This is a genomic window from Roseinatronobacter alkalisoli, assembly GCF_028745735.1.
GTDB classification, from domain to species: Bacteria; Pseudomonadota; Alphaproteobacteria; order Rhodobacterales; family Rhodobacteraceae; genus Roseinatronobacter; species Roseinatronobacter alkalisoli.
This window is the reverse complement of sequence record NZ_JAQZSM010000009.1, coordinates 1-56,839: the sequence shown is the minus strand read 5'-3', so window position 1 is coordinate 56,839 and position 56,839 is coordinate 1. Positions and strand designations below refer to the sequence as shown.

General features: G+C 60.9%; 53 protein-coding genes, 1 tRNA gene and 1 other RNA gene (1 of these 55 cut by a window edge). 39 read left to right on the top strand and 16 right to left on the bottom strand.

Annotated features, from left to right (window positions below; all coding sequences use genetic code 11):
• Window positions 1-218: the 3' portion of a GlcG/HbpS family heme-binding protein gene (locus tag PUT78_RS11335; RefSeq protein WP_274352379.1), read on the top strand. Its footprint begins 205 nt before the window's first position; only the last 218 of its 423 coding nucleotides appear in the window; its start codon lies beyond the left edge, outside the window; its stop codon occupies window positions 216-218.
• Window positions 219-701: 483 nt separating this feature from the next.
• Here PUT78_RS11335 and PUT78_RS11330 read toward each other — a convergent pair whose 3' ends face one another.
• From PUT78_RS11330 to PUT78_RS11310, 5 genes are all read right to left on the bottom strand, one after another.
• Window positions 702-2,102, bottom strand: a complete 1,401-nt coding sequence (locus tag PUT78_RS11330) for a methyl-accepting chemotaxis protein (protein WP_274352378.1) — start codon at window positions 2,100-2,102, stop codon at window positions 702-704.
• A 104-nt stretch (window positions 2,103-2,206) separates the two neighbouring features.
• Complete coding sequence (locus PUT78_RS11325) at window positions 2,207-3,295, bottom strand: ABC transporter ATP-binding protein (protein WP_274352377.1); 1,089 nt, start codon at window positions 3,293-3,295, stop codon at window positions 2,207-2,209.
• A 20-nt stretch (window positions 3,296-3,315) separates the two neighbouring features.
• A complete protein-coding gene (locus PUT78_RS11320; RefSeq protein WP_274352376.1) occupies window positions 3,316-4,875 on the bottom strand; it encodes an ABC transporter permease in 1,560 nt (519 codons plus the stop codon).
• Between the two features lie 35 nt (window positions 4,876-4,910).
• Window positions 4,911-5,897 (bottom strand): iron ABC transporter substrate-binding protein, encoded by a 987-nt coding sequence (locus tag PUT78_RS11315; protein ID WP_274352375.1) that lies wholly within the window; start codon window positions 5,895-5,897, stop codon window positions 4,911-4,913.
• 264 nt (window positions 5,898-6,161) lie between these two features.
• Window positions 6,162-6,839: a GcrA family cell cycle regulator gene (locus PUT78_RS11310; protein WP_274352374.1), complete on the bottom strand. Its 678-nt coding sequence runs from the start codon at window positions 6,837-6,839 to the stop codon at window positions 6,162-6,164.
• A gap of 160 nt (window positions 6,840-6,999) precedes the next feature.
• Between PUT78_RS11310 and PUT78_RS11305 the strand changes: the two genes are divergently transcribed.
• Window positions 7,000-7,824, top strand: a complete 825-nt coding sequence (locus PUT78_RS11305) for an ABC transporter permease (RefSeq protein WP_274352373.1) — start codon at window positions 7,000-7,002, stop codon at window positions 7,822-7,824.
• Window positions 7,825-7,891: 67 nt separating this feature from the next.
• Window positions 7,892-8,338, top strand: coding sequence for a c-type cytochrome (locus PUT78_RS11300; RefSeq protein WP_274352372.1), 447 nt, complete (start codon window positions 7,892-7,894; stop codon window positions 8,336-8,338).
• Window positions 8,339-8,370: 32 nt separating this feature from the next.
• Here the strand turns inward: PUT78_RS11300 and ffs are convergent.
• An RNA gene (ffs, locus tag PUT78_RS11295) (signal recognition particle sRNA small type) lies at window positions 8,371-8,469 on the bottom strand.
• Between the two features lie 195 nt (window positions 8,470-8,664).
• On the opposite strand from ffs, the gene PUT78_RS11290 reads away from it, so the two are divergent.
• From PUT78_RS11290 to pgi, 15 genes are all read left to right on the top strand, one after another.
• On the top strand, window positions 8,665-9,282 hold the full coding sequence (locus tag PUT78_RS11290) for a TetR/AcrR family transcriptional regulator (protein ID WP_274352371.1): 618 nt from the start codon (window positions 8,665-8,667) through the stop codon (window positions 9,280-9,282).
• A gap of 152 nt (window positions 9,283-9,434) precedes the next feature.
• Window positions 9,435-9,836 (top strand): DUF2852 domain-containing protein, encoded by a 402-nt coding sequence (locus tag PUT78_RS11285; RefSeq protein ID WP_274352370.1) that lies wholly within the window; start codon window positions 9,435-9,437, stop codon window positions 9,834-9,836.
• Window positions 9,837-10,036: 200 nt separating this feature from the next.
• Window positions 10,037-11,245 carry a biopolymer transporter ExbB gene (locus tag PUT78_RS11280; protein WP_274352369.1) on the top strand — a complete coding sequence of 403 codons (1,209 nt, stop codon included), beginning with the start codon at window positions 10,037-10,039 and terminating at the stop codon, window positions 11,243-11,245.
• Window positions 11,246-11,248: 3 nt separating this feature from the next.
• Window positions 11,249-13,045, top strand: a complete 1,797-nt coding sequence (locus PUT78_RS11275; protein WP_274352368.1) for a peptidoglycan -binding protein — start codon at window positions 11,249-11,251, stop codon at window positions 13,043-13,045.
• Window positions 13,046-13,230: 185 nt separating this feature from the next.
• Window positions 13,231-14,193, top strand: a complete 963-nt coding sequence (mdh, locus tag PUT78_RS11270; RefSeq protein ID WP_274352367.1) for a malate dehydrogenase — start codon at window positions 13,231-13,233, stop codon at window positions 14,191-14,193.
• Window positions 14,194-14,464: 271 nt separating this feature from the next.
• Complete coding sequence (gene sucC / locus PUT78_RS11265; protein WP_274352366.1) at window positions 14,465-15,658, top strand: ADP-forming succinate--CoA ligase subunit beta; 1,194 nt, start codon at window positions 14,465-14,467, stop codon at window positions 15,656-15,658.
• Between the two features lie 5 nt (window positions 15,659-15,663).
• Window positions 15,664-16,548 (top strand): succinate--CoA ligase subunit alpha, encoded by an 885-nt coding sequence (gene sucD / locus PUT78_RS11260; RefSeq protein WP_274352365.1) that lies wholly within the window; start codon window positions 15,664-15,666, stop codon window positions 16,546-16,548.
• Window positions 16,549-16,575: 27 nt separating this feature from the next.
• Window positions 16,576-17,064 (top strand): DUF805 domain-containing protein, encoded by a 489-nt coding sequence (locus PUT78_RS11255; protein WP_274352364.1) that lies wholly within the window; start codon window positions 16,576-16,578, stop codon window positions 17,062-17,064.
• A 39-nt stretch (window positions 17,065-17,103) separates the two neighbouring features.
• Window positions 17,104-20,094, top strand: a complete 2,991-nt coding sequence (locus PUT78_RS11250) for a 2-oxoglutarate dehydrogenase E1 component (RefSeq protein WP_274352363.1) — start codon at window positions 17,104-17,106, stop codon at window positions 20,092-20,094.
• 7 nt (window positions 20,095-20,101) lie between these two features.
• Window positions 20,102-21,619: a 2-oxoglutarate dehydrogenase complex dihydrolipoyllysine-residue succinyltransferase gene (gene odhB, locus PUT78_RS11245; protein WP_274352362.1), complete on the top strand. Its 1,518-nt coding sequence runs from the start codon at window positions 20,102-20,104 to the stop codon at window positions 21,617-21,619.
• A gap of 622 nt (window positions 21,620-22,241) precedes the next feature.
• Window positions 22,242-22,637: an MAPEG family protein gene (locus tag PUT78_RS11240; RefSeq protein WP_274352361.1), complete on the top strand. Its 396-nt coding sequence runs from the start codon at window positions 22,242-22,244 to the stop codon at window positions 22,635-22,637.
• A gap of 83 nt (window positions 22,638-22,720) precedes the next feature.
• Window positions 22,721-24,106: a dihydrolipoyl dehydrogenase gene (lpdA, locus tag PUT78_RS11235; RefSeq protein WP_274352360.1), complete on the top strand. Its 1,386-nt coding sequence runs from the start codon at window positions 22,721-22,723 to the stop codon at window positions 24,104-24,106.
• 333 nt (window positions 24,107-24,439) lie between these two features.
• Window positions 24,440-25,885, top strand: a complete 1,446-nt coding sequence (zwf, locus tag PUT78_RS11230; RefSeq protein WP_274352359.1) for a glucose-6-phosphate dehydrogenase — start codon at window positions 24,440-24,442, stop codon at window positions 25,883-25,885.
• Window positions 25,885-26,556, top strand: a complete 672-nt coding sequence (pgl, locus tag PUT78_RS11225; RefSeq protein ID WP_274352358.1) for a 6-phosphogluconolactonase — start codon at window positions 25,885-25,887, stop codon at window positions 26,554-26,556. The genes zwf and pgl overlap by 1 nt, the downstream gene beginning before the upstream one ends.
• An 84-nt stretch (window positions 26,557-26,640) precedes the next feature.
• The gene (pgi, locus tag PUT78_RS11220) at window positions 26,641-28,260 is read left to right on the top strand and encodes a glucose-6-phosphate isomerase (RefSeq protein WP_274352357.1); all 1,620 of its coding nucleotides are present in this window, start codon (window positions 26,641-26,643) and stop codon (window positions 28,258-28,260) included.
• 289 nt (window positions 28,261-28,549) lie between these two features.
• On the opposite strand, the gene PUT78_RS11215 is transcribed toward pgi, so the two are convergent.
• From PUT78_RS11215 to PUT78_RS11200, 4 genes are all read right to left on the bottom strand, one after another.
• Complete coding sequence (locus PUT78_RS11215; protein WP_274352356.1) at window positions 28,550-29,128, bottom strand: hypothetical protein; 579 nt, start codon at window positions 29,126-29,128, stop codon at window positions 28,550-28,552.
• 146 nt (window positions 29,129-29,274) lie between these two features.
• Window positions 29,275-29,454 carry a hypothetical protein gene (locus PUT78_RS11210; RefSeq protein WP_274352355.1) on the bottom strand — a complete coding sequence of 60 codons (180 nt, stop codon included), beginning with the start codon at window positions 29,452-29,454 and terminating at the stop codon, window positions 29,275-29,277.
• Window positions 29,451-30,566 carry a YeeE/YedE thiosulfate transporter family protein gene (locus tag PUT78_RS11205; RefSeq protein WP_274352354.1) on the bottom strand — a complete coding sequence of 372 codons (1,116 nt, stop codon included), beginning with the start codon at window positions 30,564-30,566 and terminating at the stop codon, window positions 29,451-29,453. The genes PUT78_RS11210 and PUT78_RS11205 overlap by 4 nt, the downstream gene beginning before the upstream one ends.
• A gap of 90 nt (window positions 30,567-30,656) precedes the next feature.
• Window positions 30,657-31,589, bottom strand: coding sequence for a sulfurtransferase (locus PUT78_RS11200; protein ID WP_274352353.1), 933 nt, complete (start codon window positions 31,587-31,589; stop codon window positions 30,657-30,659).
• A gap of 379 nt (window positions 31,590-31,968) precedes the next feature.
• On the opposite strand from PUT78_RS11200, the gene PUT78_RS11195 reads away from it, so the two are divergent.
• From PUT78_RS11195 to PUT78_RS11175, 5 genes are all read left to right on the top strand, one after another.
• On the top strand, window positions 31,969-32,757 hold the full coding sequence (locus tag PUT78_RS11195; RefSeq protein ID WP_274352352.1) for an SseB family protein: 789 nt from the start codon (window positions 31,969-31,971) through the stop codon (window positions 32,755-32,757).
• Between the two features lie 166 nt (window positions 32,758-32,923).
• The gene (gene rplM, locus PUT78_RS11190) at window positions 32,924-33,385 is read left to right on the top strand and encodes a 50S ribosomal protein L13 (protein WP_274352351.1); all 462 of its coding nucleotides are present in this window, start codon (window positions 32,924-32,926) and stop codon (window positions 33,383-33,385) included.
• A 2-nt stretch (window positions 33,386-33,387) separates the two neighbouring features.
• The gene (gene rpsI / locus PUT78_RS11185) at window positions 33,388-33,867 is read left to right on the top strand and encodes a 30S ribosomal protein S9 (RefSeq protein WP_274352350.1); all 480 of its coding nucleotides are present in this window, start codon (window positions 33,388-33,390) and stop codon (window positions 33,865-33,867) included.
• A 118-nt stretch (window positions 33,868-33,985) separates the two neighbouring features.
• Window positions 33,986-34,402 (top strand): universal stress protein, encoded by a 417-nt coding sequence (locus tag PUT78_RS11180; protein WP_274352349.1) that lies wholly within the window; start codon window positions 33,986-33,988, stop codon window positions 34,400-34,402.
• Entirely contained in the window at window positions 34,399-35,043 is a 645-nt protein-coding gene (locus PUT78_RS11175) for a 5'-methylthioadenosine/S-adenosylhomocysteine nucleosidase (RefSeq protein ID WP_274352348.1), read from the top strand. The genes PUT78_RS11180 and PUT78_RS11175 overlap by 4 nt, the downstream gene beginning before the upstream one ends.
• A gap of 23 nt (window positions 35,044-35,066) precedes the next feature.
• Here PUT78_RS11175 and alr read toward each other — a convergent pair whose 3' ends face one another.
• Window positions 35,067-36,104: an alanine racemase gene (gene alr / locus PUT78_RS11170; RefSeq protein WP_274352347.1), complete on the bottom strand. Its 1,038-nt coding sequence runs from the start codon at window positions 36,102-36,104 to the stop codon at window positions 35,067-35,069.
• 199 nt (window positions 36,105-36,303) lie between these two features.
• Here alr and PUT78_RS11165 point away from each other — a divergent pair, with 199 nt between their 5' ends.
• Entirely contained in the window at window positions 36,304-36,867 is a 564-nt protein-coding gene (locus PUT78_RS11165) for a DUF1993 domain-containing protein (protein ID WP_274352346.1), read from the top strand.
• Window positions 36,868-37,089: 222 nt separating this feature from the next.
• Here the strand turns inward: PUT78_RS11165 and PUT78_RS11160 are convergent.
• Window positions 37,090-37,164 (bottom strand) — tRNA-Thr (locus tag PUT78_RS11160).
• A 221-nt stretch (window positions 37,165-37,385) separates the two neighbouring features.
• Here PUT78_RS11160 and PUT78_RS11155 point away from each other — a divergent pair.
• From PUT78_RS11155 to recR, 11 genes are all read left to right on the top strand, one after another.
• Entirely contained in the window at window positions 37,386-37,568 is a 183-nt protein-coding gene (locus tag PUT78_RS11155; RefSeq protein WP_274352345.1) for a hypothetical protein, read from the top strand.
• A gap of 11 nt (window positions 37,569-37,579) precedes the next feature.
• Window positions 37,580-38,848: a UDP-N-acetylglucosamine 1-carboxyvinyltransferase gene (gene murA / locus PUT78_RS11150; protein ID WP_274352344.1), complete on the top strand. Its 1,269-nt coding sequence runs from the start codon at window positions 37,580-37,582 to the stop codon at window positions 38,846-38,848.
• The gene (locus PUT78_RS11145) at window positions 38,845-39,330 is read left to right on the top strand and encodes a DUF2948 family protein (RefSeq protein ID WP_274352343.1); all 486 of its coding nucleotides are present in this window, start codon (window positions 38,845-38,847) and stop codon (window positions 39,328-39,330) included. Before murA ends, PUT78_RS11145 begins: the two co-directional genes overlap by 4 nt.
• Entirely contained in the window at window positions 39,330-40,631 is a 1,302-nt protein-coding gene (gene hisD / locus PUT78_RS11140; RefSeq protein ID WP_274352342.1) for a histidinol dehydrogenase, read from the top strand. Before PUT78_RS11145 ends, hisD begins: the two co-directional genes overlap by 1 nt.
• 105 nt (window positions 40,632-40,736) lie before the next feature.
• Window positions 40,737-41,423, top strand: coding sequence for a haloacid dehalogenase type II (locus PUT78_RS11135; protein ID WP_274352341.1), 687 nt, complete (start codon window positions 40,737-40,739; stop codon window positions 41,421-41,423).
• A complete protein-coding gene (locus PUT78_RS11130; protein WP_420793494.1) occupies window positions 41,423-42,244 on the top strand; it encodes an alpha/beta fold hydrolase in 822 nt (273 codons plus the stop codon). Before PUT78_RS11135 ends, PUT78_RS11130 begins: the two co-directional genes overlap by 1 nt.
• 8 nt (window positions 42,245-42,252) lie before the next feature.
• Window positions 42,253-43,227 (top strand): threonine ammonia-lyase, encoded by a 975-nt coding sequence (locus PUT78_RS11125; protein ID WP_274352340.1) that lies wholly within the window; start codon window positions 42,253-42,255, stop codon window positions 43,225-43,227.
• Window positions 43,205-44,011, top strand: coding sequence for a 3-oxoadipate enol-lactonase (gene pcaD, locus PUT78_RS11120; RefSeq protein WP_274352339.1), 807 nt, complete (start codon window positions 43,205-43,207; stop codon window positions 44,009-44,011). Before PUT78_RS11125 ends, pcaD begins: the two co-directional genes overlap by 23 nt.
• Window positions 44,012-44,138: 127 nt before the next feature.
• Complete coding sequence (locus PUT78_RS11115; RefSeq protein ID WP_274352338.1) at window positions 44,139-45,899, top strand: DNA polymerase III subunit gamma/tau; 1,761 nt, start codon at window positions 44,139-44,141, stop codon at window positions 45,897-45,899.
• A gap of 15 nt (window positions 45,900-45,914) precedes the next feature.
• Window positions 45,915-46,259, top strand: a complete 345-nt coding sequence (locus tag PUT78_RS11110; protein WP_274352337.1) for a YbaB/EbfC family nucleoid-associated protein — start codon at window positions 45,915-45,917, stop codon at window positions 46,257-46,259.
• 12 nt (window positions 46,260-46,271) lie between these two features.
• Window positions 46,272-46,871: a recombination mediator RecR gene (gene recR, locus PUT78_RS11105; protein WP_274352336.1), complete on the top strand. Its 600-nt coding sequence runs from the start codon at window positions 46,272-46,274 to the stop codon at window positions 46,869-46,871.
• A 264-nt stretch (window positions 46,872-47,135) separates the two neighbouring features.
• Here recR and pgeF read toward each other — a convergent pair whose 3' ends face one another.
• The 3 genes from pgeF to lgt are packed head-to-tail and all read right to left on the bottom strand — an operon-like array spanning window position 47,136 to window position 49,845.
• On the bottom strand, window positions 47,136-47,900 hold the full coding sequence (gene pgeF / locus PUT78_RS11100; RefSeq protein ID WP_274352335.1) for a peptidoglycan editing factor PgeF: 765 nt from the start codon (window positions 47,898-47,900) through the stop codon (window positions 47,136-47,138).
• Window positions 47,897-48,955 carry a class I SAM-dependent methyltransferase gene (locus tag PUT78_RS11095; protein ID WP_274352334.1) on the bottom strand — a complete coding sequence of 353 codons (1,059 nt, stop codon included), beginning with the start codon at window positions 48,953-48,955 and terminating at the stop codon, window positions 47,897-47,899. The genes pgeF and PUT78_RS11095 overlap by 4 nt, the downstream gene beginning before the upstream one ends.
• On the bottom strand, window positions 48,952-49,845 hold the full coding sequence (lgt, locus tag PUT78_RS11090) for a prolipoprotein diacylglyceryl transferase (RefSeq protein WP_274352333.1): 894 nt from the start codon (window positions 49,843-49,845) through the stop codon (window positions 48,952-48,954). Before lgt ends, PUT78_RS11095 begins: the two co-directional genes overlap by 4 nt.
• A gap of 122 nt (window positions 49,846-49,967) precedes the next feature.
• On the opposite strand from lgt, the gene PUT78_RS11085 reads away from it, so the two are divergent.
• Window positions 49,968-50,225 (top strand): accessory factor UbiK family protein, encoded by a 258-nt coding sequence (locus PUT78_RS11085; protein WP_274352332.1) that lies wholly within the window; start codon window positions 49,968-49,970, stop codon window positions 50,223-50,225.
• 330 nt (window positions 50,226-50,555) lie between these two features.
• On the opposite strand, the gene PUT78_RS11080 is transcribed toward PUT78_RS11085, so the two are convergent.
• Window positions 50,556-52,436 (bottom strand): hypothetical protein, encoded by a 1,881-nt coding sequence (locus tag PUT78_RS11080; RefSeq protein WP_274352331.1) that lies wholly within the window; start codon window positions 52,434-52,436, stop codon window positions 50,556-50,558.
• A 149-nt stretch (window positions 52,437-52,585) separates the two neighbouring features.
• Between PUT78_RS11080 and PUT78_RS11075 the strand changes: the two genes are divergently transcribed.
• From PUT78_RS11075 to tuf, 3 genes are all read left to right on the top strand, one after another.
• A complete protein-coding gene (locus tag PUT78_RS11075; RefSeq protein WP_274352330.1) occupies window positions 52,586-54,889 on the top strand; it encodes a DNA topoisomerase IV subunit A in 2,304 nt (767 codons plus the stop codon).
• A gap of 70 nt (window positions 54,890-54,959) precedes the next feature.
• Window positions 54,960-55,574 carry a 6TM ABC transporter family protein gene (locus tag PUT78_RS11070; RefSeq protein WP_274352329.1) on the top strand — a complete coding sequence of 205 codons (615 nt, stop codon included), beginning with the start codon at window positions 54,960-54,962 and terminating at the stop codon, window positions 55,572-55,574.
• Window positions 55,575-55,703: 129 nt separating this feature from the next.
• Window positions 55,704-56,839: elongation factor Tu (gene tuf / locus PUT78_RS11065; protein WP_274352328.1), on the top strand; the 1,136-nt coding region annotated here is incomplete at its 3' end.

Below are 56,839 nucleotides of genomic sequence, written 5' to 3'. Positions count from 1 at the left end.
GGCGCGCACAAATGGCGCGCGCTGAAGCGCAGGCCTATTTCATGGCCGCAGTGAACGGGGTTTACGGCGGGCAGGTCGTGCCGGTTCCCGGTGGTGTGCTGCTGCGCAAAGGCGGCGTTGTGGTTGGCGCGATCGGCGTAACCGGCGACACATCCGACAATGACGCAGATGCCGCGCTGGCAGGGGCCGCATCGGCAGGGCTGGACGCCGAAGCCTGACTTGTGACCGGCGCGATGGTCATGTGAATGAGTGCGCGCCGGTTCTGATGCCGCGGGCCAGTATTGCGGCGCCCTGACAGGTGTGCATTCTTTATGGGGCGTGCGGGTGTTGCCGTGCAAAGGCTCATGCGCGGCCAGATGGCACAGTCGCTGAATCGGTAAACCCCGGAAAGAGGCAATTGCGGGGGCGGGCCTTCATCCTGCCGCAGGGCATGGGACCGCTGCAAGGATAGGGCCGGGGAGCGTCGGGCCAGGTCAGACGTATGATCATGCCAGCTTGACCCATCTCCGCCCGCCTGATCCGGAACGTCCGCCGACGACCGCCTGACCCAGACCGCCTGATCCGGAACGCCCCCCCCCGACGGTCTGATCCAGACGCCTGACCCAGAATGCCTGATCCCAACACCTGACCCGGAGGCGGTGGGCGCGCGCGGTAGGGGATGACCCGGCCCCTGATGGTACCCCTCATCTGGTCTGGACACGCTACTGGTATTCATAGGCCAGCCGCAGGCCGCCCCAGTGGCGCCCATTTACAATAATCGGTGCGGATATGTCCTTCATCATCCGGTGTTCCCCCCCACCCATGTCGCGGCGATAGATCTGCAACAGGAATGGTTTGGTGTTCTTCCCTGCGCCCAACCCGACGCGATCATTGAAAATACGCCTGTTCCGGGAATGCGCGGCGTTCCATTCCGTGTCATGCGTCTGCCGTTTTGAGAATTTCCTGTTATGCGTCGGCAGGTAACCGTTGCGGTCCACTGCTGCGCAGAATGTGACCCCCGGATTGGCTTGCAGCACTGCTTCCTGAAACAGCGGAAAGATTCGGTCGGTCAGTTCGGTGAACGGGGCCAGATGCTGTTGGGGGGCGGTACCGGGGATGGGCTGATAGGTGAAATTCATAAGCTGTGCGATGCTGATCTCACCACGATCCACGGCCTTTTCCAATGCGTCCGCCATATCCGCTGCGGTTTTCTGAACCAGTTCGATCATCTGCGCATCATCAGATGCGCCGCCCATCTCAACGGTTTTCTGCACCATCGATTCGCTGATATCGACAACAACACCAAGCTGCTGGCGCGCTTCATGCAAATGTTCGGCGGTTTGCGAGATACCATTTTTCACTGTGGAAAATACCGGCATGAAGCTGCTGTTGGCGGCATCAACATCTGCCGCCTTGGTCATGATTTCGCTGACTGATCCTTCGCTTCGGGTGACTTTTTCGATGATCTGCCCCAATGCATCGTCAATCGCGGTATTGTCCGTCAGGGTCTGGCTGGCCGCTTTGGCAATGACACCGGAATCCTGGCGCAGTCTGGATATGCTGCCTGTCAGATCCCCGATGGACACGGTGATCCCTTCGGTCGTTTCCGCAGTCTGGTGTGACAGGCGGTCGATTTCCTGCGCGACGACAGCGAATCCGCGCCCGGCATCACCCGACCGGGCCGCTTCGATGCGGGCATTGATGGCCAGCATATTGACCTGCTGGGCGATGTTCCCGATGGCGTTTGCACGACTGGACATTTCGGCAAGGGTCTGGGTTATGGTGGTCATGGTCGCGTCAAGCGTCTGTACCCATTCCGCGATAGTCTGGCTTTTGCCCAGTGTCGTACGGATGCGTGTTGCCGAATCCCCGACAGTTTCCAATGTGTCCCTGACCGAATGGCCAACATTTTCAGCGGCCTTGCGGACCGAATTGTTCGCGTCGGAAATACGTTCCGCAGCCTTCTGGGCATCTTCGACAAGTGCGACCTGATGTTCCATAACGGAATCAAGCATATCGACGCAGGCGTGAACCATGACAACGTTATGGCCAAGGTCAACGGCCTGCCGCGCAAGGCGGTCAAGTTCAGACTGAGAGCTTGAAATACTGGAAGACTGAAACATGTGCCTGCGCGCGCCCCGGAAGTGACTTCAGGCAACAGCATCGCCGCAAAATACTAACAACCCGTTTCCTGACCGGGAAAACTGCGGGCAAGTCCTGTGCCGCGTCAGGCCAGCGGCACCACGCAATCGCAAATCCGCAACCGTACTTTTGATCCGACCTCGATGCTTGCGCCCGCACCGGAAATCACCAACATGCAGCGTTCCCCTTCCTGCACCCAGAACAACTGATCATGCCCGCGGAATTCGCGCCCGACAACCGATGCCGTGCCATCGGGGTCTGGTTCCAGCATGATCTGTTCGGGGCGCACCGACAGCGACACGGCACCATTGGCGGCGCGACTGAGGGGCAGGTTGCCGAATTCGGTCTGCACCTGCATGCCCGACGCGGTTCCTGTCAGAATGTTGGACCGGCCAAGGAAGGACGCGACGAAGGCCGATACCGGGTTGCGGTAAATTTCGTCCGGGGTGCCAATCTGGACAACGCGCCCGGATTCCATGACGGCGATGCGGTCGGCGACGGCCATCGCTTCTTCCTGATCATGGGTGACCAGAATGGCGGCGGATCCTGCGGCTTTCAGCAGTTTACGCACTTCCTGACGGGTTTCCACGCGCATCGCGGCATCAAGGTTGGAAAACGGTTCATCCATCAGCACAAGGGGCGGCGCAACTGCAAGGGTGCGTGCCAGCGCGACACGCTGTTGCTGCCCGCCCGACAATTCATGCGGCTTGCGCGCATCCAGCCCCGAAAGCCCGACCAGCGCCAGCATTTCCTGCGCACGTGCCACGGCCTTCGCGCGGGGTAGCTTGCGCAGGCCGAATTTCACATTGTCCAGCACACTCAGATGCGGGAACAGCGCGTAATCCTGAAAGACGAAACCGATGCCCCGCGCTTCCGGGGGCAGGCTGGTAATGTCTTCGCCATGCAGGCTGATCGTCCCCTCGTCAGGGGTTTCAAACCCGCCGATCATGCGCAATGTGGTGGTCTTGCCGCAGCCTGACGGACCCAGCAGCGCCAGCATTTCCCCTTCGCCCAGATCAAGGCTGACCCGTTCGACCGCTGGCGCATCGCCATGGGCGAAATGCTTGCGCAGGCGTTTGATTTCCAGCAGCAGGGCCTTGGGGGCGGGGCGAAACCCCAGTGGCGTTGCCTCTGCTGGCATTTTGAAACGCAGGCTTTTGGGCAGGGTGGTCATGCGATGTCTTTCATTGGCCGTTATCCGGCCTTCTTGTCATGCCGCAAAACGAAGCCTACGAAAAGGGCGGAAAACGCCATGATGGCGGCGGCATAGGGCGCGGCTTCCATCAGCATACCTTCGGATGTGCGCGAAAACATGGTGATCGACAGCGGCCGGAACCCGGTGGGGGCCAGCAGGAATGCGATGGGCAATTCCTTCATCGCGATGACAAACACCAGCACCATGCCCGCCACCACACCGGGGCGGATCGTGGGCAGGGTCACCTTTGCAAAGACGGAAAACGGCCCGTATCCCAGCGCGCGGGCGGATTCCTCCACGGACGGGCGGGCCTGATACAGCGCGGACCGGATGGGACCAAGCGCCAGTGCAAGGAAGCTGAGCGCATAGACAGTGACCAGCAGAAACTGGGTCTGATACAGGAACCGCGCAGCGTTCAGGGAAAAGAACACGAAAGCCAGCGCAAAGGCTAGCGCGGGCACCGCATATCCCACAAAGGCCAGCCGGTTGATGAAGGTTGACAGGCGCGAGGGATAGCGCACCGCCAGCACCGCGACCGGCAGCGCCATTGCTGCGGCCATCAGTGCCGATGGCACCGCAACCGACAGCGATTGCGAGAACGCGCGGACCAGCGCAGGCAGCACTGTGGGCAGATCATCAAGCCGCACCATCCAGAAGCTCAGGACGGCAACCGGCAATCCGATCGATGCCAGCACAACCACCACAACGAAGCCCCAGCCAATAAATTGACCGGGCAGCGACAGTGACAGGCGCCGCCGCCCTGTGCCCGCGCCGGACCCGGTGCGGGCAAAATGCGCGCCCTCGCGCAGGCGGCTTTCCCACCAAACGACAGACAATGCGATGGCGATCAGCATCAGCGCCAGCCATGCGGCATAGACACGGTCAAACATGGCGGAATATTGCAGATAGATGGCGTAGCTGAACACTTCATACCGCATCAGCGCCACCGCCCCGAAATCGCCGATAACATAAAGACCCACCACCAGCCAGCCCGCCATCAGCGCGGGCATCAGATGGGGTAGGGTGACGCGGAAGAACACTTCGCGCGGCGTGGCCCCAAGCGCGCGCGCCGCTTCTTCCAGCGACTGGTCCAGCCCGGAAAAAGCCGCGCGCAGATTCAGATAGATATAGGGAAATGTATAAAGCGCCAGCGCCAGCGTTGCCCCCCACAGCCCTTGCAGGCGCGGAATGGTGAAGCCAAAGACCTGATTCATGAAACCGAAATTGCCTGACAGGCCAATCAGTGCATAGGCCATCACATAGCCCGGTGTGGCCAGCGGAATGACCGCCAGAATATTGACAACCCTGCGGTATTTCAGGTCAGTGCGGCTGACCAGCCATGCCAGCGGCAGCGCCATTGCTGTGGCCAGCACCAGCGTGCAGACCACCAGTGCGAAGGTGTTACCCAGCAATTGCAGCGTGCGCGGGCGCGTGAACATGTCGATCACAGTGGCCAGATCGGCCTGGAATGCGCGCATGACAAGCCAGATCAGCGGCAATACCATCAGGCCCCCGATCGCAAGACCGAGGGCCGAAAAGATCACGCGGGCCCGTGGCATGCGCCACAGGCCCGGTGTTATTGCGGTGCTCAGGTTCAAATCAGCCCAACTTCACGCAGCATTTCCAATGTGCCTTCCAGATCGCCGATGGTGTTCAGGTCGACTTCTGGCGCAACACGGGTCACATCGTCAATGTTGATATCCTGACGTGTGACAATTGTGCCCGGAACAATCGGGAATTCCGACACTTCGCCGGTGAAATACTGCTGTGCCGCAGGCGACAGCAGGAATTCGATGAAAGCCTGCGCGTCTTCCTTGTGATCGGAACTTTCCAGAACGCCCATGCCGGCGACCAGCAACAGGTTGCCGATATCGCCTTCATTCGCGAACAGTGTCTGGGTGACGGGGAATTCTGCGTCACGGTTCAGGAAACGCACCAGATAGTAGTTGTTGGTGATCCCGATATCGGCCTCGCCATCGCCGATGGCCTGAATAAGGGCGGTGTTGTTGCGCACGGCAACGGGTTCATTGGCCGCGATCCCTTCCAGCCATTCGCGGGTCGTTTCTTCGCCGTGAATGACGCGCATCGCGGTGACATGGGCCAGGAAAGAACCGTTGGTGGCGGGCAGCGCAATGCGGCCCTTCCATTGTTCATCAGTCAGATCAAAGATCGACGCGGGCAGGTCTTCTTCGCTGACGCGCTCCGGGGAATAGGCAACAACGCGGCCACGGCCGGATGTTGCGACCCAGCGGTTTTCGCTGTCGCGATAGGCGGCGGGCACATCGGCAATCAGCGCATCAGGCAGGGGGGCGAACAGATCGACCACTGCACCAAGGGCCGCTGCATCCTGCGCCCAATACAGATCGGCAGGCGATGCATCGCCTTCTTCCTGCAGCAGAATGGCCAGTTCGGCAGTGCCTGCGTAGCGCACATTCACATCAATGCCGGTCTGTGCGGTGAAGGCTTCGATAATGGGCGCGACCAGTGACTCGCCGCGGCCTGAATACAATGTGATATCTGCCAGCGTGGGCGTCGCGGCGAAAGCTGCCAATGCGAAGACGGAATTGCGCAAAATTGTCATGTGAACCTCTTTCAGGGGTCTGAGTTACAATGCAGGAACCCTGTTGGCGATGGTGCCACAAGGCACCTGGCTGTTGCGGAAAGCCGCGTAATCCCTACTGATGTCGTCGGATATTATACCTGACTTCTTTCGTCAACATACTTCTGGCGGTTCCCGGCATGTTGCGACATTCTGTCAGCGTCCACGGAATTGGCCTGTCAAAATGGAAAAACCCGCGACCATGATGTGGCGCGGGTTTCATTTCATACTGGCTGGCGCGCGGGTTTACCGTTTACGGTCGCGTCGGCTGCTCATGGGTTGGAAGGCCACAGCGACATGCGCTTCGCAATAGGGTTTTCCGGGCTTCACCGGCAGGCCGCAGAACCAGAAATTATCCGTGGCCGGGTCACCGATGGGCCATTTGCAGGTCCGTTCGGTCAGTTCCAGCAAGGACAGTTTGCGGGCTGTCTTTTCGACTTCGCGCACAGTTGCCAGCGCTTCGGGATCAATTTCATCGGTCGAGGGCTGCGGCGGCAGTGGTTGGCCCGCGGGAATGATCGGGCGCGGGTTATAGGGTGCGGGGGTGGTCGTGACCTCTGTCGCGACAGGTTCGGGCGCTGGCTCCGGTGGTTTGGGGCGCGCGGCGCGTTCGGCCTTGGCCTGTGCCAGATCCACAACCGGGGCTGCCGGTTCTGCGGCGGGCGCTTCTTTCGGCATTTCGGCGCGCGCGGCGGCGGGCGAGGCGCTGGTGGCGGGGGGCGGCGTATCTTCGCTGGGCGGCGGCGGGGCGGTCACTGACGCGTCCCCTTCCGCAGCGGTGCGGTTGGACAGGCCCAACCGGTGCACCTTGCCGATGACGGCATTGCGCGTCACACCGCCCAGTTCCTTGGCGATCTGAGAGGCGGATTGCCCCTCCATCCACATTTTCTTCAGCAATTCGACCCGTTCGTCGGTCCAGGACATGATCTGCTCCACGGCTGGCGGCAGGGCGGGCTTGTCACGCGCCCCTTTTGGAATTCTATTGCCCAAGAGTATGGACAAGGTGGTGAAATACAAGCCGCGCTGCATAAATACAATGACCAAGCGTGCGAATCTCACGTCAAAGCCGGAAAGGGCAGTAATAATGTTGGAACAGAAGATTCAGTCCCCCGACAGGATGGACATGGGAATGCGCCGGTTCGGGCGTATGAACTGGCTGGGGTTGCAGGCGCTGGCATGGCGCGAGGTGATGCGGTTCATTGTTGTCTGGACCCAGACGCTGGTGGCACCACTGGTCACCGCCGGTCTGTTTCTGGCGGTGTTTTCGCTGGCAATCGGGCCTGCGCGCGGCGATGTGCTGGGCGTGCCCTTCATCCAGTTCCTTGCGCCGGGTATCCTGATGATGACGGTTATCCAGAACAGTTTTGCCAATACATCATCCTCCATCGTGATTTCCAAGGTGCAGGGCAATATCGTTGACACGCTGATGCCGCCGCTGTCGCCGCTGGAACTGGTGCTGGGCTATCTTGCAGGTGGGCTTGTGCGCGGGTTGGTTGTCGGTCTGGTGATCGTGCTGGCGTTGTGGCTGCTGCTGGGGCAGGGAATAGCGCATCCCTTGTGGCTGCTGGCCTTTCTGACGCTGGGGGCGGTGCTGCTGGGCGCGATCGGGATTGCGGCGGGCATCATTTCCAACAAGTTCGACCAGATCGCCGCGATCACGAATTTCATCGTGGTGCCGTTGTCGTTCCTGTCGGGGACATTCTATTCCATCTCGGGGTTGCCGCCGGTGCTGGAAACCATCAGCCGGTTCAATCCGGTGTTCTATCTGATTGACGGGGCGCGTTATGGCATGATCGGGGCGTCCGATGCGTCGCCGGTGCTGGGGCTGTTTGTCGCCGGGGCTACTGCGCTGGCTGTCTGCGTGCTGTGCTGGTTCTGGTTGCGCAGCGGATACCGGATGAAGCCGTAAGCGTGGAACACGGTTCCGTGCCTTTATGCCCGCGCGGGTGCGGGTCTGCTTGTATTGATGCGCCGTGATGCTATATCTGACAGCAGTTAACGCCGAAGGGGGCATGGTGAAACAGCGTCGCATATTTGCCGCAACGGTTCTGGCCTTTGCTGCGCTTGCCCCGGGGGTGCAGGCGGGCGAACGCATGTGGGCGGATTGCAGAACCTGTCACGCTGTCACTGCGCCCGATGGCACGGTTCTGGCGCGTGGCGGGCGCAGTGGCCCGAACCTCTATGGCATTGCCGGACGGGTCGCGGGGTCTGACGGGGATTTTCGGTTTTATTCCGACGCAATGCGTGCCGCGCGTAACCGCAGTGTCAGCTGGACGCAGGATAATTTCGTGGCCTATCTGACCAATCCCGAACAGTTCCTGCAGCGTGCAACGGGTAACCCGGATGCCAGCGCGGAAATGCATGTTGAATTGCGTCAGGGGGGGGCGGCCTTGTTCGACTACCTGCGCAGCCTGCAACAATAGCTTTCTGCGTATCGCCATTTTCCGGATGATGCAGGTGAGAGACTGGACAGCGACCCAAACGGAAAATGCTGCGGCTGCTTCCTTCCGGACCTGACCGGGTTGGCAAGGCGTTTGCCCGCGCCAGCCTCTCGCGGGGGTATCTATGCGTTCGCGCCGGGCAATGCAAGCCATCGTGGCTGTTTTCGGCGGGCCCGCGCTGCATCTGTCATGCCGCTGCGTTGCCGCTATGCGCTAACATGTTGATTCAGCAAAAATCCGGGTCAAAACGGATTTCCACTCCGGCCTGTATTGTTCTATGAAGGATCAGGTAATCAGACAGGGCGGGCATGGCCAAGCGAGGCTATCATCACGGAAATCTGCGGCAGGCCCTGGTAGAGGCCGCGCTGGAACTGATTGCGGAAACCGGCCCGCAAGGGTTTACCATGGCCGAAGCGGCCAAACGCGCAGATGTGTCAGCCGCCGCCCCCTATCGTCATTTCACCGGACGCGAGGAACTGATCATCGAGATCGCGCGGCAGGGCTATGACCTGCTGGCCGATGTGCTGGAGTTTGCATATCAGGACGGCCAGCCATCGCCCCTTGTCGCGTTCGAAGCAGTGGGCCGCGCCTATCTTGCCTTTGCGCGCAAGCATCCGGGGCATTACATGTCCATGTTCGAATCAGGCATTCCGGTGAATGCCAGCAAGGAACTTGCTGCCGCCTGCGCGCGGGCCAATCAGGTTCTGATCCGCGCTGCTGCGGATTTATCGGCGCGCATGCCGCCCGACCGCCGCCCGCCGGCCGCGATGTTTGCGGCCCATATCACCGCGTTAAGCCACGGTATCGTTGCCGTTTATGCCCGTGGCACCCCCGGCGCGCGCGCGCCTTTCACCCCAGAAGAGCTTCTGGAAAGCGGTGTCGGCGTCTATTTGCGTGGTCTGGGTTTTCTGGACCCTGACACCTGATGCGCGTTCCGCGTGCATGATCGTCACGCGTAATTTTTCCGCTCGCAGAAAAATGTAAAACATCTTTACATTTGGACTTGAATTCCTGCTGGGATATGCCACATATGTAAATGTGAATAACATTCACGAAGCAACGAAAAGGGGTACGACACATGACGACAACGACCGCGCCGATGTCATGGGCCCGTCAGGCAGAAGCATGGCTTGACGGCTTTGGCAAAGGGGGCTGGATCGCCGCGATGGTGCTGGCCTTCATACTGTTCTGGCCGCTGGGGCTGGGGCTTCTGGCTTATATGATCTGGGGGAAACAGATGTTTGGAAAATCCTGCCGAAAACAGGCCCGCCATGGTGCCGCGATGATGCGTAGTTCGGGCAATACGGCCTTTGATTCCTATAAGTCGGACATGCTGCGCCGTCTGGAAGATGAGCAGGCCGCATTTGACAGCTTCCTGCACCGGTTGCGCGAAGCCAAGGACAAGACTGAATTCGACCAGTTCATGGAAGAAAACCGCCGCAAGCGTGATGCAGGCCAACCTGCAGGCGATCCGTCCTGAGACCGGAAGTCACTGGTTTTTCCGCCTGCCAAAGGCCCCGGAATTTTCGCGGGGCCTTTGTTTCATGCAAATCTGTGTGCCTGTTGCAAGCAGTCGCAGAAAATGCCCTGATATTTCCCGTTATCCCTAAAACACTTGTTGGCAGGCAGTCCTGACTGACCTAGGGTGCCCTAGGAAAACAGAGGATCAGGAAGCCCGATATGGCAAGATCCCAGCTTGGGGTTCAGACGCAGTTTTCCCGACCGGTCCGCCAGATCGTGATGATGTTGCTTGTCATTATTCTGGTTGCCTTGGGAACATATTTTGCCCTGCCACGCGTGGCAGGCATATTCCTTGCGAATATATGGTTGAACGGATTCATCTTTCTGGTGTTTGTCATCGGGGTTCTTGCGACCTTCTGGCAGGTGATCCAGCTGAACCGGTCCATTGTCTGGATTGAGGGGTTCGCCACGGGTACGCCGGGGCATGACGCCACAGTGCCGCCCGCATTGCTGCTGCCCTTGGCGGCGCTGCTGCGCGGGCGGGGGCAGGGCAGCCAGATCAGTTCCAGTTCGGCCAGTTCGATCCTTGATTCAGTCGGAACTCGGCTGGATGAATTGCGCGACATCACGCGCTATATCATCAACCTCCTGATTTTCCTTGGCTTGCTGGGCACATTCTACGGTCTGGCAACCACGGTTCCGGCAGTGGTCGACACGATCCGTTCGCTGGCGCCGGAAGATAACCAGACCGGCATTCAGGTTTTCGACAATCTGATGAGCGGGCTTGAAGCGCAGCTTGGCGGTATGGGAACGGCGTTCTCATCCTCGTTGCTGGGGCTTGCGGGATCGCTGGTGGTGGGCATGCTGGAACTGTTTGCAGGCCATGGCCAGAACCGGTTTTACCGCCAGCTTGAAGAATGGCTCAGCTCCATTACCCGGCTTGGCATGGCGGGGACCGATCCTGAACATGGCGGCGGGGAAATGGGTGCCGTGGTGCAGGTGCTGGACGCCATGGCCGAACAGATGGAAGCCATGCACCGCCAGCAGGTGCAGGCCGATCACGAACGCGGGCAACTGGATCAGGCGCTTGGCTATCTGGTGCAGGCCATCGACCGGCTGTCCGAAGGCGGGTTTGGCGGTGACGATGTGCAGGCCTCGTCTGCGGTTCTGGAACGCATTGCGGCGGCGCAGGAAGAACTGCTGGGCTATTACCGGCAGGACGCGGTCGAAGGCGGCCCCCATGCCGAAGCCGAAATCAGGCTGCGCCTGCGCAATATCGATGGCCAGCTGCTGCGCATTTCCGAAGAACTGTCCGCCGGTCGGCTGGAAACAACAGCTGATTTGCGGTCTGATCTGTCCAACCTGACAATGGCGGTGCGCCAGTTGTCGCGCGCGGGATTTGGCGTGCGCCGCGACGGGGGGGCGTAAGCCATGGCGCTGGCACGCGGCAGGGGCCAGCGGAGAGAGGTCAGCGGCGCAATCTGGCCGGGTTTTGTCGATGCGATGACGGCGCTTTTGCTGGTGCTGATGTTCGTGCTGTCGATCTTCATGATCGTTCAGTTTGTGCTGCGCGACACTATCACCGAGCGCGAAACCGAACTGGAAGGGCTGAGCGCGGAAGTGGCCAGTCTGGCCGATGCGCTGGGGCTGTCGCGCGCGCGTGTCGCGTCGCTGGAAGGGCAGGTTTCGGGCCTGGAAGGGGATCTGGATGATGCCCGCGCCCTTATGGCGGCGCAGCTTGCCCGTATCTCGGGGCTGTCACGCGATCTGGATGCGCGCGAAACTGAATTGAGTGCCGCGCAGGCGCAAATCACCCAGTTTGAATCGCAAGTGGCTGCACTGATCGGCGAACGTGACAGCGCGCTGGCGCGGGGGGCGGAACTCACTGCCGATCTGGAAGACCTGGAAGCCGCGCGGCAGGTGCTGATTTCGGAACAGGAAGCGATGGAACTGGCGCTTGCGCGGTTGCGCGGTGAACTGGACGCCGAAGCACAGGCCGCACGTCTGGCGGCGGCGCGCGCCGAAGCGGTGGAAGCGGCCCTCGCGCAAGCACAGGCGGATGCGGCGGCGCAGGAGGCATCGCTTGCGCAACTGGCGCAGCAACTGGCCGCATCGGAAGATGCGCGCCTTGCCACGGTCGAAGGACAACGCGCGCTGGAACAGGAACTGGCCGCCACGCTGGATGATCTGGACGCCGCCGAGGCCGCGCGACTCGCCGAAGCCGCCGCCGCCGAAGCCCTGCGCGTGCGGCTGGCAGATACCGAAACCGCACTGAGCGAAGAAGAACGCCGCCGCCTTGCTGATGCCGCTGCCGCACAGGCATTGCGCGACCGGCTGGCGCAGGCCGACACTGAACTGACCGCCATGACCTTGCAGCTTGAAGCAGAACGCGCCCGCGCCGAAGAAACCCTGACGCTTCTGGCCGCAGCGCGCGCCGCACAGGCCGAACTGCAGGCGGATCTGGACGCCGAATTGTCAGAACGCGAACGTCAGGCGGCATTGCGCAGCGCCGCACAAACCGCGCTGGCCGATGCGCAGGTCCAGTCCAGCGAAGATCAGCGCAGGCTGGAATTGCTGAACCAGCAGGTTGCGGCCCTGCGCGGGCAGGTGGGGGGCTTGCAGGAACTGCTTGGCGAAGCGCGTGCGCGCGAAGATGCCGCAAATACCCAGATCGAACTTCTTGGCGCGGATCTGAACCTGGCCTTAGCGCAACTGGCCGCCGAAGAACGCCGCCGCGCCAATATGGAAGCCGCCGAACGCGAAAGGCTGGAACAGTTCCGGTCCGAATTCTTCGGGCAGGTGCGTCAGGTGCTGGAAGGGCGGTCGGGCGTCGAAATCGTGGGCGACCGGTTTGTATTTTCGTCCGAAGTGCTGTTCGAACTCGGCTCCGCCGATCTGGCCCCCGCGGGGCGCGCGCAGATTGGCAATGTCGTGTCGATCCTGCAGGAGGTTGCAGAACGTATACCGCCGGGCATCGACTGGGTGTTGCAGGTGGATGGGCATACGGACAACCTGCCGATTGCGCCGGGGGCGCAGTTTGCGGATAACTGGGAACTCAGTCAGGCGCGCGCGTTGTCGGTCGTACGCTATCTGACCGAAACCCTGGGTTTTCCGGCAAACCGGCTGGCCGCCGCCGGGTTCGGGGAATACCGCCCTGTTGACCCCGCCAATACCGCGCAGGCACGCGCGCGCAACCGCCGTATTGAGCTGAAACTGACCGAACGTTAAGGGCAGACATGATTCTGCCGTTTGGCGGCAGATGTGCTCCCGGTCGGTGTGCCGTTGTATACATATTTGCGCGAAAATGCCGGATGTGGGCGCAATCAGACGGTTCAGCAAGGGCTGTGGCCCTTGCGTGATTGCCGCGAAGGGACTAGGCAGTGCGGGTCACACAAACGATCCGGAGATCACTGATGACCAGACCCAAAATTGCACTGATCGGCGCTGGACAGATTGGCGGCACGCTTGCCCATCTGGCCGCGATCAAGGAACTTGGCGATGTTGTCCTGTTCGACATTGCCGAAGGCACGCCCCAAGGCAAAGCGCTTGATATCGCCGAATCCGGCCCTTCGGAAGGGTTTGACGCCGCGCTGAAGGGCACCACCGATTATGCGGATATTGCCGGCGCGGATGTCTGCATCGTCACGGCTGGGGTTCCGCGCAAACCGGGCATGAGCCGGGATGATCTTCTGGGGATCAACCTGAAGGTCATGAAATCGGTGGGCGAGGGGATCCGCAACCACGCACCGGATGCTTTTGTCATCTGCATTACCAACCCGCTGGATGCAATGGTCTGGGCCTTGCGCGAATTTTCCGGCCTGCCTCACAACAAGGTTGTCGGCATGGCGGGCGTTCTGGACAGCGCGCGTTTCCGCCATTTCCTGAGCGTGGAATTCAACGTGTCCATGCGCGATGTCACGGCTTTTGTGCTGGGCGGGCATGGCGACACAATGGTTCCTCTGGTGCGCTATTCGACAGTTGCGGGAATTCCGCTGCCGGATCTGGTGTCGATGGGCTGGACCACGCAGGACAAGCTGGACGCGATTGTTCAGCGCACGCGTGATGGCGGGGCGGAAATTGTTGGCCTGTTGAAAACCGGCTCGGCGTTTTATGCGCCTGCGACCAGCGCCATTGAAATGGCCGAAGCCTATCTGAAAGACCAGAAACGCCTGCTGCCTTGCGCGGCCTGGTGTGACGGCGAATTCGGCCTGAAGGGCATGTATGTGGGTGTGCCCACGATCATCGGTGCCGGTGGCATCGAGAAGATTGTGGACATCAAGCTGGCCAAGGATGAACAGGTGATGTTTGACAGCTCGGTCGCGGCTGTGCGCGGGCTGGTTGACGCCTGCAAGGGGATTGACCCCAGCCTGGCATAAGCCTGTTCTGAACATTCTGCCGGACTGGCAGTAGATGGGCCGCGTGAAACCGCGGCCCTTCTTGTATGACGAGGGCAGGAATTACGCGCAAATGCTCACGAAGTCGTGATGATGGCGGTAGCATCTGTTTTTTGTGATCACAGTTTTTCAGCGTGTGATCACAAAGTTGAATTTTTCCGCCAATCCTGCGGCTTTCCAGAAGTTATACATTGTTTTTTGCCGGAAATCTGGCATGGACGGTGTGAGATAACACAGAAGATGGGACAGTTTCATGAATATTCATGAGTATCAGGCGAAGGGCCTTCTGCGCTCTTATGGGGTGCCCGTGTCGGATGGCCGCATCGTTTTCCGCGCGGAAGAAGCCAAAACCGCTGCTGGCGAGTTGGATGGCCCGCTTTGGGTCGTCAAGGCGCAGATCCATGCAGGCGGTCGCGGCAAAGGGCATTTCAAGGAAGCATCCGCCGGTGAAAAAGGCGGGGTACGTCTGGCGAAATCGGTCGGCGAAGCCGAAGAAATGACCAAGCAGATGCTGGGCCGCACGCTGGTGACCCATCAGACCGGACCGGCAGGCAAACAGGTGGGCCGGATCTATATTGAAGATGGCTCCGATATTTCGCGTGAATTGTATCTGGCGCTGCTGGTGGACCGCGTGTCCAGCCGCATCAGTTTTGTCGTGTCCACCGAAGGCGGGATGGACATTGAAGAAGTCGCTGCATCGACGCCCGAAAAAATTCTGTCCTTCAGTATTGACCCTGCAACCGGCATTCAGGGCTTCCATGGCCGCCGCGTCGCATTCGCGCTGGGACTGGAAGGCAAGCAGGTCAAGCAATGCGTCGATCTGGTGAACAAGCTGTATAAGCTGTTTATTGAACGCGACGCCGAAATGGTTGAAATCAACCCGCTGATTGTCACCACCGATGGCGACCTGAAATGCCTTGACGCAAAAATGGGCTTCGATTCAAACGCACTGTACCGCCAGGCCGATATTCTGGCACTGCGCGATGAATCCGAAGAAGACCCCAAGGAACTGGCCGCCAGCAAATATGACCTGAACTATATCGCGCTGGATGGCGAGATTGGTTGCATGGTCAATGGTGCGGGCCTTGCCATGGCGACAATGGATATCATCAAGCTGTATGGGGCCGAACCAGCCAACTTCCTGGATGTGGGCGGTGGTGCGACCAAGGAAAAAGTCACCGAAGCGTTCAAGATCATCACCTCGGACCCCAATGTGAAGGGTATTCTTGTCAATATCTTCGGGGGCATCATGCGCTGCGACATCATCGCAGAAGGCGTGATTGCGGCGGTCAAGGTCGTAGGACTTCAGGTGCCGCTGGTGGTGCGTCTGGAAGGTACGAATGTGGACCTTGGCAAGCAGATCATCAATGAATCCGGTCTGAATGTGATTGCCGCCGACAACCTGTCGGATGCGGCTGAAAAAATCGTCAAAGCGGTGAAGGGGTAAGTCCGATGGCAGTTCTTGTCGATAAACATACGAAAGTCATCTGTCAGGGCTTCACCGGCTCTCAGGGTACGTTCCATTCGGAACAGGCGATTGCCTATGGCACGAAAATGGTCGGGGGGGTTACGCCCGGCAAGGGCGGGCAGACCCATCTGGACCTGCCAGTGTTCAATTCGGTGCATGAAGCGAAGGCCGTGACGGAAGCCAATGCCACCGTCATCTATGTGCCGCCGCCCTTTGCCGCCGATTCGATCCTTGAAGCGATCGATGCGGAAATGGAACTGATTGTCTGCATCACCGAAGGGATTCCGGTTCTGGACATGATGCGCGTCAAACGCGCGCTGATTGACAGCAAATCGGTGCTGATCGGCCCGAACTGCCCCGGTGTCATCACGCCCGATGCGTGCAAGATCGGCATTATGCCCGGCCATATTCACCGCCGCGGTTCGGTCGGTGTGGTGTCGCGTTCGGGTACGCTGACCTATGAAGCGGTGAAACAGACCACGGATGTAGGCCTGGGCCAGTCCACCTGCGTTGGTATAGGCGGCGACCCCATCAAAGGGACCGAGCATCTTGATGTTCTGGAATGGTTTCTGGCCGATGATGAAACCGAATCAATCATCATGATCGGGGAAATCGGTGGCAGTGCCGAAGAAGAAGCGGCGCAATTCCTGAAAGATGAAGCAAAACGCGGGCGTTCCAAACCCTGCGCGGGCTTCATTGCAGGGCGCACGGCCCCTCCGGGGCGGCGTATGGGCCATGCTGGCGCGATTGTTGCTGGCGGCAAGGGCGGGGCTGACGATAAGATCGAGGCGATGAAAAGCGCCGGGATCATCGTTGCTGACAGCCCTGCCGGTCTGGGCGAGGCCGTGCTGAAAGCCATTGGCAAATAAACCGATCCCGCCAAAGAGGGGCAGAAAATGACCGTAGCGCAGGCTATTCAGGACGGGTTTCGCAAAGCGTTGACATTCTCAGGACGGTCACGCCGTCCTGAATACTGGTTGTTTTTTGCCTTTGTCTTTGGCGGGGCCGGGGTGCTGGGCGCGCTTGAACTTGCCATTGGGGGCACCACTGGCGGGGTCTTGCTGCGCGCATTCCAGATCATTGTGTTCCTGCCGTTTCTGGCCGTGGGCTGGCGCCGCTTACAGGATACCGGTCGCCCCGGCTGGTTCCTGCTGGTGCCTGCCGCGATTGTTGTGGCCAGCACGTTTGTGTCGGGGTCGGTGTTCCAGCAGATGATAAGCCTTGTTCTGTCCCCGTTCGGTCTTGCGGTACGGGGCGGGCCGGGGGGGCTTGTGGGCGTCATGTCCCTTGTCCAGGTCCTGGCAGGGCTGGTCATCGTCTTCTGGATGTCGCGCCCCAGCCAGCGTGGACCCAACGCCTATGGCCCCGAACCGCGCGTGCATTAACGCGCATAAACTTTCCCACCGTAGCACAAAGGTGCTGACATGAATGACCACAGCCCGAACGATCAGATGAACACGCAGGATTTCCTGGAAGGGCATAATGCCGGATATGTCGAGGCCCTTCAGGCCCGTCATGCCGCTGACCCTTCATCGGTTGACACGGCATGGGCCGAATATTTCCGCGCTCTTGGCGAAACAAACGGCGACGCGACACGCGCAGCCGCTGGTCCCAGCTGGGCACGCCGCGACTGGCCGCCGCTGCCTAATGATGACCTGACCGCTGCGCTGACCGGCGAATGGCCGGTCGCCGCCGCGCCCAAACCCGCCACGAAACCCGCAAGCGGCGAAGCGGATGCCGCTGCTGAAAAGATCACCGCCAAGGCCGCCGAAAACGGCGTCACCCTGACCACCGAACAGGTGCGCGGCGCGGTTCTGGACAGCCTGCGCGCGCTGATGATCATCCGCGCTTATCGTATCCGGGGCCATCTGGTTGCTGATCTGGACCCGCTGGGCCTGCAACGCGAAGAACCACATCCCGAACTGGACCCGCGTTCTTACGGTTTCACCGAAGCCGATATGGACCGCCCGATTTTCATCGACAATGTTCTGGGTCTTGAAGTCGCCTCGCTGCGCGAGATTATCGACATCCTGCAACGCACCTATTGCGGCACATTCGCGCTACAGTTCATGCATATTTCCAACCCGGAACAAGTGTCCTGGCTGAAGGAACGCATCGAAGGGCTGGGCAAGGAAATCCAGTTCACCAAACATGGCCGCCGCGCCATCCTTAACAAGCTGGTAGAGGCCGAGGGTTTCGAGAAGTTCCTGCATGTCAAATATATGGGCACCAAGCGCTTCGGTCTGGACGGGGGCGAAGCTGTCATTCCCGCGATGGAACAGATCATCAAGCGCGGTGGCGCGCTGGGGGTGCGTGAAATCGCAGTCGGCATGCCGCATCGGGGCCGGCTGAACATTCTGGCCAATGTGATGGGCAAACCTTACCGCGCCATTTTCAACGAATTTCAGGGCGGCAGCTTCAAACCCGAAGATGTGGACGGGTCAGGTGATGTGAAATACCACCTTGGCGCGTCGTCAGACCGGGAATTTGACGGTAACACAGTGCATTTGTCGCTGACGGCCAACCCGTCGCATCTGGAAGCAGTGAACCCTGTCGTTCTGGGCAAGGTACGCGCAAAACAGGACCAGATCGGCGATGCGGAACGCCGTCAGGTTCTGGGGGTGCTGCTGCATGGCGATGCGGCATTTGCAGGGCAGGGCATCATTGCCGAAGGGTTCGGCCTGTCGGGGCTGCGCGGTCACCGCACGGGCGGCACGATCCATCTGGTTGTGAATAACCAGATTGGTTTCACCACTGCGCCGCATTTCAGCCGCTCTTCGCCCTATCCGACAGATATCGCCCTGATGGTGGAAGCGCCGATTTTCCACGTGAATGGCGATGACCCGGAAGCGGTGGTGCATGCCGCCAAGGTGGCCACGGAATTCCGGCAGAAATTCCTGAAAGATGTCGTGATCGACGTATTCTGTTATCGCCGTTTCGGCCATAACGAAGGCGACGAGCCGATGTTCACCAACCCGGCCATGTATACCCGCATCAAGAAGCATAAATCGACCTTGCAGCTTTATACGGAACGTCTGGTCGCGGACGGGCTGATTCCCGAAGGGGAAATCGATGATATGAAAGCCGCGTTTCAGGCGCATCTGAATGATGAATTTGAAACCGGCAAAACCTATAAGCCCAACAAGGCCGACTGGCTGGACGGGCGCTGGTCACACCTGAACCGAGAGGGCGAGGAATACCAGCGGGGTCAGACATCGATTCCCAGCGAAACACTGGCGGAACTGGGCGGAGCGCTGACGCGCTATCCCGAAGGGTTCAACATTCACAAGACTGTTGTGCGCCAGCTGGAGGCCAAGAAGGAAATGTTCGCGTCCGGTCGCGGTTTTGACTGGGCGACAGCCGAATCGCTGGCCTTCGGATCGCTGGTGACCGAAGGGTATCCTGTGCGCCTGTCTGGTCAGGATTCGACGCGCGGCACGTTCAGCCAGCGCCATTCCGCCTTTGTCGATCAGCAATCCGAGGATCGCTACTATCCTTTGAACAATATCAAGGAAGGGCAGGCGCGCTTCGAGGTAATCGATTCGATGCTGTCGGAATATGCGGTTCTGGGGTTTGAATATGGCTATTCACTGGCCGAACCGAATGCACTGGTGATGTGGGAAGCGCAGTTTGGCGATTTTGCCAATGGCGCGCAGATCATGTTCGATCAGTTCATCAGCTCTGGCGAAAGCAAATGGTTGCGCATGTCCGGTCTGGTAATGTTGTTGCCGCACGGGTTCGAAGGGCAGGGGCCGGAACACAGTTCCGCCCGGCTGGAACGCTTCTTGCAGCAATGCGCGCAGGATAACTGGATCGTTGCGAACTGCTCCACGCCTGCGAACTATTTCCATATTCTGCGCCGCCAGATTCACCGCAGCTTCCGCAAGCCGCTGGTGCTTATGACGCCGAAATCGCTGCTGCGCCATAAGCTGTGCATTTCGGAAGCCGCTGACTTCACCGAAGGATCCAGCTTCCACCGGGTGTTGTGGGACGACGCGCAAAAGGGCAACAGCACCACGGAACTGGTGGCTGATGACAAGATCAAGCGCGTGGTCATGTGTTCGGGCAAGGTCTATTATGACCTGCTGGAAGAACGCGATGCGCGCGGGATCACGGATATTTACCTGCTGCGTGTGGAGCAATTCTATCCCTTCCCGGCGATGGCGCTGCTGAAGGAACTGGAACGCTTCCTCAATGCAGAAATTGTCTGGTGTCAGGAAGAACCGAAGAACCAGGGTGCCTGGAGCTTCATCGAGCCGAATATCGAATGGGTTCTGGGACGTCTGAAAGGGGCCAGCAAACGCCCCCGCTATGTGGGGCGCACAGCAAGTGCCTCGCCTGCGACAGGGCTTGCCAGTCAACATAAAGCACAACAAGAAGCGCTCGTGAATGAAGCGCTGACAATCGAGGGATAACAAGACCATGTCCACCGAAGTTCGAGTGCCCACACTGGGCGAAAGCGTTTCCGAAGCGACGGTTGCAACCTGGTTCAAGAAGCCCGGTGACGCAGTTGCGGTTGATGAAATGCTGTGTGAACTGGAAACCGATAAGGTGACCGTTGAAGTACCATCGCCCGTGGCAGGCACATTGGGCGAGATTGTCGCGCAGGAAGGCGACACCGTAGGCGTTGATGCGCTGCTGGCGATGATCAGCGAACCCGGTGCCGCCGCAACCCCCAGCGAAGCAGCCAAGGCCCCGGCAAAAGCGGCCCCTGAAGCGCAAGATGATGCGGGCGGCAATGTCGATGTCATGGTGCCTGCTCTGGGCGAAAGCGTGTCAGAGGCGACTGTCGCAAGCTGGTTCAAGAAACCCGGCGATGCGGTCGAACAGGATGAAATGCTGTGCGAGCTGGAAACCGACAAAGTGTCGGTCGAAGTGCCCGCGCCCGCATCCGGCGTGCTGGCGGAAATTCTGGCAGAGGAAGGCAGCACAGTTGCCGCAGGCGGCAAGCTGGCGGTGATTTCCGGCGGCGCCGTGGCATCAGGTGCATCCGGTACTGCGGCACCTGCCGCGCCCTCCTCTTCAAGCGGGCGGGATGTGGAAGACGCGCCTTCGGCCAAGAAGCTGATGGCCGAAAAAGGGCTGTCGCCTGATCAGGTTACCGGAACCGGCCGTGACGGGCGCATCATGAAGGAAGACGTGCAGAAAGCAGCGGCGGCCCCAGCGGCCCAGCCTGCGGCTGCACCGGCTGTGCCCACCCCTGCCGCTGCCCCACGGGCGCCGGTCGCCGCCGATGACGCTGCGCGCGAAGAGCGGGTGAAGATGACGCGCCTGCGCCAGACCATCGCGCGCCGCCTGAAGGATGCGCAGAACACCGCCGCCATGCTGACCACCTATAACGAGGCCGACATGGGCGGCATCATGGATCTGCGCAAGGAATACAAGGACCAGTTCGAGAAGAAGCATGGTGTGAAGATGGGCTTCATGTCCTTCTTCGTGAAAGCCTGCTGCCATGCGCTCAACGAAGTGCCCGAAGTGAATGCCGAAATCGACGGCACCGATGTAATCTACAAGAACTACGTCCATATGGGCGTGGCCGTGGGCACACCGAACGGGCTGGTCGTGCCGGTTCTGCGCGACGCGCATCAGATGGGCTTCGCCGAGATTGAAAAGCGCATCGCCGAAATGGGCAAACGCGCGCGTGACGGCAAATTGTCGATGGCCGAAATGCAGGGCGGCAGCTTCACCATTTCCAATGGCGGGGTTTACGGCTCGCTGATGTCCTCGCCTATTCTGAACCCGCCGCAATCGGGTATTCTGGGCATGCACAAAATCCAGGAACGCCCGATGGTTGTCGGCGGCCAGATCGTGGCCCGCCCGATGATGTATCTGGCGCTCAGCTATGACCACCGCATCGTCGACGGCAAAGGCGCGGTGACCTTCCTTGTGCGCGTGAAAGAGGCGCTGGAGGATCCGCGGCGGTTGTTGATGGATTTGTGAAGTTTATGCTGCTGTCGTGGACCAAAAGAGAAATGCCAGCCCTAGTATGGGCTGGCGTCCCATTTTGGTTCAAACGGTCGAAAGAAACTGTTTGCCTCCGAGGGCGCGCCTGCATCTCGAGTCATGGAAACCCAGAACTCTGGTGTGAATCTGTCGCTACAAAACGAAAAGTAGCGGAGTGCATTTATGAGATCGCTCCTTGTCCAGCTAGAATCACCGCTCCGGATCCCCAACTCAGTTTCAAGCTGATATACGGTCGGTGGCGCGGAATCCTTAAGGAATGCATCATTAAGTTTTTTCGACAGGACGTCCATCATTTGCTCTGTGGGGTGAAAGAACTCCTCAAAGCCTCGGTGGAGACTGCCAGAAGTGAAAATGGGGAACGTGGAAGAAGACCACGCAAACAGATCAGAGTCCGAGCATTGGTTCGGATTGTCCTGACCCAAGCCAGTCAACACCAAGAGTCGCATGATTTGAAACTCTCGCAATCCGTCAGCTTTATTTGTATTACTGTCCATATTTTGCGCTCCTTTGTTGTTGGAGCCATGGATGTGGTTATTAGCACGCTCAGGTTCAAGTGTTCTTGCGCCCCTGAGCAAAACTTGATGATGAGATTTGTTCCATGACCCCCGAACTCACAGCCCTCACCCTCGCCGCCCTCCTGCAAATGCTGCAGTTCCTCCTCTTTGCCATCCCCGCAAATCTGGAGCTTGGCACAAATTACACGGGCAGCTCGCGCGATTACGCCCCCGACAAGCCCATGTCGAAACGTACCGCCCGCCTGCAACGCGCACTGAACAACCACTTTGAGGGGCTGATCCTCTTTGGTATCGCCGCAACCGTCATCACAATATCCGGCCAGTCCAGCAGTTTCACAGCCGCTTGTGCCTTCACCTATCTTGCCGCCCGCATCCTCTATATCCCGGCCTATGCTTTCGGTCTGAACCCGTGGCGCTCGCTCATCTGGGCCATCGGCTGGGCAGCCACGTTGCTGATGCTGATCGCGGCGCTGTTGTGATGCTTCATTCTGGCAAAAATATCCTCGGGGGGTGCGGGGGGCAGACAGCCCCCCGCCTCTTCGCCTGAAAAAAGGAGACACCCATGTCCTACGACCTCATCGTGATCGGCGCTGGCCCCGGCGGCTATGTCTGTGCCATTCGTGCCGCCCAACTGGGCCTGAAAGTGGCCTGTGTCGAAGGGCGCGACACACTGGGCGGAACCTGCCTGAATGTGGGCTGCATCCCCTCGAAGGCGCTGTTGCACGCGACGCATCAACTGCACGAGGCAGAGCATAATTTCGACACGATGGGCCTGACCGGTGCCAAGCCAAAGGTCGATTGGAAAAAGATGCTGGGCTATAAATCCGACGTGATCGGCCAGAACACCAAGGGCATTGAATTCCTGTTCAAGAAGAACAAGGTGGACTGGATCAAGGGCTGGGCATCCATCCCCGCTGCAGGCAAGGTGCAGGTCGGCGACAAGACCTATGAGACGAAGAAAATCGTCATCGCGTCGGGGTCCGAATCCAGCCCGTTGAAAGGCGTGGAGGTGGATGAGAAAACCATCGTCTCCTCTACCGGCGCGCTGGAACTGGGCAAAATCCCAAAGAAACTGGTTGTCATCGGCGCGGGCGTGATCGGGTTGGAAATGGGCTCGGTCTTTGCGCGTCTGGGGGCAGAGGTGACAGTGGTTGAATATCTGGACCGCATCATCCCCGGCAATGACGGCGAAGTTGCCAAATCCTTTCAGCGCTTGCTCGCCAAGCAGGGGATGACGTTCATTCTGGGCGCGGCAGTACAATCAGCGTCAGCCACCAAGACCAAGGCGACCGTGACCTATAAGTTGCGCAAGGATGACAGTGAACACAAGCTGGACGCCGATACAGTGCTTCTGGCCACGGGGCGGCGGCCTTTTGTGGACGGGCTGGGGCTGGACGCGCTTGGCGTGAAAATGACCGAACGCGGCCAGATCGCAACCGACAAGCATTACGCGACCAGCATTGCTGGCGTCTATGCGATCGGTGACGTGATCGAAGGGCCGATGCTGGCCCACAAGGCAGAGGATGAAGGCATGGCCGTGGCCGAAATCATTGCAGGGCAGGCGGGCCATGTGAATTACGGTGTCATTCCCGGCGTCATTTATACCTGGCCAGAGGTGGCTTCGGTCGGAGAAACCGAAGAAACCCTGAAAGAGGCGGGGCGCACCTATAAGGTCGGCAAGTTCAGCTTCATGGGTAATGGCCGCGCGAAGGCGAATTTCGCAGGCGATGGTTTCGTGAAAATCCTTGCCGACAAGGACACGGACCGCATTCTTGGGGCGCATATCATTGGTCCCTATGCGGGGGATCTGATTCATGAAATCTGTGTTGCGATGGAATTCGGTGCCGCTGCAGAGGATCTGGCGCGCACCTGCCATGCCCACCCCACCTATTCGGAAGCGGTGCGCGAAGCGGCGCTTGCCTGCGGGGACGGCGCGATCCACGCCTGAAGGCCTGCGGTATACGGATGTGAAACCCCGCGAAATCAAGGTCAGGCAGTTATATGAACTGCCTGACCTTTTGCATTGGTGCTGGAAATTTTCGCACTCCGGCATATGCATTTCGCATGAACCCGCCGCAAATTTCTGCGCAACCTGTGACCCGGACGTTATCATTGCGTCATTGTTTTCACGCATTCTGTCCATGGCAGGTGAAACCGGGCATTTGTTCTGCGAAAATCAAAACCCGGTGGCAAGTTTGCTGGACAGGGCGTGTCCGGCGCTGTAAATGGTCATTGATAGCGCTAACGCGGCGATATTGCGCCGCAGCATCAGGAGGGTGTCATGGTCGCTCGCGTCATTCCGGTGGAGTGTTTTGATCTGGTTGTGTTCGGTGCAACCGGTGATCTGGCACGGCGGAAAATACTGCCCGGTCTGTTCCGTCGCTGGAAAGAAGGTCAGATTCCCGAAGGCTCGGCGATTGTGGGTGCGGCGCGCAGTTCCTTCACCCGCGATGATTTCCGCACCCTTGTGCAGGAAGCGTTGACCGAATTTCTGCCGGAAACCGAACTGGACCCTGCCGTTGTCGCCAGCTTTCTTGACCTGCTGGATTACGTCACGATTGACGCGCGCGGCACTGCTGGCTGGGAAGATCTGGCCGCGAAAATGCGCCCCGATGTGGTGCGCGCCTTCTATTTCTCGGTCGCGCCCGCATTGTTCGGGGATCTGGCGCAACGGCTGCATGAACGCGGCATTGCGCATCGCCAGTCAAGAATCGTGGTCGAAAAACCTTTCGGCAATGACCTGACCAGTGCGCGCGCCCTGAATCAGATCCTGGCAGAATTCTTCAAGGAAGATCAGATTTACCGGATCGACCATTATCTGGGCAAGGAAACCGTCCAGAACCTGATGGCTGTGCGCTTTGCCAATATCCTGTTTGAACCGCTGTGGAATTCGCAATTCGTGGACCATGTGCAGATTACGGTTGCTGAAACAGTGGGCGTGGGCGGGCGCGGCGAATACTACGATAAATCCGGCGCGATGCGCGACATGGTGCAGAACCACATGATGCAGCTGCTGTGCCTGATCGCGATGGAACCGCCGCATTGTTTTGAACCCGATGCCATGCGCGATGAAAAGCTGAAGGTGATTCGCGCGCTGGACCCTGTGACCCCGGCTGAAATTGTGCGCGGTCAGTACAAGGGAAAAGGCGGGGATGATTATCTGACGGAATGCGGTGACCCTGCATCGCGCACCGAAAGTTTCATTGCGCTGAAACTGCATGTGTCAAACTGGCGCTGGAAGGGTACGCCCTTCTATCTGCGGACCGGCAAGCGGCTGAAATCGCGCGCCTCGGAAATTGCTGTCAGCTTCAAGGAACCGCCCCATTCGATTTTCGGGGAATCGAACCAATGGCGGGAAAATGTGCTTGTCATCAGGTTGCAACCTGATGAAGGCATGGATCTGCGCGTGATGATCAAGGAACCGGGTCCGGGGGGCATGCGCCTGAAAGATGTGGCGCTGGACATGAGCTTTGCCGAAGCTTTGGGCAGCGATCTGGATATTCCCGATGCCTATGAACGGCTGATCATGGATGTGATCCGCGGGAACCAGACCCTGTTCATGCGCGGAGATGAGGTGGAGGCCGCCTGGGCCTGGGTTGATCCGGTGATCGCTGCATGGGAAAAGCATGGAGATCAGCCTGAACCTTATGAACCCGGCTCTACCGGGCCGGAAGGGGCGCTGATGCTGATGCATAAGGACGGACGCCGCTGGCGGGAGATCAGATAATGGAATTCCATAGCTATCCTGACCGTGAAATGATGATGCTGCGACTGGCACAGCGCATTTCGTCGGAATTGGGTGAAACGCTGCGGTCCAGTGGCCGAGCCAGCCTGTCAGTGCCCGGTGGCACAACGCCCGGCCCGGTTTTTGATACGCTGTCGGGGGCAGAACTGGATTGGGCAAATGTGGCGGTCATGCTCAATGATGAACGCTGGGTAAGCGAGGACAGCCAGCGGTCCAATACGCGGCTGTTGCGCGAACGGCTGCTGACGGGGCGGGCGGCTGCGGCGACGCTGGTGCCGTTATATGCCGACGCGCCCACTCCCGAAGATGCGATCGACGATCTGGCCGAAGGTGTATCCGCGCATTTGCCGATATCGGTATTGTTGCTGGGAATGGGGGCGGATATGCACACGGCCAGCCTGTTTCCAGGTGCCGATAATCTGGAACAGGCGCTGCGCAATGACGCGCCCCCCCTGATGGCGATGCGCGCGAATGCGGCCGGCGAGCCGCGCATCACCCTGACCGCGCCGGTGCTGAAATCGGCGTTGCGGGTGCATATTCTGATTACCGGCGCGGAAAAGCGTGCGGCGCTGGAAAAGGCTGCAAAACTGCCCCCGCTGGAGGCCCCGGTTGCCTGCATTCTGGATCAGGCGCAGGTGCATTGGGCCGAATGAAGGGAACAGGGCTGATGCCCTGTTTTTGAGTATATATGGCAAGATGAAAACCAATCCGTCACATGACAAAGCAAGGGGCAGGGAATGAGCATCTGGGGTAAACTGGCCAAGCATCAGCGCGCGACCGAAGGGCGGCATATGCTGGATCTGTTCGCCGATGATGACCACCGCGCGGCGGAATTTTCTGTGCACGCGGGCGATATGGTTCTGGATTATTCCAAGACCTGTATCGATACCGAAGCGCGGGATTTGTTGGTGCAGCTTGCGCGCGACAGCGGGGTTGACGTGCGACGCGCGGCCATGTTTGGCGGCGAGCAGATCAACGAAACCGAAGGGCGCGCAGTGTTGCATGTGGCGCAACGTGCGGATGATGACGCGGTTATCACTGTTGGCGGGGATGATGTCATGCCCCGGTTACGCGACATCCGCGCGCGTGCCTATGCCTTCGCCGAAGATGTGCGGCAGGGCCGGTTCCGGGGGCAGGGCGGCGCGATTACCGATGTGATCAATATCGGCATTGGCGGGTCCGATCTGGGGCCGGCCATGGCCACGCTGGCACTGGCACCATGGCATGACGGGCCAAAGGTTCACTATGTGTCCAATGTGGACGGGGCGCATATTGCCGACACGCTGAAGGGGCTGAACCCGGAAACGACGCTGGTGATCGTGGCCTCCAAGACATTCACCACGATTGAGACGATGACCAATGCGCGCACTGCACGTGACTGGATGGCCGGGCGGGTTTCTGACCCTGCGGCGCAATTTGCGGCTGTGTCCACTGCGTTGGACAAGACCGTCGATTTCGGCATCGCGCCTGCGCGGGTGTTCGGGTTCGAGGATTGGGTCGGCGGGCGCTATTCGATGTGGGGACCGATTGGTCTGGGGCTGATGATCGCTATCGGCGCGCAGCAATTCGATGCCATGCTGGCGGGTGCGCGGGCGATGGACCGCCATTTCAGCGATATGCCGCTGGAACAGAATATGCCGGTTCTGCTGGCAATGGTGGGTGTGTGGCATAACCAGATCTGCGGCCATGCAACCCGCGCCGTGCTGCCCTATGATCAGCGGTTGGCGCGGCTTCCGGCCTATTTGCAGCAACTGGAGATGGAATCGAACGGCAAGCGTGTCGATATGTCCGGCCGCGATCTGGACCGCCAGTCCGGGCCGGTTGTCTGGGGCGAGCCGGGCACGAATGGCCAGCACGCATTTTATCAGCTTATCCATCAGGGCACGCGGGTTGTGCCCTGCGAATTCCTGCTGGCCGCACGGGGGCAGGAGCCGGAACTGGCGCATCAGCACAAACTGCTTGTGGCCAATTGCCTGGCGCAATCCGAAGCGCTGATGTGTGGGCGGTCCCTGGAACAGGCGCGCGGTATCATGGCTGCCAAAGGGTTGCAGGGCGCCGAGCTGGACCGGCAGGCCCGCCATCGGGTTTTCCCCGGCAATCGCCCGTCCACAACGCTGATCTATCCACAACTGACCCCCTTCACGCTGGGCCAGATCATCGCGCTTTATGAGCACCGCGTTTTTGTCGAGGGAGTTGTCCTCGGGATCAATTCCTTTGATCAATGGGGGGTCGAGCTGGGCAAGGAACTGGCCGTGGCACTGGCCCCGCTGCTTGACGGCGATGCGGCGGCGATGGCGACCAAAGACCCGTCAACGCGGCAATTGCTGGGCTATCTGCGCGCGCATCAGGTGGGTTGAATCCAGAGGTTTACGCATGCTATCGCGCGGAACAAGGCCGCAGGCCCCCGCGCTATCGGCGGGCCGTCCTGCGGCCTGCCGATTATGCCAGCGTCATAGCACGCCTTGTATGTCGGGATATTCCGCCTGCATAAAGTGCATTCCTTGAATGTCGGACCGGTAGACCCCGGCCCGCCGATAGCGCAGGCTCTGCGCGGGCCAACACCCGCTTGGCGCCGCAACCACCCGTCAACGCGCCGTTTTCAACCTGATCCTGCCCCCGCCCGTGATCCGGTAGGGGCAGGAGGGGTCAGAATTCCACAATCGTGTCGAAATCCACCGGCGCTTCGGCGGCGGGGGCGAAATAGCTGTCGACATCCAGTGTGATGGATGCGCGGGTGCCATCCTCGGAAATGACGCCGCTGGAACTTTCGATCCGCGCGCCGGTCACCGACAGGTTGATGGACATGCCTGCCAGCATCTGGCGCATCATGGCCATCATCGCTGGGTCGGCATCATCGCCTGCCATATCTTCGGCGATGGTGCTGAGCGGCAGCAGCACCTGGGTGCGGTTGTTGCCCAGATAGGTGATGCTGCCCTGCATGTCATCGTCGGGTGCATCTACACCTTCGGGGTTCATGATTTCGGCATAGGTGCCGGTTTGGTCGAAATCGCAGCGCGCATGGGTGTCGGTCAGCGTCAGGGTGCCGCCGTCGTCTTCGTCGCAGAAGGACGCATCGCCCCCGCTCATGTCAAAAAACTGGCGCTGCATCTGCATGAAACCGGTCATGCGGGCGGTGTCCTCGTCAATGACCTCAAGCGACAGATCCACTTCAATGCAGGCGGATAATGCCAGGGCGGCAGGCAGGGTGAACAGGATTTTGCGCATGGCATGTCCTTACTGATGTGGAAGTTGACACCCATAGAAAAACAGAAAAAACCCGTCAGGGCCAGATTAAACTGGTCCTGGCCTGTGGCCTTTGCCGCAATCGGCGGGCGCGGGAGCAATGTTTCCAGCGCGTGGATGCGCGTCCCTTAGCCGCCTGTGCAATGTGCGCCGGTCGGCGCCTCTCCCGAACCAAGTGCGAAGGGGGGCGGTGCGGCAAACAGGTCCGGCGCGCCGCTGCGCGCAAGATCCAGCGCCAGAATGACCAGCATCAGGCCAAGGGCAAGCCCGCCGACCACAGGGCGCGAAAACTGACGGAACCCGGTCATACTGCCACCCCCCGCGCGAGTGCCGGCCGCAGGATATAGGGGCGCAATCTGATCCCGAGGGTGGACCCAATGAAGGCCGCGATCAACCAGACCCAGCCATGCAGTGACCCGGTTGAAATGCCGCTGAAGAACGCGCCTACATTGCAGCCGAATGCCAGCCGTGCCGAATAGCCCAGCACCACACCGGCCAGCAGCACCCAGCCATAGGTGCCGGTTGTCAGCGCCTGTGCCGGTGCGCCGGGGTCACTGCGCCAGCGCATGACCGCGAATGCACCCATCAGCAGGCCGATATTTGTCAGCGATGTCACATCGGTCAGAATGGATGCGCCCAGGCGTTCCGCGTTCCCCGGTGCCGCCCAGAACGCGATTGTGCCCAAGTCTGCACCACCGGCCTGCGCGATTTTCGCACCCCACAGGCCCAGCCCGTAGACAATGCCCCATGGCTGCCCTGCAACCACCAGATTGGCCAGTGCCAGTGCCGCAATCAATGCCGCCGCCCACCACAGCCGTGCAGGGGGCATGCGCTTTCCGGGGGCCGCGCGCAATGCGGTGATCAGCACCAGCGCTGCCAGCCCCGCAAGCGTGAGGATCAGCCCGCCCTGTGCGCCCAGCACCCCCTGAAACGAAATGACGGGTAGGGTGGCAATCCCTGTCCACCAGCCCAGATGCAGCGTGCCCGCAAAACTGCCGATGATGAAGCCCGCAAGTGCGATCAGCCCGACCAGATTGCCGCTGCCTGCGTTTATCAGTGTGCCGGACCCACAGCCCATGACCAGCTGCATCGCCGCGCCAAAGACAAACGCACCAAGGATCATGGCCAGCCCGACAGGGGCATGTGCGCCGTTCAGTTCCTGCGGGTTTGCCGCCATCAGCGGGAAGGCCACGGCGGCCACAAGGGCGATGGCGATGAATTGCGCGATCAACCCGCGCCCGTCGCGGTCAGTGACAATCATGCGCCATGGTCCGGCAAAACCGAAGCGCAGCCCTTCCAGCACCAGCCCGAAGCCAAGCCCGATCATGACCAGAAACCCCGCACGTGGCCCAGCCATGACAAAGGTGAACCCCGTAAGCCCCAGCAGCAGCAGGACAACGGAAATACGGCGTGTGAACATTGATCCGGACCTTTCATGACAGCATGTCGCGCGCAGATGATGCGCGCGACAAATATGACTTCCTGATGTGTTATATGCCCTGCGGGCCGGTCAGAACAGCCCTTCCACCCAGCGCTTTGTCGACATCCACAAATAGGCTATGCGGCTAGGTTCATTGTCCAGCGCGTTGCCGCTGGCCGCATATTCGGCCATGCTTTCAGCGTAAAGGCGGGTGTTTTCCACCGCTGCCAGTTCGTGCAGGGCGAACCAGTTCAACGCGGCCCAATGTCCGGTATTGCAGAAGGAAACAGTGATTGGGGCATCATCAAGGCCCTGTTGCGCCGCAATTTCGCGGGCGCGCGCGGCATCGACCATGCGGTTCCCCTCAAAGAAATCCGAGAATTCAAGGTTTTCAGCCCCGCGTACTGTGCCGGGGCGTGCGATGGACCATGTGATCCCCTGAAAGAAGCCTTCGGGGCGGCTGTCCACCAACCGCGCCGCGCCGCTTTCCGACAGTTCGGCCACTTCCGCAGTGGAGATATACCATTCATCCGTCCATTGCGCCATGAAATCGGACACGGCAGGTTCAACCGCCTGCGTGGACACGGGCAAGCCCGCTTCGGCCCATGCGGCAAAACCGCCATTCAGCAGCGCCAGATCCTGAACGCCCAGTGATTTCAGTGTCCAGTACACGCGCGCGGCCGCCCCCATATCGGACGGGTTGGTGCCGGCATGCACGATAACTGTGGGAATATCCGCTTCGATGCCGACGCGGGTTGCTTCCATTTCATAGTCGAGTTCTGCACGCAGCGCGCCGGGATTATTCGGCCCGCCGCGCCATTCCGAATAGGGCGAAAAGGCAGCGCCGGGAATATGGCCCTGATCAAAATCGCCGGTAACATGGATCACGCGGATGTCGTCATCGCTGTCCAGATAGCCCGCAAGCTGGTCGGGTTCCAGCAGCGGTGACCATCCTTGTGGCGTGGCAAGCGCAAGGCCGGGCAGTGAAGCAAGGGTCAGTGTCAGGGCAGTTTGGCGCAGCATCGGGCAGACTCCTGATAAGATAGGGGCGCGACAGGACATTTTGTCCGTCATTGCCCATCAGCTAGGGGCAGAGGCGGCTTTCGGCAAGGGGAATAGCGTTGCGCAGGCCTATGACCGGTGCGGCGGATTTCCGGACATTCATCAGGGATGCGGGATATGGTTCGGCGGAACGGACGCTTGCGGAAGAAATATCCCCCTGCATCCGGGATATTGAATGCAATTATTCCATTTTGCGATTGTGTTACGTTTTCCAGCATCGTCGCGCCTGTTCCGGGCTGCCCGGTGGTGCGTGTGGCACAACCTGCCTTGCAGGGGCGGGGCTTGTCATTCGGACGGCGTCAAGTTAGCTGCGGGCCTGCATTGATCAAGGAACACTGCCATGGCCGAAACATTGCTGGATCAGGCATATGCCGCATCAGAAGCCGCCCCCGATGACGTGGCCGCGCGGCTGCGGTATTATTCCCGGCTGGTCGAGGGGGAACTGTATCTGTTGCTGGAAGCCGAAGCTGATGGCGACAGCATTACCCCGAAAGTGTTCGATCTGGAAGACGGGCCGATTGTCGTTGCCTTCGATCTGGAACAGCGCTTGTCAGAATTTACCGGCATCGCCGCGCCCTATGCCGCGATTCCGGGGCGGGCATTGGTGGAAATGCTGGCAGGCAGCACGCCGCCGCTGGGGCTGGGGCTGAATCTGGGTGTGGCACCGTCTGCGCGGCTGTTGCCGCCTGAAATCATGAACTGGCTGGCGCAGACCCTGTCCGAACACCCCGAAGAATTGCAGGAACGCGCGCAGGCCCTGCTGCCGCCGAAGGGCCTGCCGGAAGCATTGCTGCGCGCACTGGACCAGCGTCTTGCCCGTATGGAAGGGCTTGCCGATATGGCCTATCTGGTTGCCGCCGAATATGAAGGCGGCAGGCGCGGGCATATGCTGGCCTTTGTCGATGCGCTGGAGGGGGCAGAACCCGCGCTGGCCCGCGCCGTGCATGGGGCACTCAGCTTTTCCGGGGTGGAAGCGGGCGTGCTGGATGTGACCTTCATTGCCGCATCTGACGGGCGCGCGCCGGAATTTGCCCGTGTGGGCCTGCGCTTCGATCTGCCGCGCGCGCAGCAACCCGCCGCGCCTAAAGCACCCGGGATGGACCCGGATACCCCCCCAAAGCTGCGCTGAGGGAAGCAAAATTTGGGGTATTATTATACCTAAATAATAAGCAACTGAAAACGCTTGTTATTTTGCGGCATAACGGGCTTGACCTGACCGCGCAAATCCCTAAAACGCAGCAATCCCGCGTGCAATTCGCATGCGGCAATGTTCAATCTCTCTGCAAGGTCTCATCATGAAAACCTACACAGCCAAACCGGCGGAGATCGAAAAGAAATGGATCCTGATTGATGCAGAAGGCATCGTTCTGGGCCGTCTTGCTTCGATCATCGCAATGCGCCTGCGCGGCAAGCACAAGGCCACCTTCACCCCGCATATGGATATGGGTGACAATGTTATTGTCATCAATGCCGACAAGGTGCAGTTGACCGGTAACAAGCGCAATAAGCCCAACTACTGGCACACCGGCTATCCCGGCGGGATCAAGTCGCGCACCACCGGCCAGATTCTGGAAGGCAAGTTCCCCGAACGTGTCGTGACGCAAGCGGTCAAGCGCATGCTGCCCGGCGGCCCGTTGTCGCGCCAGCAAATGACCAATCTGCGCGTTTACGCCGGAACAGAGCATCCGCATGAAGCACAACAGCCCGAAGTGCTGGATGTGCGCGCGATGAACACCAAGAATACGCGGAGTGCATGATCATGTCTGACGATCTTAAAACCCTCGACGATCTGAAGTCCGCCATCGCCCCCGTTGCAGAAGCTGCGCCCCTGCGCGAAGCAGTGCGCGACGATCTGGGCCGCGCCTATGCGACCGGTAAGCGCAAGGATGCTGTCGCCCGTGTCTGGATCCGCCCCGGTTCCGGCAAGGTCGTGGTGAACGGCAAGGAAATGAGCGTCTATTTCGCCCGCCCCGTGTTGCAGATGATCCTGCGCCAGCCGTTTCAGGTGGCCGGTGTCGTGGACCAGTTCGACGTGATGGCAACTGTTACCGGTGGTGGCCTGTCGGGTCAGGCCGGTGCAGTCAAGCACGGCATTTCCAAGGCGCTGCAACTTTACGATCCCAGCCTGCGCGCACCGCTGAAAGCGGCAGGGTTCCTGACCCGCGACAGCCGCGTTGTGGAACGTAAGAAATACGGCAAGCCGAAGGCCCGCCGCAGCTTCCAGTTCTCGAAGCGTTAAGGTTTTTTACCTGCAAGATAATGGAACCGCCCGGGCATCACGTCCGGGCGGTTTGCTTTTGGCCCTTTCCCTTTTCCTGCGGGCTTGGTTTACTGGACCCGAACCAAAGGAGGGTCTGATGTATAAGCATATTCTGGTGACGGTCGCATATGACGAAGGCCATGACGCAAGCCCGTCACTACGGGTGGCGCGCGCATTGGCGGATGCCGGGGCGCAGATCAGCCTGATCCACGTGATGGACCCGCCGCCCAGCTTTGCCATAAGCTATCTGCCCGATGGCTGGCGTGATGAAATGCACGACGCGATCGAGGCAGACCTGACAACCCTTGCCGGTGACTGGGAAAATACAGCGGTCCATGTCACCGAAGGGGACGCCGCCCAGCAAATTCTGGATGTCGCGCAGATGCAGGGGGTGGATTGCATTGTCATCGCGTCGCACCGGCCGGGCACGCAGGGGCTGTTTCTGGGGTCCACTGCAACCAAAGTGGTGTCGCGCACGCAATGCGCTGTGCATGTGGTGCGCCGCGCAACATGAGCATTACGCCGGTCAAAGGGTATCGGGTGTTGTTCCTGATGGCGGTGGAGGCGGAATACGGGACGCACCTGCGCGCGCGTTTCGAACCGGTTCTGACTGGCGTTGGCCCGGTGGAGGGCGGGGTGGTCACGGCGGCGACCCTGGCGGCGTTGCAGGGGGCGGATGGGCTGCCTGATCTGGTTGTGTCATTGGGGTCGGCCGGGTCAGCGCGGCTGGCGCATTGTGGCGTATATCAGGCCAGCGCGATTGCCTATCGTGACATGGATGCGTCAGCGCTGGGGTTTGCACGGGGCGTAACCCCGTTTCTGGACCAGCCTGCGGAAATACCGCTGGCCCATCAGATCCCCGGTATTGCACAGGCCAGCCTGTCCACCGGCGGGGCGGTGATTTCCGGTGCGATCTATGACGCGATCGCGCAGGATATGGTCGATATGGAAAGTTATGCGGTGCTGCGCGCCTGTCAGCTCTTTGGCGTGCCCCTGATCGCGCTGCGCGGCATTTCAGACGGCAAGGCCCCGTTGGGTGGGCTGCATGACTGGACCGAGTATCTGCATATCATCGATGAAGGGCTGGCGCAGGCTGTGGACAAGCTGGAACAGGCACTTGATACAGGGGCGGTCATACTTCGCGAGTTGCATTAATTTATGCCTGCAAAGAATTAATATCACTCATAAATTCTGTTATATCTTTGGCCAAGTGATGTCAGTATTTCATAGCCGATAGTGCCGATCAGATCGGCAATATCATCCACCCCCTGATGCGGGCATAGCAGGTCCAGCGCTTCCGGCGCGTCATCAAGCGCGCTGACATCAATCGTCAGCAGGTCCATCGACACGCGGCCAACCAGCGGACAGGGTGTTGCGCCATGCCACAGTGTTACCTTGCCCGACAAGGCGCGGTGTATCCCATCGGCATAGCCCGCAGCGATGGTGGCCACACGCATATCCTGCGGGGCGGTGAAGCTGTTGCCATAGCCCACAGTTTCCCCTTTTGCGACAATCCGTGTCTGGATCACCGGGATGGACAGGCGCACGACCGGGCGCGCATCCGCATAGGGTTGCCCGCCATAAAGCCCGATACCGGGGCGGGTGATGTCAAAATGATAATCGCGCCCCAACAGCACGCCCCCGGTTGCAGACAGCGACCGCGCAACCCCGGTCCCGTCCGTCATGCGCCGGAATTCCGCCAGTTGCTGCGCATTCATCGGGTGATCGGGTTCATCGGCGCAGGCCAGATGCGACATGACCAATGCACAGGGACCGGCCAGCAGATCAGGCGCAAGTGCGGCCCAGTCCTGCGCTTCCATGCCCAGCCGGTTCATGCCGGAATCCAACTGCACGCCATATGGGTGGCCGGGCAGGGCGGCGCGGTGGCGCTGCACCTGTTCGGGGGCGTTCAGCATGGGAATCAGCCTGGCGCCGGAAATCAGCGCTGCATCGCCCTGCATATGCCCGCCATAGATATGAATCGGCAGATCGGGACCAAGGGCTGCGCGCAATGCAGCGCCTTCTTCGGCAATAGCCACGAAAAACCGCCGCGCGCCCGCTTTTGCCAGCGCATTCGCGACCGGCCCGACACCCAGACCATACCCATTGGCCTTGACCGTTGCTGCGGTTTCAACACCGGCAGCCGAGCACGCATCCAGCCCCGTCCAGTTTTCCTGAAGGGCGGAAAGATCGATATGAAGCTGTGTTTGTCCCATGGCCGTGCGATTGCGCCAAGCCCGCGCCAAGGTCAAGATGAAAAAAAACGCGGGGTGCAGCAAGCGGCGAGAAGAGCCCAGAGCCGCCGGTCAGCCGCTACCTTCCTCGTGTCCGCCTGTGACCCGTTCTTACCCTTGCCGCCGTTCGGCCACATCCTTAAAACCGGAAATACGAGCCGCTCCAAGTGAGGGAAAGTCGATGGCGATATCACTCTACGACCTCAGTGTGCCAACCTTCCTGCAGACCGTGCGGGCTGTCGGAGCATTCCTTGATCGTGCGGTCACGCATTGCGCGGAGGCGGGCACTGATCCCGACGACTTCGTGAATGCACGTCTCTTTGACGATATGGCGCCTTTTCATTTTCAAATCGAAGCGGCATGGCATCATTCCGTGTGGGGGATCGAGGCTCTCAAGACCGGCGCGTTCACCCCTCCCGCCTTGGTCGGACCTGTTCCCTTCACTGACCTGCAGGCGATGGTCGGCAAGGCAGAGATGGCGCTGGAGACATTCACTCCGGACGAGGTCAACAGTTGGTCCGGCAAGGAGCTGAACATCGAGCTTCATAGACCGCTCGACGAAGAGGATGCCTGGACACCGTGGGACCCGCGCACCTTGGCCTTCACCTCCGAGACCTTCCTCTTGTCGTTCTCAATGCCGAATTTCCACTTCCACGCTGTCACCGCCTACGACATCCTGCGATCACGTGGCGTGCCACTTGGCAAGCGCGACTACGAAGGTCGGCTGCGCACCAGATCAGCCTAAGCCGAAAGTCCGCTACCCGGACCCGTATCCCGACAGGCGGATCGTCGCCAAACCACCCAAGGCAGACACTCGTCGTTTCCGTAGCGAACGGCCGCGTGGTCCCGCACCGCCGCCGCTCGTTCATGGCGCAGCGAAAGGCTATTTTTGACGCGATCCCAAGGGCAGAGGCAATTTCTCTGACTGGCAAAGGCAGGGCTGTCCGGTACTTTTACAGGGAAAAGATGGTGCTGTGAGAGAGGATTGAACTCTCGACCTCACCCTTACCAAGGGTGTGCTCTACCACTGAGCTACCACAGCCTACCAGTTTCCAGATAGCTAACCCGGTCATTCCCCCGATGCAAGCAGGCTCTGGAAAAGCCTATGTCGTTCCGCCACCTGAAACCGCCCTTGCAGAAAGGCGACCCGACCCTGCCTTCAGCAGCGTCACACGGTGGCGTTGGGCGGCTAGGTAGTCCGAAAATTTTGCGCATGCAACCCCCAATCTGGACGCTTTTTCAAACTTCAGATACGAAGGGCGCATGAGCGACAAGAAACCCGACCCCACCCGCCGCACCAAAACCCCGCCCGACGCGCGCGCAGCGCGGTTGAAAGCGGCGCTGAAAGCGAATATCGCCAGACGCAAGGCACAGGCACGTGCGCGCGACGCGCAGGGCGGGCAACAGGATCACGCCGCGCAGGACACAGAGCATCATAACGAATAAGGGCAAGCAGTATGGATTCGATCGTCATTACCGGCAATGGCCCCCTGAACGGGGTGATCCCGATTGCAGGGGCAAAGAATGCGTGTCTTACGCTGATGCCCGCCACGCTGCTGACAGACCAGCCGCTGACGCTGACCAATGCGCCGCGCCTGTCGGATATCCGCACGATGACGGAATTGCTGGAATCACTGGGCGCGGAAGTGGCCAGCCTGCAGGACGGGCAGGTGCTGGCGCTGTCCAGCCATGACCTGACCAGCCACCGCGCCGATTATGATATTGTGCGGAAAATGCGGGCCTCTATCCTTGTGCTGGGGCCGATGCTGGCGCGTGACGGGCATGCGGTTGTGTCCCTGCCCGGTGGTTGCGCCATTGGGGCGCGGCCTGTGGATCTGCACTTGCGCGCATTGGAAGCGCTGGGGGCGGAACTGGACCTGCGCGATGGCTATGTGCATGCAAAAGCGGTGGGCGGGTTGCGCGGGGCGCGATTCGCCTTTCCCATCGTGTCGGTGGGGGCCACGGAAAATGCGCTTATGGCGGCGACACTGGCGCGCGGGACGACTGTGCTGGAAAACGCTGCGCGCGAACCCGAAATCGTGGATCTGGCGCAATGCCTGAAGCGCATGGGCGCGCAGATCGAAGGCGAAGGCACCAGCACCATCACCATTCAGGGTGTGGCGAGCCTGGGGGCTGCGACCCATCCGGTTGTGACCGACCGGATTGAGCTGGGCACCTATATGCTGGCCCCTGCGATTGCGGGCGGGTCGGTCGAGTTGCTGGGAGGGCGGCTGGAACTGGTGCAGGCATTTGCCGACAAACTGATCGCGGCCGGGGTGGAGGTAGAGGAAACGCCGCGCGGGCTGCGCGTTACGCGCAAGACCGACAGGTTGCGCGCGGTGAATGTGGCGACCGAACCTTTCCCCGGTTTCCCGACCGATCTGCAGGCGCAGTTCATGGCGGCGATGTGCACAGCGGACGGCGAATCGGTGCTGGAAGAACATATCTTTGAAAACCGCTTCATGCATGCGCCCGAACTGGCGCGCATGGGCGCAAGGATTGATGTGCATGGCGGCACGGCGCGGGTTACGGGCGTGGAACGCCTGCGCGGTGCGCCGGTCATGGCCACTGATCTGCGCGCATCGGTGTCGCTGATCCTTGCAGGGCTGGCCGCGGAAGGGGAAACTGTTGTCAGCCGCGTCTATCACCTTGATCGCGGCTATGAACGGGTGGAGGAAAAACTGGGTGCCTGCGGGGCACGCATCGAACGGGTCAGAACGTCATGAGCGATGCACGTTTTGAGGATGGCACAGACCGGCCCTTGCGGGTACAGGCGCTGGACACGGATGATCTGAAAATCCTGTCCGCGCTGGTGCAGGACGCCGTTCTGCCAGTGTCGGAAATGGCATGGGACCGCCAGAAGCGGCGCTTTGCCATGCTGCTGAACCGCTTTCGCTGGGAAGACCGGGTGCGCGCGGGCAATGACGGCCCCCATGAACGTGTGCAGTCGCTTCTGGTTGTCAGCGATGTGATGGGTGTGGCCAGTCAGGGGTTTTCGCGCAAGGATACCGATCTGGTGCTGTCGGTCCTGTCCATCAGGTTTGAGCAAGGTACAGATGGCGCGGGGCATGTGTCGGTTATTCTGGCGGGGGACGGAGAAATCCGGCTGTCGGTGGAATGTCTGGATGCGGCGTTGTCCGACGTGACGCGGCCCTATCGCGCGCCATCGGGCAAAGTGCCGCAGCACCCGCTGGATGAGGATATCTGATGCCTGTGTATCTCGACAGCCGCGATGCCGGGTTTGAAGCGGCCTTTACCACGTTGCTGAACGCCAAGCGTGAAGATGCGGTCGATGTGGATGACACAGTCGCCGCGATCATTTCTGACGTGCGCGCGCGCGGCGATGCGGCGGTGATAGAACTGACCGCGAAATTCGACAAGCTGGATCTGACACCCGACACGCTTGCCTTCACCAGTGACGAGATAGAGGCCGAATGTGCCCGCGTGCCCGAGGCAGAGCGTGCGGCGCTGGAACTGGCGGCGGCGCGCATCCGCGCCTATCACGACCGCCAACGCCCGCAGGACATGCGCTGGACTGATGAGTCGGGCGCGGAACTGGGCTGGCGCTGGGGGCCAGTGGCGGCAGCGGGGCTATATGTGCCGGGGGGGCTGGCCAGCTATCCGTCCTCGGTTCTGATGAACGCCATTCCTGCGCAGGTGGCGGGGGTGCAGCGGCTGGTCATCTGCGCGCCCACACCGGGCGGCAAGGTCAACCCGCTGGTGTTGCTGGCGGCCAAACTGTCGGGGGTTGAAACGGTTTACCGGATTGGTGGCGCGCAGGCGATTGCGGCGCTGGCCTATGGCACGCAGACCATCGCACCGGTGGACAAGATCACCGGGCCGGGCAACGCCTTTGTGGCGGCGGCAAAACGCCGTGTCTTTGGCCGCGTGGGCATTGACATGATTGCTGGCCCGTCTGAAATTCTGGTCATTGCAGATGGCCAGTCGGACCCGGACTGGATTGCGCTTGATCTGCTGTCACAGGCCGAACATGACGAAAGCGCGCAATCCATCCTGATCACCACGGATGCGGCATTCGGCAAGGACGTGGCGCGGGCGGTGGACAAGCGGCTTGAAACACTGGACCGCCGCGCGATTGCGGGGGCAAGCTGGCGCGATTATGGCGCGATCATCACCGTGGGCGACCTGACTGAGGCGGCGGCCCTGTCTGACCGGATTGCACCGGAACATCTGGAACTTTGTGTGGCAGACCCCGAAGCGCTGCTGGCGCAGATCACCCATGCGGGTGCAGTCTTTCTGGGCCATTGGACCCCGGAAGCGATTGGCGATTATATCGGCGGGCCGAACCATGTGCTGCCCACGGCGCGGTCCGCGCGGTTTTCATCGGGTCTGTCGGTGCTGGATTTCATGAAACGCACCACATTGGCGCGGATGACCCCGGAAGCGCTGGCGGCAATCGGACCGGCGGCGGAACAACTGGCCATGTCCGAAAGCCTGCAAGCCCATGGGCTGAGTGTGCGCGCAAGGCTGGACCGGTTGAACCGCTGATGCCGGTTGCATGACCGCGCGTTGTGCGGTTGTGTATTTTTGGCAAGATGAAATATGCGCGGGATACGCGTCGCGGTGTTCATTTTGCAAAAAAAAGGAGAAACCATGTCCGTCCGCCTCTGTGTGTTTGATGCCTATGGGACGCTGTTCGATGTGGATGCAGCGGCGCAGATTGCGGCCAAGGGGCCGGGCGGGGACGCGCTGGCGGAAAGCTGGCCTTGCATATCGGCGGTTTGGCGGCGCAAGCAGCTTGAATACACATGGCTGCGTGCCGCAGCTGGCCATCATGCCGATTTCGCGCAAGTGACCGAAGATGCGCTTGACTGGGCGCTGGAAGATGCCGGGCTTGCAGATGACGGCCTTCGCGCGCGGCTTCTGGCGCTTTATCAGGAATTGCCCGTCTTTGCCGAAGTGCCGGAGGTGCTGCGCGGGCTGGCAGCACAAGGTATGGCGCTTGCAATCCTGTCGAATGGCACACCCTCGATGCTGGCATCTGCGCTGCGTGCGGCGGGGTTGCAGGACATGTTTCAGGCGGTTCTGTCGGTCGAGGATGTGGGCGTGTTCAAACCGGCGGGCGCGGTTTACGACATGGTGGGCAAGCGGTTCGGCACAGCGCCGCAAGAGGTGCTGTTCATTTCATCCAACGGGTGGGATATTTGCGCAGGCGCGGCTTACGGGTTCCGCACGCTGTGGGTGAACCGCGCGGGTGCCCCGGTGGACCGGCTGTTCGGGCGGCCGGATGCGATTGCCCGCGATCTGCATGGCGTATTGCCGCTACCGGGGGATATCTGATGCCGTTTTTCACCGCTTCTGACGGGACGCAGTTGCATTACACTGATACCGGGCATGGGCGCGCATTGTTGTGTCTGGCGGGGCTGACGCGCAATGGCAGCGATTTCGACTATCTGGCGCCGCATCTGCCACCGCTGCGCTTGCTGCGGCTGGATTATCGTGGGCGCGGGCAGTCGCAATGGTCGGGTGCCGAAAGCTACACGGTGCCGCGCGAAGGGGCTGATGTGGTGGAATTGCTGGATTATCTGGGGCTGGATCAGGTGGCGGTGCTGGGTACGTCGCGCGGCGGAATTATTGCCATGTATCTGGCGGCAACGGCCCATGACCGGCTGCGCGGGATCTGCCTGAATGACATTGGCCCGGTGATTGACACAGACGGGCTTGCGCGGATTGCCAGCTATATCGGGCGAACGCCCGCTGCGCGCAGTCATTCCGAGGCGGCGATGGCCCTGGCGCGGGCCTATCCGGAATTCACTGATCTGCCAGCGGGGCGCTGGATGGACGAAGCGCGCAGGCATTTCACCCAGACCGATCAGGGGCTGGATCTGAACTACGATCCCGCGCTGCGCGACGCCTTTCTTGCTGCGATGGACGGGGGCGGCGGGGATATCTGGCCGCTGTTTGACGCCTGCGCCGGTCTGCCACTGGCGCTTATCCGCGGGGCGAATTCGGATTTGCTGAGCGCGGCAACGGCCCAGCAGATGCAGGAGCGTCGCCCCGACATGATCCTTGAGGAGGTGCCCGGGCGCGGGCATATCCCGTTTCTGGATGAAGCAGAATCGCTGCGCGCGATTCATCAATGGTTGGGAATGTGCCTGTGAATATTGACATGATCGAAGTAGCAAGCCTGCGCCTGCAGGGCCATGCGCGGCGCACGCCACTGTTGTCGTCGCCGTTTCTGGATGAAATTGCGGGACGCAAGGTGTTCATCAAGGCGGAATGCCTGCAACATACCGGCAGTTTCAAGTTTCGCGGTGCGTGGTCGGCGGTGACGGCGTTGCCTGATGATGTGCGCGGGGTTATCGCTTTTTCATCGGGCAATCATGCGCAGGGGGTGGCCTATGCGGCGGGCTTGCGGGGGCTGAATGCAGTTATCATCATGCCGCATGACGCGCCTGCCATCAAGATCGCCAATACCCGCGCGCTGGGGGCCGAAGTGGTGCTGTATGACCGCGCATCCGAGGATCGGGATGCGCTGGGGGCGGCACTTGCGGCGGAACGCGGGCTAAGCCTGATCCAGCCTTTTGACCATCCGCAGGTGATTGCGGGGCAGGGCACGACGGGGCTGGAAATTGCGCAGCAGGCCGCGGAACATGGTGTGACATCTGCACAAGTTCTGGTGTGCTGCGGTGGTGGCGGGCTGACATCAGGCATTGCGCTGGCGCTGAAACGCCATGCCCCGGACATGCAGGTGCGCCCTGTGGAACCAGAAGGCTTTGATGATGTGACGAAATCGCTGACATCCGGGCAGGTGGTGACACATGCGCTGCGCAGCGGGCTGTGTGATGCGATTGTCACGCCCGCGCCGGGCAAGCTGACATGGCCGGTCCTGAAACGCCTGTGCGGGCCGGGGCTGGTGGTCAGTGATGCGCAGGCACTGGCCGCAATGGCGCTGGCGTTCGAGCGGCTGAAGCTTGTTGTCGAACCGGGCGGTGCCGTGGCGCTGGCCGCCGCATTGTTCCTGCCCGAGCAGATTACGGGCGACAGCGTCATCGTGACCGTATCGGGGGGGAATGTGGACCGCGCCGTTTTCCAGCGCGCGCTGGCAGGCGGAACCGGTGATGATGCCCGCGCCACGGCATGATCCGGGGGGACTGCATTACCGGGTGACCGGTCCGGAAGGCGGGCTGACATTGGTATTGTCCGGCACGCTGGGCAGTGACCTGCGGGTCTGGGAACCGCTGCTGCCCTGCCTGCCGCAGGACATACGTGTGCTGCGCTACGACCACCGTGGACATGGCGAATCTCTGGCGCCGGACGGGCCATATACGATGGGGCAACTGGTGCGCGATACCGAAACCCTGCTGGATCATCTGCGTATCCGGGGGGCTGTTTTTCTGGGGCAGGGTCTTGGCGGGCTGGTGGCGCAGGCATTGGCGACAAAACGCCCTGATCTGCTGCGCGCCATGGTCCTGTCGGGCACCGGAGCGCGTCTGGACACAGCGGAACTATGGGGGGCGCGCGCGCAGCGGGTGCGGACGCAGGGACTCCCGGTAATTGCCGAACAGGTGCTGAAAGGGTGGTTCACGCCCGCGTTTCAGCGCAGCCCCGCCATTTCCGTCTGGCGTGACATGCTGTTTGAATGCCCGCCGCAGGGCTGGGCGGGTTGCGCACAGGCAATCGCGGGCAGTGATTTCTATGCCACTACGGCCCGCCTTGCCCTGCCGGTTCTTGGACTGACCGGTGACCGCGACGCGCTGACGCCGCCTGATCTGGTCCGCGAAACCACGGAACTGGTTGCCGGGTCACAATTTGCGATTCTGCGCCGCGCGGGCCATCTGGCCCATGTGGAACAGCCCGAAGAATTCTCGCGGCTTGTCACCGGATTCCTGTGTGACTGCGGTTTTCTGGCCCGCGGTTCATACTGATTTCATCTTGCAAAAAATATGCAGTCACCCTCCCATACCAAAAACGCATCGCGGCAAACATGAAAACCCGTTTCCCATCCTGCCTGCCGCGCGTTAGGGTAGGCGCAAATGACCAAGGCCCCGACACATGACTGACAGTCAAACCCCCTATCAGGTTCTGGCGCGTAAATACCGCCCAGAGAGTTTTGCCGATCTTATCGGTCAGGACGCGATGGTGCGCACCTTGCGCAACGCCTTTGCAGCAGACCGCATTCATCATGCTTTCGTCATGACCGGCATTCGCGGGACCGGCAAAACGACTACGGCAAGGATCATCGCCAAAGGGCTGAACTGTATCGGCCCGGACGGGCAGGGCGGGCCGACCACCGAACCTTGCGGGCAGTGCGAGCATTGCCGCGCCATCACTGATGGCCGCCATGTTGATGTCATGGAAATGGACGCCGCATCGCGCACAGGCGTGGGCGACATCCGTGAAATCATTGACAGTGTGGCCTATCGCGCGGCATCGGCGCGCTACAAGATCTATATCATCGACGAAGTTCACATGCTGTCGAATTCCGCCTTCAACGCGCTGTTGAAAACGCTGGAAGAACCGCCTGCGCATGTGAAATTCATTTTTGCCACAACCGAAATCCGCAAAGTGCCTGTGACGGTCCTGTCGCGCTGCCAGCGGTTTGATCTGCGCCGGGTTGAACCGGAAGTGATGATTGCGCATCTGGCGCGTGTGGCGCAGGCCGAAGGCGGGCAGGTTGCCGATGATGCGCTGGCGCTGATCACGCGCGCCGCCGAAGGGTCGGTGCGTGACGCCATGTCGCTGCTCGATCAGGCCATCAGCCATGGCGCGGGGGAAACCAGCGCCGATCAGGTGCGCGCCATGCTGGGGCTTGCGGACCGCGCGCGGGTGCTGGACCTGTTTGACCATATCATGCGCGGCGATGCGGGTGCGGCGCTTGCGGAACTATCGGCGCAATATGCTGACGGGGCCGATCCGATGGCGGTGTTGCGTGATCTGGCGGAAATTACCCATTGGCTGAGTGTGACCAAGGTGACGCCGGACGCGGGCAGCGACCCCACCATCAGCCCCGAAGAACGCGATCGTGGCATGGAAATGGCGCAGGCCCTGCCGATGCGGGTGTTGACGCGGGCCTGGCAGATGCTTCTGAAAGCGCTGGAAGAAGTGGCCGCCGCGCCCAATGCGATGATGGCCGCTGAAATGGCGATTATCCGCCTGACCCATGTGGCTGACCTGCCCAGCCCCGAAGAAGTGCTGCGCAAATGGCATGACCAGACCCCACCCGCACCATCCGGTGGTGGTGGGACCACGCGCGCGCCATCCGCCGCAGTCAGTGCCGGCCGTAATGGCGCGCCTGCCATGGCATCCGGTCGGGCCGGTACAGGTGCGACCCCGCAAGCGGCCCTTGCAGGGGCGGCCCCCGCGCTGGCATTTTATCCGCAGTTTGACGATGTTGTTGCCCTGATCCGCGAGAAGCGCGACATGGCCCTGCTGATGGAGGTGGAAAACTGCCTGCGTCTGGTGCGCTACAGTCCGGGACGGGTGGAATTCGAACCCACGCCGGATGCGGTGCCTGATCTGGCCGCGCGGCTTGCGGGCCGTTTGCAGGGCTGGACCGGCGCGCGTTGGGGCGTGTCGGTCACATCCACAGGCGGCGGGCCGACGCTGGCCGAAACCCGCGCGCAGCAGCGCGGCGCCCAGGAAGCCGAAGCCATGGATAATACGCTGGTTGCGGCAGTATTTCAGACCTTCCCACAGGCGCGGATTGCCGATATCCGCGAGATCGGCCAATCGGACGCGCAGATCGAAAGCGAAGCGCTTGCCCCCGCCGAAGATGAACTGGACCCGGACTGGGATCCGTTTGACGATAGATGATGAAAGGACACTGACATGTTCAAGGGTATGGGCGGTCTTGGCGATATGGCCAAGATGATGAAGACCGCGCAGGAAATGCAGGGCAAGATGGCCCAGCTTCAGGAAGAGTTGAAATCCATCATGGTGACGGGTGAATCCGGGGCCGGGCTGGTTAAGGCAACAGCGAGTGCAAAAGGCGAACTGACAGGGCTGGATATCGATCCTTCCATCTTCAATGCCGAAGAAAAGGAAGTGGTTGAGGATCTGATCCTTGCCGCCATCAAGGACGCGCAGGCCAAAGCAGAGCAGCGTTCCAAGGAAGAAATGGGCAGGATGGCCGAAAGCCTGGGCCTGCCGCGCGACATGAACCTGCCGTTCTAGACACCAACGCGAATGGACCGCGCCCCCAATGACATAGAAGCGTTGATCGCACAGATGGCGCGTCTGCCCGGTCTGGGGCCGCGGTCTGCGCGCCGACTGGTGCTGCATCTGATCCAGCGCCGCGACCAGTCCATGCGCCCGCTTCTGGCGGCGCTGGACCGCGTTTCCCAAAGCGCGCAGACATGTTCGCAATGCGGCAATATCTCGACTGCGCCGGTCTGTGCAATCTGCACCGATACGCGGCGCGCGACCGGGGAGATCTGCGTGGTCGAGGATGTCGCGGATCTGTGGGCGATGGAACGCGGTGGCGTGTTCAAGGGGCAGTATCATGTCCTTGGCGGCACACTTTCGGCGCTAGATGCCATTGGACCGGAAGACCTGCGCATTCCCCAATTGGTGGACCGCGTGGGCAACGGGGGGGTGCGCGAAGTGATCCTTGCGCTTGCGGCCACAGTCGATGGCCAGACCACTGCGCATTACATTGCTGACGCGCTGGGGCATACCGGCGTGAAGATTACCGCGCTGGCGCAGGGCGTGCCAATGGGGGGCGAGTTGGACTATCTGGATGACGGCACGATTGGCGCGGCCCTGCGTGCGCGCAAGGATTTCTGAGGCCGCGCGGCGGTTTGTCTGATTGTGCTGAGAGGGGGGGGCGGATACGCACCAAGCCCGCGCAAGCGGTGGGCCGGGGTCTGCCGGTCCGACGTGATAGGGGTGCACTTTATGCAGGCTCCATATCCCTGCCTTCAAGCCCTGGCATGACACCAGCGAAACCGGCAGGCCGCGGGACGGCCCACCGGTGGCGCGGCGGCCTGCGGCCTTTGCTCCGCGCCTTTTGATCCTCCAATGGTCCGTTTTCGACGGGGCCGGGGCACCCTATAGCCGGATCGTTGAAATCAGGCGTCCGTAATCGGCCTGCCCTTCATGCACGGACCGGCGGAAGGAATAGAACATTGCCGGGTCCGAATAGGTGCAATGCCCGGTCCAGCAGGCATCCCCGATCCCGGCATCGCGCAGCCTGTGCAGGCCGAAACCTGTCAGGTCGAACATATAGCGCCCATCCTGCCCATTGGCGAAAAACCGTGCATAGCCGCTGTCTTCGGCCATGAATTCATCCAGAAATTCCGGTCCCACCTCATAGGCGCGCTGGCTGATGCAGGGACCGATGACCGCGCATGTGGTCGCGCGGGTTGCGCCAAGGGCCTCCATCGCGTCAAGGGTGTTTTCCAGAACCCCCGCAAGCGCACCGCGCCACCCGGCATGCGCCGCGCCGATCACGCCCGCGTCATGGTCTGCAAACAGCACCGGCTGGCAATCCGCGGTCAGCACAGCCAGCGCAAGACCCGGCGTGGTGGTCACCATCGCATCGGCCTGTGGTCGCGGCTGGCCATCGGGCAGCGGACCATCAAGGGAAATGACAGTCGCGGAATGGGTCTGGTGCAGGGTGACCAGCGCTGCGGGGTCAACATTCATGGCACTGGCCACCCGGTTGCGGTTTGTGCGCACGGTTTCGCTTTGGTCTGTTGAACCCGGCCCGCAATTCAGCCCCGCGAATATGCCCGATGACGCGCCGCCGCGCCGGGTAAAGAACCCGTGGCGCAGGGGGGACAGGCTGTCGGCAGTCAGTATTTCCAGCGTCATGATCCAAATCCGGGCGGGACAGGGGTGGTCTGCGGATGCAGGCCCAGCACTTTGAACAGGTGACCCATTTCCTGCGGGTGCGTCAAGCGCCGATGCGCCGCGATATGTGCCTGAAGGGCCGCCCCGTCCAGACTGCGCGCCAGCGTTTGCGCACGCTGCGTAATGCCCAGCCGTTCCAGAAACACCCCTTGCGGGGTAAGGTCGGTGGCGTGCAGGGGGGCGGCTGCCTGCGCCAGTGCTTCGAAATCGACATGGGCGGTCAGATCAGCCTGTCCGGGATGAGCCAGCGGGTCATCATGGGCGTGCTGGTAAAGCGCCTGAAACGTGTCACCGCGACTGCGCCAGTCGCCGTAATCGATGATCAGCGCACAACCGCCATGCTTGTCAATCTGTGTGGCCATCGCCGCCAGAACATGGGCGGCGGGCGCGCAGGTTTCAACCATCTGCCCCTCTGCCATGTCGGCAAGCCGGTGTTCCAGTGCTGCCAGCGCTGTGACCGGTCCCAGCCCGAAGGCAAGTTTGCCGTCCCTTAGGCCCACCATGCGTTCCCGCCACCCGTTGCCTGCGCGCAGGAATTGGCGGATGGGTAGCGCGTCGAAAAATTCATTGGCGATGATGAACAGGGGCGCATCGGGCAATGTGTCGGCGCTGTCATGAAATTGGGCGTCCGGCAGGTTTCGGGCCTGCATGCGCCGCAATACGGGCGATGCCTCGACAAGGTGCAGGCGGGCGGCATCATTAAAGCGTGGCACAGCGCGGGTGGCGCGCAGCAAATCGGCCATCAGCGTGCCGCGACCGGGGCCAAGCTCCGCCAGTGTGAATGGTGCGGGGCGGCCCTGATCCATCCAGACCTGCGCGATGCAAAGCCCCAGAATTTCGCCGAACATCTGGCTGATTTCAGGCGCGGTAGTGAAATCACCCTGCGTCCCGAACGGGTCGCGCGTGGTGTAATAGCCATGCTGCGGGTGCAGCAGGCAGGTGGTCATGTATTCCGCCACGGTAATCGGCCCCTGTGCCGCGATCTGGCGGATCAGGCTGTCGCGCAGTGCAGTCATGAACGCCTGCTTTTCCACAGCAGGGCCAGACCGATGATGATCATGGGCAGTGACAGAACCTGTCCCATGCTGACGCCCAGGGGACCGAGTGTCAGCACATGCCCCAGGGGGTTCCCGGGTGTAATGAACTGCGCATCGGCCTGACGCCAGAATTCGACCGTGAAACGCGCAATCCCGTAGCCTGCGATAAAGACGCCGGTGATTGCACCGGGGGTTTTCAGCCAGCCCTTGCGCCAGACCAGCCAGGCCAGAAGGCCGAACAGCACAGCCCCTTCAAGCGCTGCTTCATAAAGCTGGGTCGGGTGGCGCGCGCACATCGCCATTGGCCAGTCCCAGGGGCAGGACTGCGCCTGCGGGCCGGGAAAGACCACGCCCCATGGCAGGGTTGTCGGGCGGCCCCATAATTCGGCATTGATGAAATTGGCAACCCGTCCCAGACCAATGCCGATGGGGGCGACAAGGGCCATGGAATCAGCCAGTTGCAAGGGCGGCACGCCATGGCGGCGGCAATAGATCAGGCCTGCGATGATGACCCCTGCAAGCCCGCCGTGAAAGGACATGCCGCCTTCCCATATGCGCAGAATTTCAGCCGGATAGGTCAGGTAATAGCTGGTCTGGTAAAACAGCACGAATCCCAGCCGCCCGCCCAGAATGACCCCGATGATGACATAGGTCAGCAGCCCCTCGACCCGGGCGGGGGGCATGGGGGCGGTATCGGCAGGCCACAGGGCAGGGCGTTTCATCAGCGACTGGATGATCCACCACCCCAGCAAGAACCCGACGATATAGGCCAGCGCGTACCAGCGCAGCGCGAAAGTGAAACTGCCCAGATCGATCTGAAAAATTTCGGGAGAAAGGTCGGGAAACATGATGGCAAGGGGAAGGGTCATCTGGCGGCCTTCAGCAAAGGAATGTCGCGCTTGTCTGGCGCGGCATGGCAGGGGAAGTCAACCTTGAGTTTCCCGCGCCAAGGTCACATATAGGATAAAAGCCAAACGCCAAAGGGGCCAAGATGCAAAGCCGCAACCGTTTTCTGGACGACATGTCACAACTGATGACCAACGCGATGGGCGTGGCGCAAGGTGCGCGTACTGAAGCCGAGACCGCGATGAAAAGCCTGCTGGACCGCTGGCTGGCTGATCGTGATTTCGTCACGCGCGAAGAATTCGACGCAGTGCGCGCGATGGCGCAGAAAGCACGGGAAGAAAATGAAGCGCTGAAAGCGCGCCTTGCGGCGCTGGAAGCGGGCGGGGGCACTGACGCGGACTGAAGCGGCGGGGTGCCGGATCAGGGTGACATCTAGCCTGCCTTGCAAAGGGTGGCTGGATTCGGCGTGAAAAGGGTGTCTGGGATTCCCAACGCGCGCGAAACAAAAACCGCGAGGCTGGCCCACGCCATAGGTCTGGCCGTCCCGCGGCCTGCCGGTTACGCCAGGCCCTGAACGTGGGTGTTATGCCGCCGGTATAAAGTGAACTCCCCCAACGTCGGAGCGGCAGACCCCGGTCCAATGTTGGCGCGAACTTTGTGTGCCCAACGCCCGTTTCACGCCATCTCCCGTAACCGGGATGGGGCAGCCGGATCACCCGGCCGCCCCTTTTTTTCATTCAGCGTTGCGGATCAGCGCGCGCAGTTCTGACCGGATGGTTTCCATGCGGGTTTCGGCAGCCGTGATCGCTGCGCGCCCGGTGTCGATTTCGGCTTCGATTGCATCGACCCGTGCGCGGCGATCGCGCGACGCAGGGCTGTCATCGCCCAGTTGAACGATCAGCCCGACCAGACGTTCCTGATCTGCGATCAGGGTTGCTTCGGCGTCTTGCAGGCGTGCAATCTCGCGCTGCAGGCCGGCTTCTTCCGCGCGCAGTTCCTGCATGTCCGTCAGCAGGTTCTGCATGTCGCTACCGGCAAGGCGTGTGGACCAGTACCCCAATGTGTCAAGGTCCAGATCCAGCAACGCAATCCGCCGCGCGGTCCGGCGATGCTCGACAACCTCATGCGTGGTCAGTTCGCCTTCTTCCAACTCCAGCGTGAAGCGCATGTCATCCAGCCCCAATGTGCCGCCTTCGGTGCCGATCTGCCAACCCTGCCGCAGCGGATGCGCGATGGTCAGAACGCGCGCGCCCTGCGCGGCACCTTCGATATGATAGGTGGTGCGTTGCTCCAGCCGTTCTTCGGCCAGCATGACACCGTCGACAATCCGGGCGGATTGCACGGTTTCGGTTTGCGCCACATCTTCGCGCAGGCTCACGGCAGTATCATGGGCAAATTCCACGATTTCGGTGTCGCCGGGGGCAAGTTCGGGGATCATGGCGTCGCCCGCATGGCCGCGCCCGGCGTCATAGAGCGTCATGATGCCCGCAGGCAGGCGCAGCGGCAGCGGGTTTTCCACGACAATGGCAATCATCGGATGGCGCGCGCCTGTGCCGCCGCGGAAAATTGTCAGCCGTGCATCGTCCAGTGTTTCACGCAGGAAGGGCAGGCTGATCATGTCGCCTGCGCTTAATGTGACAGTGGGGGACAGGGTGAAGCGCGAAAAGCTGTCGCCATCATCCATGGCCACAGGCGCCACGTCATAGGCTGCGTCAAACCCCATGCTGCGTTCCATAGGCGCGCTGGCCATCACCGCAGATTCGGCCAGCATCGGCGCGGCCAGTTTGCGGCTGCCATGCTGGCGGTCATAAAGCTGCGCCTGAAGCGCCTGAACCGCACCGGTGGCCAGCGTCAGCTGCACATCCTGCCAGTCATGCCCGGTGGCGTTTTCAACCACGGCCCAACCGTCCAGAACTGTCCCGTCCGGCCCGGTTTCAGCCCGCCAAGCGGTTTTCCAGACCGGGGCGGATTGCAGCCATGCCAGCGAAATTTCATCCGCATCTGCCATGCTGCCGGGGTTGGCCACATTCAGCTGAACATCCAGCATATGCCCCTGACCAGCGGCGCGCAGCGCATCCAGCCCGCGCCCCAGCGCCGCGCTGTCGGTGTCATCGCTGAAACTTACTTCGGTTGCATCATCCAGCAGGACCTGTCGTATCTGCCCGGTATCCGTGCGCAGGGCCAGCGCGACACAGCCTTGTTGCCCGTCGGTTGTGCAGGGCACATCGCGGGTGCCCATGATGCGCCCTTCAAGGTCAAGACCGCGCCGCGACACAGCGACAGGTGCGCCGATCATCGCATCCATCAGCGCGCGCAGGTTGGTCAATGCCGCTGCGTCAAAGGGCAGCGCGTCAAAACTGTCCTGCAACCCGCCCGGGCCGGTCAGCGTCAGCAGGGGCACGCGGCCTTGCAGGTCCGACAGGCGCAGGGATTTCAGAAAATCGTCAATATCGGCGCGCCGCACCGGCAGGCGCAGCCCGTCTGCGCCAAGATTTGCCTGCGCTTCGATCATGGCCAGCCCCGCTGTGGACAGCGTGACGGCACGTATCTGTGTTTCGGCCAGGGCCGGCAGGCTGAAACCTGCGCATATGATGACAAGTGGAAGGGAACGCATCGGTTTATACTCTCCGTTTCGGGTATTTCGGGGCAGCGTAGAACGCCGCAGGCTGGCCGCGCAAGCGACCTTTGCGTGATCACCCGCAGGGACGGGCAGTCTGCGTCTTGGGGGTGGACCTGTGGCATGGTTGGGGCTATTGCAAAAACATGGCACAAGATGACGATCATTCCAAAGACGCAAGCGCCCCGGTGGCCGAATCCCTGCGCCGGGCGCTGGGGTCGCGCTATCTGCAATATGCGCTGTCCACCATCATGCACCGCGCCCTGCCTGATGCCCGCGACGGGCTGAAACCCGTGCATCGGCGCATTCTGTTTGCGATGCGCGAACTGAAACTGTCGCCCACCGGGGGATTTCGCAAATCCGCCAAGATTACCGGCGATGTGATGGGCAATTATCACCCCCATGGCGATGCCGCGATTTATGATGCGATGGCGCGTCTGGCGCAGGATTTCAACGTCCGCTACCCGCTGGTCGACGGGCAGGGCAATTTCGGCAATATCGATGGCGATAACCCCGCCGCCGCGCGCTATACCGAAGCGCGCATGACCAAAGCCGCCGAGGCGTTGCTGGAAGGGTTGTCCGAAAACGCAGTTGATTTTCGCCCCAATTACGACGGCACGCTGGAAGAACCCGTTGTCCTGCCCGCAGCATTCCCGAATCTGCTGGCCAACGGGGCCAGCGGTATTGCGGTTGGCATGGCGACCAATATTCCGCCGCATAATCTGGATGAACTGATCGAAGGGTGTCTGGCGCTCATTGCCGCGCCTGATCTGCCGGATGCGGACCTGGTCAAGCTGATTCCCGGCCCGGATTTCCCCACTGGCGGCGTGATCGTGGAACCCGCCGAATCGATCCTTGCCGCCTATCAGTCCGGGCGCGGGTCATTCAGGCTGCGCGCGCGCTGGCAGATCGAGGATCTGGGCCGTGGGCAATGGCAGGTGGTGGTCACTGAAATTCCGTTTCAGGTGCCCAAAAGCCGCCTGATCGAAAAACTGGCCGAAGTGATCCAGACGCGCAAAGTGCCGCTGCTGGCGGATGTGCGCGACGAATCCGCCGATGATGTGCGCATTGTTCTGGAACCAAAGTCACGCAGCGTCGATGCTGATCTGATGATGGGAATGCTGTTCAGAAACAGCGATCTGGAAACCCGTTTCAGCCTGAACATGAATGTGCTGATCGACGGTCTGACACCAAAGGTGTGCAGCTTGCGCGAGGTTCTGCGCGCCTTTCTGGACCACCGCCGCGAGGTGCTGAAACGTCGCAGCGAACACCGGCTGGCCAAGATCGACCACCGGCTGGAAGTGCTGGAAGGGTTCATCATTGCCTTTCTGAACCTTGACCGGGTGATTGACATCATCCGCTATGATGACGCCCCGCGCGCGGCGTTGATGCGCGAACTCTGGGGGCGTGACTTCATCCGCGCCACATCTGAAGCCGACTATGTTTCCCCCCCCGAAGGCGAGGGGGAACTGACCGAGCTTCAGGCAGAATCCATTCTGAACATGCGTCTGCGGTCTTTGCGGCGTCTGGAAGAAATGGAACTGGTGCGCGAACGCGATGACCTGCTGCGCGAACGCGCCGGGCTGGAAGACCTGCTTGCGTCTGACCGGTTGCAATGGAAGCTGATCAGCACCCAGCTGCGCGAGGTGCAGGGCGCATTTGGCAAGGCAACCGATCTGGGCCGACGCCGCAGCGATTTCGCCATCGGTCAGGACGTCGAGGATGTTCCGCTGGAAGCCATGATCGAACGTGAACCGATTACGGTCGTCTGCTCGAAAATGGGCTGGATTCGCGCGATGAAGGGGCATGTCGCGCTGGATCAGGGGTTCAAGTTCAAGGATGGCGATGACGGGCGTTTTGCCTTTCATGCCGAAACCACCGACAAGATTGTCCTGTTCGGGTCGAACGGGCGGTTCTACACGCTGCTGGGGGCGAATCTGCCGGGCGGGCGTGGCATGGGGGAACCTGTGCGCCTGATGATCGATCTGCCCAACGAGGCCGAAATAGTCGATCTGTTCACCCACCGGGCCGGGGGGCGGCTGGTCGTTGCCTCCAGTGCGGGGGACGGGTTCGTTGTGCCCGCCGACGAAATCGTCGCGCAGACGCGCAGCGGCAAGCAGATTCTGAACCTGAAACCGGGTGTGCGCGCCCATGTGTGCCGCTTTGCCGAAGGTGACCATCTGGCCGTTGTCGGTGAAAACCGCAAATTGCTGGTATTCCCGATGGTTGAACTGCCGGAAATGGTGCGCGGCAAGGGGGTAAGACTGCAATCCTACAAGGATGGCGGGCTGTCGGATCTGACAACCCTGACATTGCAGAATGGCCTTAGCTGGAAAGACCCTGCAGGGCGCACCCGTCTGGAAACGGACCTTGCCGAATGGCTGGGTAAGCGCGCCAGTGCGGGGCGGATGGCCCCGCGCGGGTTCCCGCGTGACAACCGCTTCACCTGAATGCGCTGTGCATTTGCGCATTCAGGGTAAATCCGCTAGACCAAGGCAAAACGGATATAGGGTGCGGAATATGGAATTTTCCGGTTTGAAAACACGCATATGTGGTGCGCTTGCAGCGCTGGCGTTGCTGGGGGCCTGCACCAGCGGGGCACAGCTTGGTGAAGAACGCAGCGAGTTGGGCGATTTCCGTCTGGGGCACGCGATTGTCGTTACCGATGGCGCAACCATTGGCCCCGCATCGCGCCGCGCCGATCCCGGCGTGTGGGAAAGTACCCTGACCGATGAAGTCCAACGCCGTTTCGGGCGCTATGATGGCGATAAATACTACCATATCGCCATTGCGGTGCAGGGCTATGTGCTGGCGATTCCCGGTATCCCGATTGTGGCCGCGCCTAAATCCGTGCTGATCCTTGGTGTGACCATATGGGATGACGCAGCCCAGAAAAAGCTGAATGACACACCACACCGGATCACAGTGCTGGAAAGCCTGTCGGGGGAAACCGTCATCAGCTCGGGCCTGACCCAATCTGCGGAAGAGCAGATGCAGAACCTGTCAGAAAATGCAGTTGCAGCGATCGAACGCTGGATGGCCACCAAGACCGAATGGTTCCCGCCCCGCACGACGCTGGTGGAACCGGAAGTCGTGGAAAATGCCCCGCCTGACGCTGCCGCAAGCGAAAGTTGAACATAAGGTTCAGGGACAATCGCAAATTCCGGCCGATGTGCGCTTGATTTTTTGCCTTTGACTCAGTAACAGGCGCGCGTGTCATCTCGGGGTCGTATCTGCGGCTCAGCAACAAAGGGTGCCGAAACAATGGCAAAGCAAAAGTTTGAACGCAATAAACCGCATGTGAATATCGGGACGATCGGGCATGTTGACCACGGCAAGACGACGCTGACGGCCGCGATCACCAAGTATTTCGGTGATTTCCGCGCCTATGACCAGATTGACGGTGCGCCGGAAGAGAAAGCGCGCGGGATCACGATTTCGACCGCGCATGTGGAATATGAGACTGACTCGCGTCACTATGCGCATGTCGACTGCCCTGGCCACGCTGACTATGTGAAGAACATGATCACCGGTGCGGCGCAGATGGATGGTGCGATTCTGGTGGTGAACGCGGCTGATGGTCCCATGCCGCAAACGCGCGAGCATATCCTGCTGGGCCGCCAGGTCGGCATCCCGTTCATGGTTGTTTACATGAACAAGGTTGACCAGGTTGATGACGAGGAACTGCTGGAGCTGGTGGAAATGGAGATCCGCGAGCTGCTGACCTCCTACGACTATCCCGGCGATGATATTCCGATCATCAAAGGCTCGGCTCTGGCCGCGATGGAAGGCCGCGATCCCGAGATCGGCGAGAACTCGATCCGCGAATTGCTGGCGGCTGTCGACAGCTACATCCCGACGCCTGAGCGTGCGGTTGACCAACCCTTCCTGATGCCGATCGAGGATGTGTTCTCGATTTCCGGTCGCGGGACAGTTGTGACCGGTCGTGTGGAGCGTGGCGTGATCAATGTGGGCGATTCGATTGAAATCGTCGGCATCCGCGACACCAAGACCACGACCTGTACCGGTGTGGAAATGTTCCGCAAGCTGCTGGACCGCGGGGAAGCAGGCGACAATATCGGCGCGCTGCTGCGTGGTATCGGCCGTGAAGACGTGGAACGTGGCCAGGTGCTGTGCAAACCGAAATCGGTGACACCGCACACCAAATTCGAAGCCGAAGCCTATATCCTGACCAAGGAAGAAGGCGGCCGCCACACGCCGTTCTTTGCGAACTACCGTCCGCAATTCTACTTCCGCACGACGGATGTGACCGGCATGGTGCAGCTTCCCGAAGGTACGGAAATGGTGATGCCGGGCGACAACCTGAAATTCGTGGTTGAACTGATCGCGCCCATCGCCATGGAAGAAAAACTGCGCTTCGCCATCCGCGAAGGCGGCCG

Excerpts from the sequence above, each read along its gene's own strand:
- PUT78_RS11330 (WP_274352378.1), bottom strand. The coding sequence starts at position 2,102 with ATGTTTCAGTCTTCCAGTATTTCAAGCTCTCAGTCTGAACTTGACCGC.
- PUT78_RS11325 (WP_274352377.1), bottom strand. The coding sequence starts at position 3,295 with ATGACCACCCTGCCCAAAAGCCTGCGTTTCAAAATGCCAGCAGAGGCA.
- PUT78_RS11320 (WP_274352376.1), bottom strand. The coding sequence starts at position 4,875 with ATGCCACGGGCCCGCGTGATCTTTTCGGCCCTCGGTCTTGCGATCGGG.
- PUT78_RS11315 (WP_274352375.1), bottom strand. The coding sequence starts at position 5,897 with ATGACAATTTTGCGCAATTCCGTCTTCGCATTGGCAGCTTTCGCCGCG.
- PUT78_RS11310 (WP_274352374.1), bottom strand. The coding sequence starts at position 6,839 with ATGTCCTGGACCGACGAACGGGTCGAATTGCTGAAGAAAATGTGGATG.
- PUT78_RS11305 (WP_274352373.1), top strand. The coding sequence starts at position 7,000 with ATGTTGGAACAGAAGATTCAGTCCCCCGACAGGATGGACATGGGAATG.
- PUT78_RS11300 (WP_274352372.1), top strand. The coding sequence starts at position 7,892 with ATGCTATATCTGACAGCAGTTAACGCCGAAGGGGGCATGGTGAAACAG.
- PUT78_RS11290 (WP_274352371.1), top strand. The coding sequence starts at position 8,665 with ATGGCCAAGCGAGGCTATCATCACGGAAATCTGCGGCAGGCCCTGGTA.
- PUT78_RS11285 (WP_274352370.1), top strand. The coding sequence starts at position 9,435 with ATGACGACAACGACCGCGCCGATGTCATGGGCCCGTCAGGCAGAAGCA.
- PUT78_RS11280 (WP_274352369.1), top strand. The coding sequence starts at position 10,037 with ATGGCAAGATCCCAGCTTGGGGTTCAGACGCAGTTTTCCCGACCGGTC.
- PUT78_RS11275 (WP_274352368.1), top strand. The coding sequence starts at position 11,249 with ATGGCGCTGGCACGCGGCAGGGGCCAGCGGAGAGAGGTCAGCGGCGCA.
- mdh (WP_274352367.1), top strand. The coding sequence starts at position 13,231 with ATGACCAGACCCAAAATTGCACTGATCGGCGCTGGACAGATTGGCGGC.
- sucC (WP_274352366.1), top strand. The coding sequence starts at position 14,465 with ATGAATATTCATGAGTATCAGGCGAAGGGCCTTCTGCGCTCTTATGGG.
- sucD (WP_274352365.1), top strand. The coding sequence starts at position 15,664 with ATGGCAGTTCTTGTCGATAAACATACGAAAGTCATCTGTCAGGGCTTC.
- PUT78_RS11255 (WP_274352364.1), top strand. The coding sequence starts at position 16,576 with ATGACCGTAGCGCAGGCTATTCAGGACGGGTTTCGCAAAGCGTTGACA.
- PUT78_RS11250 (WP_274352363.1), top strand. The coding sequence starts at position 17,104 with ATGAATGACCACAGCCCGAACGATCAGATGAACACGCAGGATTTCCTG.
- odhB (WP_274352362.1), top strand. The coding sequence starts at position 20,102 with ATGTCCACCGAAGTTCGAGTGCCCACACTGGGCGAAAGCGTTTCCGAA.
- PUT78_RS11240 (WP_274352361.1), top strand. The coding sequence starts at position 22,242 with ATGACCCCCGAACTCACAGCCCTCACCCTCGCCGCCCTCCTGCAAATG.
- lpdA (WP_274352360.1), top strand. The coding sequence starts at position 22,721 with ATGTCCTACGACCTCATCGTGATCGGCGCTGGCCCCGGCGGCTATGTC.
- zwf (WP_274352359.1), top strand. The coding sequence starts at position 24,440 with ATGGTCGCTCGCGTCATTCCGGTGGAGTGTTTTGATCTGGTTGTGTTC.
- pgl (WP_274352358.1), top strand. The coding sequence starts at position 25,885 with ATGGAATTCCATAGCTATCCTGACCGTGAAATGATGATGCTGCGACTG.
- pgi (WP_274352357.1), top strand. The coding sequence starts at position 26,641 with ATGAGCATCTGGGGTAAACTGGCCAAGCATCAGCGCGCGACCGAAGGG.
- PUT78_RS11215 (WP_274352356.1), bottom strand. The coding sequence starts at position 29,128 with ATGCGCAAAATCCTGTTCACCCTGCCTGCCGCCCTGGCATTATCCGCC.
- PUT78_RS11210 (WP_274352355.1), bottom strand. The coding sequence starts at position 29,454 with ATGACCGGGTTCCGTCAGTTTTCGCGCCCTGTGGTCGGCGGGCTTGCC.
- PUT78_RS11205 (WP_274352354.1), bottom strand. The coding sequence starts at position 30,566 with ATGTTCACACGCCGTATTTCCGTTGTCCTGCTGCTGCTGGGGCTTACG.
- PUT78_RS11200 (WP_274352353.1), bottom strand. The coding sequence starts at position 31,589 with ATGCTGCGCCAAACTGCCCTGACACTGACCCTTGCTTCACTGCCCGGC.
- PUT78_RS11195 (WP_274352352.1), top strand. The coding sequence starts at position 31,969 with ATGGCCGAAACATTGCTGGATCAGGCATATGCCGCATCAGAAGCCGCC.
- rplM (WP_274352351.1), top strand. The coding sequence starts at position 32,924 with ATGAAAACCTACACAGCCAAACCGGCGGAGATCGAAAAGAAATGGATC.
- rpsI (WP_274352350.1), top strand. The coding sequence starts at position 33,388 with ATGTCTGACGATCTTAAAACCCTCGACGATCTGAAGTCCGCCATCGCC.
- PUT78_RS11180 (WP_274352349.1), top strand. The coding sequence starts at position 33,986 with ATGTATAAGCATATTCTGGTGACGGTCGCATATGACGAAGGCCATGAC.
- PUT78_RS11175 (WP_274352348.1), top strand. The coding sequence starts at position 34,399 with ATGAGCATTACGCCGGTCAAAGGGTATCGGGTGTTGTTCCTGATGGCG.
- alr (WP_274352347.1), bottom strand. The coding sequence starts at position 36,104 with ATGGGACAAACACAGCTTCATATCGATCTTTCCGCCCTTCAGGAAAAC.
- PUT78_RS11165 (WP_274352346.1), top strand. The coding sequence starts at position 36,304 with ATGGCGATATCACTCTACGACCTCAGTGTGCCAACCTTCCTGCAGACC.
- PUT78_RS11155 (WP_274352345.1), top strand. The coding sequence starts at position 37,386 with ATGAGCGACAAGAAACCCGACCCCACCCGCCGCACCAAAACCCCGCCC.
- murA (WP_274352344.1), top strand. The coding sequence starts at position 37,580 with ATGGATTCGATCGTCATTACCGGCAATGGCCCCCTGAACGGGGTGATC.
- PUT78_RS11145 (WP_274352343.1), top strand. The coding sequence starts at position 38,845 with ATGAGCGATGCACGTTTTGAGGATGGCACAGACCGGCCCTTGCGGGTA.
- hisD (WP_274352342.1), top strand. The coding sequence starts at position 39,330 with ATGCCTGTGTATCTCGACAGCCGCGATGCCGGGTTTGAAGCGGCCTTT.
- PUT78_RS11135 (WP_274352341.1), top strand. The coding sequence starts at position 40,737 with ATGTCCGTCCGCCTCTGTGTGTTTGATGCCTATGGGACGCTGTTCGAT.
- PUT78_RS11130 (WP_420793494.1), top strand. The coding sequence starts at position 41,423 with ATGCCGTTTTTCACCGCTTCTGACGGGACGCAGTTGCATTACACTGAT.
- PUT78_RS11125 (WP_274352340.1), top strand. The coding sequence starts at position 42,253 with ATGATCGAAGTAGCAAGCCTGCGCCTGCAGGGCCATGCGCGGCGCACG.
- pcaD (WP_274352339.1), top strand. The coding sequence starts at position 43,205 with ATGATGCCCGCGCCACGGCATGATCCGGGGGGACTGCATTACCGGGTG.
- PUT78_RS11115 (WP_274352338.1), top strand. The coding sequence starts at position 44,139 with ATGACTGACAGTCAAACCCCCTATCAGGTTCTGGCGCGTAAATACCGC.
- PUT78_RS11110 (WP_274352337.1), top strand. The coding sequence starts at position 45,915 with ATGTTCAAGGGTATGGGCGGTCTTGGCGATATGGCCAAGATGATGAAG.
- recR (WP_274352336.1), top strand. The coding sequence starts at position 46,272 with ATGGACCGCGCCCCCAATGACATAGAAGCGTTGATCGCACAGATGGCG.
- pgeF (WP_274352335.1), bottom strand. The coding sequence starts at position 47,900 with ATGACGCTGGAAATACTGACTGCCGACAGCCTGTCCCCCCTGCGCCAC.
- PUT78_RS11095 (WP_274352334.1), bottom strand. The coding sequence starts at position 48,955 with ATGACTGCACTGCGCGACAGCCTGATCCGCCAGATCGCGGCACAGGGG.
- lgt (WP_274352333.1), bottom strand. The coding sequence starts at position 49,845 with ATGACCCTTCCCCTTGCCATCATGTTTCCCGACCTTTCTCCCGAAATT.
- PUT78_RS11085 (WP_274352332.1), top strand. The coding sequence starts at position 49,968 with ATGCAAAGCCGCAACCGTTTTCTGGACGACATGTCACAACTGATGACC.
- PUT78_RS11080 (WP_274352331.1), bottom strand. The coding sequence starts at position 52,436 with ATGCGTTCCCTTCCACTTGTCATCATATGCGCAGGTTTCAGCCTGCCG.
- PUT78_RS11075 (WP_274352330.1), top strand. The coding sequence starts at position 52,586 with ATGGCACAAGATGACGATCATTCCAAAGACGCAAGCGCCCCGGTGGCC.
- PUT78_RS11070 (WP_274352329.1), top strand. The coding sequence starts at position 54,960 with ATGGAATTTTCCGGTTTGAAAACACGCATATGTGGTGCGCTTGCAGCG.